At 69.5% G+C, this 55981-nt stretch carries 50 protein-coding genes; 23 read left to right on the top strand and 27 right to left on the bottom strand.

Annotated features, from left to right (window positions below; all coding sequences use genetic code 11):
- Positions 1 to 310: 310 nt before the first annotated feature.
- Positions 311 to 1072: a class I SAM-dependent methyltransferase gene (locus B073_RS0112060; protein ID WP_018538352.1), complete on the bottom strand. Its 762-nt coding sequence runs from the start codon at positions 1070 to 1072 to the stop codon at positions 311 to 313.
- Between the two features lie 508 nt (positions 1073 to 1580).
- Here B073_RS0112060 and B073_RS0112055 point away from each other — a divergent pair.
- Positions 1581 to 2252 (top strand): hypothetical protein, encoded by a 672-nt coding sequence (locus tag B073_RS0112055; protein WP_158690117.1) that lies wholly within the window; start codon positions 1581 to 1583, stop codon positions 2250 to 2252.
- A 2-nt stretch (positions 2253 to 2254) separates the two neighbouring features.
- Entirely contained in the window at positions 2255 to 3553 is a 1299-nt protein-coding gene (locus B073_RS0112050; RefSeq protein WP_018538350.1) for a sensor histidine kinase, read from the top strand.
- A 104-nt stretch (positions 3554 to 3657) separates the two neighbouring features.
- Here B073_RS0112050 and B073_RS0112045 read toward each other — a convergent pair whose 3' ends face one another.
- The gene (locus B073_RS0112045; RefSeq protein WP_018538349.1) at positions 3658 to 4065 is read right to left on the bottom strand and encodes a hypothetical protein; all 408 of its coding nucleotides are present in this window, start codon (positions 4063 to 4065) and stop codon (positions 3658 to 3660) included.
- Between the two features lie 374 nt (positions 4066 to 4439).
- On the opposite strand from B073_RS0112045, the gene B073_RS0112040 reads away from it, so the two are divergent.
- Complete coding sequence (locus B073_RS0112040; protein WP_026247294.1) at positions 4440 to 5180, top strand: AAA family ATPase; 741 nt, start codon at positions 4440 to 4442, stop codon at positions 5178 to 5180.
- Between the two features lie 89 nt (positions 5181 to 5269).
- Here the strand turns inward: B073_RS0112040 and B073_RS0112035 are convergent, their stop codons facing one another.
- The 3 genes from B073_RS0112035 to abc-f all read right to left on the bottom strand — a co-directional run bounded on the left by B073_RS0112035 (position 5270) and on the right by abc-f (position 9011).
- The gene (locus B073_RS0112035; protein ID WP_018538347.1) at positions 5270 to 6568 is read right to left on the bottom strand and encodes an erythromycin esterase family protein; all 1299 of its coding nucleotides are present in this window, start codon (positions 6566 to 6568) and stop codon (positions 5270 to 5272) included.
- Positions 6569 to 6639: 71 nt separating this feature from the next.
- Positions 6640 to 7254, bottom strand: coding sequence for a CatB-related O-acetyltransferase (locus B073_RS0112030; protein WP_051093994.1), 615 nt, complete (start codon positions 7252 to 7254; stop codon positions 6640 to 6642).
- 134 nt (positions 7255 to 7388) lie between these two features.
- On the bottom strand, positions 7389 to 9011 hold the full coding sequence (gene abc-f, locus B073_RS0112025; RefSeq protein WP_018538345.1) for a ribosomal protection-like ABC-F family protein: 1623 nt from the start codon (positions 9009 to 9011) through the stop codon (positions 7389 to 7391).
- Between the two features lie 156 nt (positions 9012 to 9167).
- Between abc-f and B073_RS39865 the strand changes: the two genes are divergently transcribed.
- The 3 genes from B073_RS39865 to B073_RS0112010 all read left to right on the top strand — a co-directional run bounded on the left by B073_RS39865 (position 9168) and on the right by B073_RS0112010 (position 10852).
- Positions 9168 to 9860, top strand: a complete 693-nt coding sequence (locus B073_RS39865) for a TetR/AcrR family transcriptional regulator (RefSeq protein WP_037811503.1) — start codon at positions 9168 to 9170, stop codon at positions 9858 to 9860.
- A gap of 97 nt (positions 9861 to 9957) precedes the next feature.
- Positions 9958 to 10389: a hypothetical protein gene (locus tag B073_RS47120; RefSeq protein WP_199788139.1), complete on the top strand. Its 432-nt coding sequence runs from the start codon at positions 9958 to 9960 to the stop codon at positions 10387 to 10389.
- A gap of 70 nt (positions 10390 to 10459) precedes the next feature.
- A complete protein-coding gene (locus B073_RS0112010; RefSeq protein WP_018538342.1) occupies positions 10460 to 10852 on the top strand; it encodes a hypothetical protein in 393 nt (130 codons plus the stop codon).
- A 162-nt stretch (positions 10853 to 11014) separates the two neighbouring features.
- Here B073_RS0112010 and B073_RS0112005 read toward each other — a convergent pair whose 3' ends face one another.
- On the bottom strand, positions 11015 to 11989 hold the full coding sequence (locus B073_RS0112005) for an amidohydrolase family protein (RefSeq protein WP_018538341.1): 975 nt from the start codon (positions 11987 to 11989) through the stop codon (positions 11015 to 11017).
- 129 nt (positions 11990 to 12118) lie between these two features.
- Positions 12119 to 12835 carry an SDR family NAD(P)-dependent oxidoreductase gene (locus B073_RS0112000; protein ID WP_018538340.1) on the bottom strand — a complete coding sequence of 239 codons (717 nt, stop codon included), beginning with the start codon at positions 12833 to 12835 and terminating at the stop codon, positions 12119 to 12121.
- Positions 12836 to 13010: 175 nt separating this feature from the next.
- Between B073_RS0112000 and B073_RS0111995 the strand changes: the two genes are divergently transcribed.
- Together B073_RS0111995 and B073_RS0111990 are read left to right on the top strand one after the other, a co-directional pair.
- Positions 13011 to 14054: an Lrp/AsnC family transcriptional regulator gene (locus tag B073_RS0111995; RefSeq protein WP_026247292.1), complete on the top strand. Its 1044-nt coding sequence runs from the start codon at positions 13011 to 13013 to the stop codon at positions 14052 to 14054.
- A 115-nt stretch (positions 14055 to 14169) separates the two neighbouring features.
- A complete protein-coding gene (locus B073_RS0111990; RefSeq protein WP_018538338.1) occupies positions 14170 to 14610 on the top strand; it encodes an archease in 441 nt (146 codons plus the stop codon).
- Positions 14611 to 14646: 36 nt separating this feature from the next.
- Here the strand turns inward: B073_RS0111990 and B073_RS0111985 are convergent, their stop codons facing one another.
- Positions 14647 to 16110, bottom strand: a complete 1464-nt coding sequence (locus B073_RS0111985) for an RtcB family protein (RefSeq protein WP_324608791.1) — start codon at positions 16108 to 16110, stop codon at positions 14647 to 14649.
- Between the two features lie 154 nt (positions 16111 to 16264).
- Positions 16265 to 16669, bottom strand: a complete 405-nt coding sequence (locus B073_RS39855) for an ArsR/SmtB family transcription factor (protein ID WP_018538336.1) — start codon at positions 16667 to 16669, stop codon at positions 16265 to 16267.
- A 124-nt stretch (positions 16670 to 16793) separates the two neighbouring features.
- Here B073_RS39855 and B073_RS0111975 point away from each other — a divergent pair, with 124 nt between their 5' ends.
- A complete protein-coding gene (locus tag B073_RS0111975; RefSeq protein WP_026247290.1) occupies positions 16794 to 18776 on the top strand; it encodes a heavy metal translocating P-type ATPase in 1983 nt (660 codons plus the stop codon).
- A 96-nt stretch (positions 18777 to 18872) separates the two neighbouring features.
- Here the strand turns inward: B073_RS0111975 and B073_RS0111970 are convergent, their stop codons facing one another.
- From B073_RS0111970 to B073_RS39850, 4 genes are all read right to left on the bottom strand, one after another.
- Entirely contained in the window at positions 18873 to 20441 is a 1569-nt protein-coding gene (locus tag B073_RS0111970) for an alpha/beta hydrolase (protein ID WP_078507989.1), read from the bottom strand.
- A 165-nt stretch (positions 20442 to 20606) separates the two neighbouring features.
- Complete coding sequence (locus tag B073_RS0111965) at positions 20607 to 21827, bottom strand: cytochrome P450 (protein ID WP_018538333.1); 1221 nt, start codon at positions 21825 to 21827, stop codon at positions 20607 to 20609.
- Between the two features lie 11 nt (positions 21828 to 21838).
- A complete protein-coding gene (locus B073_RS0111960; RefSeq protein WP_018538332.1) occupies positions 21839 to 23242 on the bottom strand; it encodes an NAD(P)/FAD-dependent oxidoreductase in 1404 nt (467 codons plus the stop codon).
- A complete protein-coding gene (locus B073_RS39850) occupies positions 23239 to 23547 on the bottom strand; it encodes a ferredoxin (protein ID WP_018538331.1) in 309 nt (102 codons plus the stop codon). The genes B073_RS0111960 and B073_RS39850 overlap by 4 nt, the downstream gene beginning before the upstream one ends.
- A gap of 177 nt (positions 23548 to 23724) precedes the next feature.
- Between B073_RS39850 and B073_RS0111950 the strand changes: the two genes are divergently transcribed.
- Together B073_RS0111950 and B073_RS0111945 are read left to right on the top strand one after the other, a co-directional pair.
- Positions 23725 to 24390, top strand: coding sequence for a TetR/AcrR family transcriptional regulator (locus B073_RS0111950; protein WP_018538330.1), 666 nt, complete (start codon positions 23725 to 23727; stop codon positions 24388 to 24390).
- Positions 24391 to 24485: 95 nt separating this feature from the next.
- On the top strand, positions 24486 to 25127 hold the full coding sequence (locus B073_RS0111945; RefSeq protein ID WP_018538329.1) for a hypothetical protein: 642 nt from the start codon (positions 24486 to 24488) through the stop codon (positions 25125 to 25127).
- A gap of 27 nt (positions 25128 to 25154) precedes the next feature.
- On the opposite strand, the gene B073_RS39845 is transcribed toward B073_RS0111945, so the two are convergent.
- The 5 genes from B073_RS39845 to B073_RS0111920 form a co-directional block, all read right to left on the bottom strand.
- Complete coding sequence (locus tag B073_RS39845) at positions 25155 to 25592, bottom strand: VOC family protein (RefSeq protein WP_018538328.1); 438 nt, start codon at positions 25590 to 25592, stop codon at positions 25155 to 25157.
- Between the two features lie 20 nt (positions 25593 to 25612).
- The gene (locus tag B073_RS42755; RefSeq protein WP_158690116.1) at positions 25613 to 27097 is read right to left on the bottom strand and encodes a caspase family protein; all 1485 of its coding nucleotides are present in this window, start codon (positions 27095 to 27097) and stop codon (positions 25613 to 25615) included.
- Entirely contained in the window at positions 27094 to 27444 is a 351-nt protein-coding gene (locus tag B073_RS39835; protein WP_018538327.1) for an effector-associated constant component EACC1, read from the bottom strand. Before B073_RS39835 ends, B073_RS42755 begins: the two co-directional genes overlap by 4 nt.
- Positions 27445 to 27664: 220 nt before the next feature.
- Positions 27665 to 28633, bottom strand: a complete 969-nt coding sequence (locus B073_RS0111925) for an alpha/beta fold hydrolase (protein ID WP_037811521.1) — start codon at positions 28631 to 28633, stop codon at positions 27665 to 27667.
- Between the two features lie 94 nt (positions 28634 to 28727).
- Positions 28728 to 29216 carry a MarR family winged helix-turn-helix transcriptional regulator gene (locus B073_RS0111920; RefSeq protein WP_026247289.1) on the bottom strand — a complete coding sequence of 163 codons (489 nt, stop codon included), beginning with the start codon at positions 29214 to 29216 and terminating at the stop codon, positions 28728 to 28730.
- Between the two features lie 122 nt (positions 29217 to 29338).
- Here B073_RS0111920 and lgt point away from each other — a divergent pair, with 122 nt between their 5' ends.
- Positions 29339 to 30295, top strand: coding sequence for a prolipoprotein diacylglyceryl transferase (gene lgt, locus B073_RS39830; protein ID WP_078507996.1), 957 nt, complete (start codon positions 29339 to 29341; stop codon positions 30293 to 30295).
- 28 nt (positions 30296 to 30323) lie between these two features.
- Here the strand turns inward: lgt and B073_RS39825 are convergent, their stop codons facing one another.
- A complete protein-coding gene (locus B073_RS39825) occupies positions 30324 to 31805 on the bottom strand; it encodes an MFS transporter (protein WP_051093989.1) in 1482 nt (493 codons plus the stop codon).
- A gap of 237 nt (positions 31806 to 32042) precedes the next feature.
- Here B073_RS39825 and B073_RS0111905 point away from each other — a divergent pair, with 237 nt between their 5' ends.
- From B073_RS0111905 to B073_RS47760, 3 genes are all read left to right on the top strand, one after another.
- A complete protein-coding gene (locus tag B073_RS0111905; protein ID WP_018538322.1) occupies positions 32043 to 32501 on the top strand; it encodes an NUDIX domain-containing protein in 459 nt (152 codons plus the stop codon).
- A 516-nt stretch (positions 32502 to 33017) separates the two neighbouring features.
- Positions 33018 to 33461, top strand: a complete 444-nt coding sequence (locus tag B073_RS0111900; RefSeq protein ID WP_018538321.1) for a cupin domain-containing protein — start codon at positions 33018 to 33020, stop codon at positions 33459 to 33461.
- A 275-nt stretch (positions 33462 to 33736) separates the two neighbouring features.
- Positions 33737 to 34798 (top strand): hypothetical protein, encoded by a 1062-nt coding sequence (locus tag B073_RS47760; protein WP_234025060.1) that lies wholly within the window; start codon positions 33737 to 33739, stop codon positions 34796 to 34798.
- A 78-nt stretch (positions 34799 to 34876) separates the two neighbouring features.
- On the opposite strand, the gene B073_RS0111890 is transcribed toward B073_RS47760, so the two are convergent.
- From B073_RS0111890 to B073_RS0111875, 4 genes are all read right to left on the bottom strand, one after another.
- Positions 34877 to 35755: a geranyl diphosphate 2-C-methyltransferase gene (locus tag B073_RS0111890; protein WP_018538319.1), complete on the bottom strand. Its 879-nt coding sequence runs from the start codon at positions 35753 to 35755 to the stop codon at positions 34877 to 34879.
- A 33-nt stretch (positions 35756 to 35788) separates the two neighbouring features.
- Positions 35789 to 36847 (bottom strand): family 2 encapsulin nanocompartment cargo protein terpene cyclase, encoded by a 1059-nt coding sequence (locus B073_RS0111885; protein ID WP_018538318.1) that lies wholly within the window; start codon positions 36845 to 36847, stop codon positions 35789 to 35791.
- A gap of 19 nt (positions 36848 to 36866) precedes the next feature.
- Positions 36867 to 38309: a family 2B encapsulin nanocompartment shell protein gene (locus B073_RS0111880; protein WP_018538317.1), complete on the bottom strand. Its 1443-nt coding sequence runs from the start codon at positions 38307 to 38309 to the stop codon at positions 36867 to 36869.
- A 654-nt stretch (positions 38310 to 38963) separates the two neighbouring features.
- The gene (locus B073_RS0111875; protein ID WP_018538316.1) at positions 38964 to 39956 is read right to left on the bottom strand and encodes an esterase/lipase family protein; all 993 of its coding nucleotides are present in this window, start codon (positions 39954 to 39956) and stop codon (positions 38964 to 38966) included.
- A gap of 675 nt (positions 39957 to 40631) precedes the next feature.
- Here B073_RS0111875 and B073_RS0111865 point away from each other — a divergent pair.
- Positions 40632 to 41156, top strand: a complete 525-nt coding sequence (locus B073_RS0111865; protein ID WP_018538314.1) for a MepB family protein — start codon at positions 40632 to 40634, stop codon at positions 41154 to 41156.
- Positions 41157 to 41341: 185 nt separating this feature from the next.
- On the opposite strand, the gene B073_RS0111855 is transcribed toward B073_RS0111865, so the two are convergent.
- The 3 genes from B073_RS0111855 to B073_RS0111845 form a co-directional block, all read right to left on the bottom strand.
- Positions 41342 to 42112 (bottom strand): class I SAM-dependent methyltransferase, encoded by a 771-nt coding sequence (locus tag B073_RS0111855; RefSeq protein WP_018538312.1) that lies wholly within the window; start codon positions 42110 to 42112, stop codon positions 41342 to 41344.
- A 115-nt stretch (positions 42113 to 42227) separates the two neighbouring features.
- Complete coding sequence (locus B073_RS0111850) at positions 42228 to 42593, bottom strand: hypothetical protein (protein ID WP_018538311.1); 366 nt, start codon at positions 42591 to 42593, stop codon at positions 42228 to 42230.
- 148 nt (positions 42594 to 42741) lie between these two features.
- Positions 42742 to 43086 (bottom strand): hypothetical protein, encoded by a 345-nt coding sequence (locus B073_RS0111845; RefSeq protein WP_018538310.1) that lies wholly within the window; start codon positions 43084 to 43086, stop codon positions 42742 to 42744.
- A 638-nt stretch (positions 43087 to 43724) separates the two neighbouring features.
- On the opposite strand from B073_RS0111845, the gene B073_RS0111840 reads away from it, so the two are divergent.
- The 5 genes from B073_RS0111840 to B073_RS0111820 all read left to right on the top strand — a co-directional run bounded on the left by B073_RS0111840 (position 43725) and on the right by B073_RS0111820 (position 52537).
- Positions 43725 to 44834, top strand: coding sequence for a hypothetical protein (locus B073_RS0111840; protein WP_018538309.1), 1110 nt, complete (start codon positions 43725 to 43727; stop codon positions 44832 to 44834).
- A 170-nt stretch (positions 44835 to 45004) separates the two neighbouring features.
- On the top strand, positions 45005 to 45793 hold the full coding sequence (locus B073_RS39820; protein ID WP_018538308.1) for a glycosyltransferase: 789 nt from the start codon (positions 45005 to 45007) through the stop codon (positions 45791 to 45793).
- The gene (locus B073_RS42750) at positions 45790 to 48936 is read left to right on the top strand and encodes a glycosyltransferase family 4 protein (RefSeq protein ID WP_051093988.1); all 3147 of its coding nucleotides are present in this window, start codon (positions 45790 to 45792) and stop codon (positions 48934 to 48936) included. Before B073_RS39820 ends, B073_RS42750 begins: the two co-directional genes overlap by 4 nt.
- A complete protein-coding gene (locus B073_RS42745) occupies positions 48933 to 51596 on the top strand; it encodes a glycosyltransferase (protein ID WP_324608790.1) in 2664 nt (887 codons plus the stop codon). Before B073_RS42750 ends, B073_RS42745 begins: the two co-directional genes overlap by 4 nt.
- A gap of 593 nt (positions 51597 to 52189) precedes the next feature.
- Positions 52190 to 52537 (top strand): hypothetical protein, encoded by a 348-nt coding sequence (locus tag B073_RS0111820; RefSeq protein WP_018538306.1) that lies wholly within the window; start codon positions 52190 to 52192, stop codon positions 52535 to 52537.
- A 182-nt stretch (positions 52538 to 52719) separates the two neighbouring features.
- On the opposite strand, the gene B073_RS0111815 is transcribed toward B073_RS0111820, so the two are convergent.
- Positions 52720 to 53403, bottom strand: coding sequence for a hypothetical protein (locus B073_RS0111815; protein ID WP_018538305.1), 684 nt, complete (start codon positions 53401 to 53403; stop codon positions 52720 to 52722).
- A 580-nt stretch (positions 53404 to 53983) separates the two neighbouring features.
- On the opposite strand from B073_RS0111815, the gene rodA reads away from it, so the two are divergent.
- On the top strand, positions 53984 to 55150 hold the full coding sequence (gene rodA / locus B073_RS0111810) for a rod shape-determining protein RodA (RefSeq protein ID WP_026247286.1): 1167 nt from the start codon (positions 53984 to 53986) through the stop codon (positions 55148 to 55150).
- A gap of 243 nt (positions 55151 to 55393) precedes the next feature.
- Positions 55394 to 55738: a hypothetical protein gene (locus tag B073_RS46335; RefSeq protein WP_158690115.1), complete on the top strand. Its 345-nt coding sequence runs from the start codon at positions 55394 to 55396 to the stop codon at positions 55736 to 55738.
- The last annotated feature ends 243 nt before the right edge of the window (positions 55739 to 55981 follow it).

Raw genomic sequence — 55981 nt, 5'->3', positions numbered from 1 at the left:
GAAGCCGCGAAGTCCCCAGGCCAACCAGGGACTTCGCGGCTTCTCCACACCTCCTCGGGGAGCCTGGCCAGGCACCCCGACCCCATACCGACGGCCTTCTGCCAGCGCACCGATCGAGCCCCGATCGCCGCTGGCCGAAGACCTACTGGTCCAATCTGGACGACCACGGCAGTGAGGAGACCGACAGCAGGGAGCGCCGACGCCTGCGCATCTCACTCGCCATGCAGCACGAACGGGAAGCCGAAGGGAAGTCCGGCCGCATGCGCCAGGCATTCCTCCGCTTCGAGAAGCGCCGGACACAGCCCCCGGGTCACGGCCGACCGGCCACCAGCAGATCAACGACATAGGTCTCCTCTACGGCCTCCTCGGGGAAGACCTCGCGCAGTCGCCGCCGCTCCTCGTCGAAAAAGGCACGGCTTGTGGCCTCGTCCAGGACGAGGAGCGCCGACCGGCTGCCGATGTTGGCGAGGTGGGTGTCGAGGGAGACCGTGCGCTGCCAGCGGATCTGCCGACGTTCGACCCGCAGGCCGGTCAGGCCGGCGAGCCGGACGGCTTCGCGATCGTCGGGACGCACCGAGGGATGTGGGGACACTCCGCAATGCCGCGCGATGCGCTCATGCTGGGCACGCGACCACGGCACGTCGAACGCCGTCGTGTTCCACCAGATCGCCAGCGCACCGCCGGGTCGCAGCACACGCAGCGCCTCCGGGACCGAACGACCGGTATCGGTCCACTGCCACGACTGCGCGTACGTGACCAGGTCATGAGACACATCGGCGAGAGGAAGGGCATTGCCGTCGCCCCGGACGATCGGCACGTCCGGCAGCACTCGACGAAACTCGACCGCCATCGCCTCGCCCGGCTCCACCGCGATCACGTCCGCGCCCCGCTCACACAGCAGCGCAGTCGCAATCCCCGTGCCCGCCCCCACATCGGCGACCCGGACACCCGTCAAAGCACGCCCCAGAAACTCCTCGACGACGTCGAAGAGCGCGGCCGGATAGGAAGGGCGGCTCGCCTCGTACTGGGCAGCCACCGAATTGAACGCATGAGCACGCGACTTGGCAACCATCTCCGCATCATGCCGCCCTGCCAGTACCACGACCAACCCCCAGTTCAGTGGAGGCGGCTACGCCACGGCCGCCTTCGCCATGGGCGCGCATGCCCGGGACTGGCTCCGTCCCGGCCCGGTCCGCATCAGCGGTGCGTTAGTGCCGCATTAGCCGATCGGCAGTGCCGGGAGCCAGGCTGGCGGGACTACGGAACGGATCGACGACGGAACAAGGAACGAGGTGGCCGGCGGGCGGGGGGTGCCCCAGTCGTCGCACTGTGCCACCCGGCAGGCGCAGAGAGTGGGGTGGACTGCTTCCCGTCCGAGCGGAAACCATCCTGTGACCTGGCCCACGACCTGTAGCCCGACCGATGGGTTACCGTTTCCGGACTTGTCGGATCGTCGCAGAGCCATGCGGAGAGAACGTTTGACTTCTCACGTCCCAGCCCCTGCGCCTTCCGGGCTTTCTGGGGGCAGCGCCATGCCCCACGACCCTGGCAGGCGCTCGCCTCACGCTGCCGTGCGGGCGGTGGCACTGGCGGCCGTGGCGGCGGGCACCGCGGCTCTGCTGGGCGGGTGCACGGAGGCCGATGCGCCGAAGAGCGCGGGGCATGCCGCCCCCGTCACCGGCCCGGTTACCCTGTGGCCCGGTAGCAAGCCCGCGCCGGCGACGCCACCGCAGACGGGTGGGGAGGAGAAGCCGCAGCCGCTGACCGCGTTGCCGAAGGTGCCGTCCGGGGACATCCGGAAGGTCTCGGTGGGCTCCGTCCTCCTGGCGCAGATGGACCTGGAGAAGCGCCACGACCAGGCGGTCTTCGAGAAGGACGAGGAGCGCAAGATCCGCTCCTGTGCCGACAAGCCGGGCTCGGCCTCCTGCCCGATACGGGCCCCCGAGTACCACGACCTGACCGGCGACGGCAAGGACGAGTTGATCATCGGCGTTCGGAGCGGAAGCAACCTCCTGATCATGTACGCCTACACGCTCAAGAACGGGGTGGTGACCTCGATCTTGGGTTCCACCAGTTCCCCGCAGCTGGTGGAGGTCGCCGACCACAAGCTGGTCATCCACGAACCAGGCGACGCGCCGGGCTACGAGAGCCGCACGGTCTATGTGTGGGATCCACGGCACCAGGTCATGACCATCCAGGATGTGGGTTACGGCCGACGTGCCCCGTCCGCTGCGCCCCCGTCGGGCAGGTGAGCGTGCACACTCTCCGGGCCCGTCCGCCGCGATGGCTGCATGCCTGGACGGCGACGCTCTACTGGAAGGCCGCCGTCTTCATCACCGTGATGTGCTGCCTGCTCGCCTCGGTGCTCGGCATCCTGGTGCACGTCCTGGTCGACCGGCAGACCCAGGACCGTGCGCGCCACACGGCACTGGCGGAACTGGACCGCAACAAGTCCGCGTACGTCGCCGGCACCCCCCTGGACCGCAACATCTCGGTCAACCCGACGGACCTTCCCGCTCCGCTCCGCGAGATGACCCTGCAACGACACGAGCGCGGGACCCAACTCGCCACCCACCAGGGCCGCCCCGTGATGTGGGCCGCCACCCCCGCCACCGGCGGAAAGGTGCTCGCGCTGCGGCTGGACTACAGCGAACAGGCAGCCTCCCTCCGCGGCCTGGACGCGGCCATCATCGGCTCCTCCGCCGCCGCGATCGCCCTCACCCTGGGGGCCGGACTGATCTCCGTCTCCCGCATCACCCGCAGACTGCACCACACCGCCCGTGTCGCCCGGCGCATCAGCACCGGCGATCTCGACGCCCGCGTCAACGACCCCCGCTCGCGCTGCCCCGACCGGGCCCAGGACGAGGCCGCCGCCGTGGCGACCGCGCTCGACGCGATGGCCGCCAGTCTCCAGAGCCGACTGCACAGCGAACAGCGATTCACCGCCGATGTCTCCCACGAGCTGCGCACCCCGCTCGCCGGTCTCCACTCGGCGGCCGAACTGCTGCCGCCCGGCCGTCCGACCGAGATGGTGCGCGACCGCGTCCAGGCACTACGCGCTCTGACCGAGGACCTGTTGGAGATCTCCCGGCTCGACGCCCAGGTCGAGAGCGCCGACCTCGACGTCCACCAACTGGGCCCGCTGGCCGAGCGCGCGGTACGGGCCACCGGCACCACGACCGAGGTCCGCGTCGTGGGGGACGACCAGGTCGAGACCGACCGGCGCAGGCTCGAACGCGTCCTCGGAAACCTCGTCGCCAACGCCCACAAGCACGGCTGCCCGCCTGTGGTGGTCACCGTCGACGCCCCGGTCATCACCGTGCGCGACCACGGCGACGGCTACCCCGCCTATCTCCTCGACCAGGGCCCTCAGCGCTTTCGGAGCCAGTCGGGCGGGTCCGACGCCGGCAAACGGACCGGCCACGGCCTGGGCCTGACCATCGCCACGGGCCAGGCCCAGGTCCTCGGCGCCACCCTCCGTTTCTCCAACGCCCCCGACGGCGGAGCGGTCGCCGAACTCCACCTCCGGCCCTCCCCGGAGCAGCCCCAGTAGCCAGTCTTCGGCCTCCGGCCGCCGCGGCGCGAGACCACAGACCACACACCAGCGGCCCCCGGCTCGAAGAATCGAGCCGGGGGCCGCCGCTACGCCGGAGACGGTCAGCCGAGGTCTGCCGGTGCCTTGGGGAAGGAGAGGGTCTTCACCGTTTTGCCGTCATGCTTGTAGATGACCTTGGCGGTGGCATCGGCCTGTGCGGCGGGCTTCGGCTCGGACAGCGTGAAGGTCCCGTGCGGATCCATCCGGCTCGGCACCGGGCCACGCTTGTCGTGGTTGAGCACCCGCGTGACACCGTGCTCGGGGTCCTTGACGGTGGCGGTACCGGTGTTGCCGTCCAGCGTGACGGTCTCCCCACTGTCGACCTTGACCTGCTTGACGTAGTCCGTCGGCATGGCGGATGCCGCCCCGACCGGCAGGGCGACGGCCGCGCCGGTCACCGCGACGGCAAGGGTGCTGCGGAGCGCTGTGCGCTTCCAACGTCGGACGGAAGGCTTGGCCTGCGTACGCATGATTGCTCCTCTACGGATGCGTGTGGTCTGGCGTCCGGGGCTGCCCGGACCTTGCCGGGCGTTGGAGAAACGCCCATGACCTGCAAGTTAGGTCGCCCTCATCTCGGCCGCCCCAAGGTTGTGTATCAGGCCGTGCTCGGTCGTCGATCGAGATCGTTGCATGGTTGTTCTGCGTCGGCCCGGACGGTGGGGGAGCGGCACCCAGAGCGCGTACGGACGAGACGAAGTACCGGACCAGCATGGCGAGTTGGGTGCATATCTGCTCGTACGGGGAACCGGGCTGCTGGTGCCGAGGGCGCGACACGGACGACGGGTTCCGTCATCGTCGCGTTGCTCAGGGCTGGGTTGTCAGTGGGCTGTGAGAGCTTGGGGACATGCTGATCGAGCGGGCTTATGTGGATCTTCCGGAAGGGGCGGGGGCGGCTGAGGAGAGCTGGCCTTGGACGGTGCCGTGTGTGCGCCAGCTGGTTGAGGAGGGGCTGGCGTTCCGGGCGCCGGTGACGTTTTTGGTGGGCGAGAACGGGTCGGGGAAGTCGACGCTGGCCGAGGCGCTGGCGGAGGGGTTCGGGCTCGATTCGTACGGTGGGTCGGCGGGCTACAAGTACGCCAGCTCGCGGGAGGTGTCCCCGTTGGGTGGCCGGATGCGGTTCGACCCGACGCGGGAGGGGCGGGCGATGGTGCGGGCGCCGCGGGTCCGCCGGCGGGGATTCTTCCTGCGGGCCGAGACGGCGCTGGAGGCGCTGAGCGGCGAGCGGGCCACGCAACGGATCTCCCGGCACCCGGACGAGATGAGCCATGGGGAGGGCTTCTTGTTGGCCTTCCGGGAGCGGTTCGCCCAGCGGGGCCTGTATGTGCTGGACGAGCCGGAGGCGGCGCTGTCGTTCTCCTCGTGCCTTGAACTGGTCGCGCTGATGGACGACTTGGGAAAGTCCGGCGCGCAGGTGGTCTGTGCCACGCACTCTCCGTTGCTGACCGCGTTGCCCGGTGCGGAGATCGTGGAGGTGGGTGAGCACGGGATGCGGTCGGTGGAGTGGGCGGAGCTGGGGCTGGTGGACCACTGGCGGCGGTATCTCAGCGACCCCCGGGCGTATCTGCGACACGTGCTGGCGCCGTGATGAGGGCAACCGGCCCGGGCTTGGCTCACACGCCTTCGCGCTCACATGCCATTGAGTTCACATGTCTGTGAGTTCATGCGTCCTTGCGCTCACAAGTCTTCGAGGTTGTCGGCCACCGTGGAGGTCGGGGTGTGGAGGATGGCGTCGAACGCCTCGAGGACGGGGCTGTTCATATAGGCGCTCTGGATGCGGATGCGGTCGGGGATCGGCGCAAGGCCGGCGTTGTCATGAGCCTCCGTGCGTGCCTGGTGGAGGTCGGCAATGCTGAGGCCGAGTTCGGCATCGGCGAAGGCGGCTTCGATGCTGCCCGGCTCGGACGGCTCCAGGGCGGTGGCGTCGACGGTGAAGCCGAAGCGTGCGTTCTCGTCGCGGGGCATGTCCGCGGTGTGTCCGGTGGTGCTCGTCAGGCCGAGCGCGAAGTAGTCGTCGCCGAGTGCGCGGTGCAGGTGTTGTCCCATCGGGAGGCCGGTGAGGTGGCCGTCGAAGGAGATCGGTGACTTCTGGATGTGGGCGTTGTGGGCGGCGAGCACGATGCGGGTTCCGGGTTCGAAGTGCGCCAGGTGCCACAGGACCGCCCCGGCCATGTAGACGTCCCGGGCCGAGGTGTCGGCGGCCAGCCCCTTTCCGGCGAAGAGGTCGGCCATGGCACGGAAGGTGTAGTCGGCGTGGCAGGCACCTTCGAGGCGTTGCAGGGCGATGTCGTAGCTGAGTTGGTCGCTGCGGGAGACGTACAGCGGTTCGACGGCGCGGAAGCGGATGAGCAAGCGCATCAGGGTTGCGCTGAGGGTGTCCTGTTCGGCGCTGGTCAGACGTGCCCACGCGGGCGCGGCGACGGCTCCGGAGCCACCGGCGAACGATGCGGCGATCTGCAGGGCGGTTTGGACCGCCGGCAGGAATTCCGGGTCGGTTCGGCGTAGGTAGTCGGCGACCGGGGACAGGGCGGGGAGCAGGGAGCCGCCTGCCGCGGGGATGTCGACGCCGGCGAAGCGGACGGGCTGCGCGGCGGTGCGGTTGTGCCGGCGCATCCAGCGCAGCGGTTCGTCCAGTCCCACGGGGATCGCTGCGGCGAGGTGTTCCGACAGTCCGTCGTCGGTCCCCTCGCCCTGGGCCCATGCGTCGAGGGGGAAGCCCTCGCTGAAGCCGTACTCGAAGGCCAGGACGGTGAAGCCGCAGCGTTCGACCAGGAACCGCAGAATGCGCTCGCGCATAGCGGCGAACTCGTCGATGAAGTGGGAACTTTCGCCGATCGCGACGACGCGGGCGTCGCCGATGAGTGAGCGCAGCGGCTCCAGGTCGTCGAGCGGTGCCTCACGATCGAGGTGGGTGAGGGGGACGGCGTGGGCGCGAAGCCAGTCGGCGAAGGGGTTGTGGCGAGAAGACGTAGGCATACTGATGACTCGATTCCCAAGCTATGGAACGCTGGAACTCTTCTGGGACTCTGACGTGCTGGAACGCGGGATCACCCGTGCGCGGGCGGGGGCACCGCCTGCTCCAGGTCGTCGATGCTGCCGGACATGATCGTGCGGATGTGTTCGGTGAGGTGCTCGAGCGGCCAGTCCCACCAGGCAAGGGTGAGAAGGCGGTTGATGTCGGCATCGCTGTAGCGGCGGCGGATGAGCCGGGCGGGGTTGCCGCCGACGATGCCGTAGTCCGGGACGTCGTCGACGACTACGGAGCCGGAGGCGATGACCGCTCCGTGGCCGATGCGGACGCCGGGCATCACCATGGACCGGTATCCGAACCAGACGTCATGGCCCACTACGGTGTCACCCCGCCCGGCCAGGCCGGTGATGAGGTCGAAGTGTTCGGACCAGGCACCGCCCATGATGGGGAACGGGAAGGTCGAGGGGCCGTCCATGCGATGGTTGGCGCCGTTCATGATGAACCGCACCCCCTCGCCCAGCGCGCAGAACTTCCCGATGACCAGCCGTTCCGGCCCGTAGTGGTACAGCACGTTGCGGGTTTCGAAGGCGGTCGGATCGTCCGGGTCGTCGTAGTAGGAGAAGTCTCCGACCTCGATCAGCGGTGAGGTGATCAGCGGCTTCAGCAGCACCACCCTCGGCTGCTCGGGCATCGGATGCAGCACGGTCGGGTCGGCGGGAACAGGCGGTGTCACGGACGGTTTCCTTCCTGGAGGGAGCAGGCGTGTCTGTGGGGGTAAGTGGGAGTACGAGGTACGAGGTGGGTGCGCCCGGGTCCGGACCTCGGTCAGGCACTGGTCATGGCAGGCGTCGGGGTCTCCCGCACGGGCAGGTGGGCGCCCCGCCAACGCCGTCGCAGCCGGCGATCGTGGCTGACGATGACGAGGGTGCCGTCGTAGCCGGCCAGAGCGGTTTCCAACTCCTCGACGAGGGCGGGCGACAGATGGTTGGTCGGTTCGTCGAGCAACAGGATGTCCGATGGCTCGCTGAGCAGCCGCGCCAGGGCCAGCCGCTGCAGCTGCCCGGTGGACAGTCTGCCGACCGGCTTCGTGAGCTGGTCGCGGTCGAACAGGCCCAGGGACAGCAGCCGTTCGGTGTGACTGGCGGCGTCTCCGGTCCGGCCGTGGGCGAAGGCGGCCAGTACGGTCTGGTCCGGGTCCCCGGGTTGCGGCTCCTGGGGGAGGTAGCCGATCCGGCCGCGGCAGGTGACGCTCCCGCTGTCGGGCGAGACCTCCCCGGCCAGGACGCGGAGCAGGGTGCTCTTGCCCGCTCCGTTCGGCCCCGTGATCAGCAGGTGCTCGCCTGCCTTGACGGTGAGGCTCGTACGGCCGAGTCGGTCCCCGACGGTGACGTCGGCGGCGTCGAGCACGACACCCTCCAGGTGGCGGGCCCGCAGTACGGGGGTGAAGCGCAGCGGCTCCGGCGGGGGAGCTACGGGGTCGGCAAGGAGGCGGCGCAGTCGCTCCTCGGCGTTGCGCACCCGGCTGGCCAGTGACTGCTGCACCCGGCCGCCGGCCCGGTCGTAGGCCATCTTGTTGCCGTCCTTCATCGGTCGGCCGGGGGCCACCTGGCGGGCGGTGGTTGCGGCGGTCGCGCGGAGTCGGTCGATGTCGGCCTGCCACTGGTCGTGTGCCTGGGCCCAGCGCTGCCGGGCGGCGGCCTTCTCGGCGAGGTAGCCGGCGTAGCCGTTGCCGTACCGGACGACGCGGCGCCGGTCGGCGTCCACCTCCAGCAGGCTGGTGGAAACCCGTTCCAGGAAGTCCCGGTCGTGGGAGACCGCAACCGTGGTGCCCCGGCGGGAACGCAGGTGTTCCTCCAACCACCTCAGGGCGGAGTCGTCGAGATGGTTGGTCGGTTCGTCCAGCAGCAACACCTCAGGCGCGGCGGCCAGCACGGCCGCCAGTCGCAACCTGACGCGTTCGCCGCCGGACAGGCTGCCCACGGTACGGTCACGGGCCACCAGTCCCAGGCCGAGACCGTGCAGCGCGCGCTCCACGCGGGCCTCGGCGTCGTAGCCGCCGCGCAGCTCGAAGACCGTCAACAGTTCGCCGTACTCGGCCATGACCGACTCGTCGCCGTCGGCCATCGCGGCCTCCAGACGGTGCATGCGCTGCTCGACGGCGCGGAGGTCGCTCAGGGCGCGGTCGACGATCTGCTGGACCGTCGCCTCCGGCTCCAACCGCTCGTCCTGGGCGAGATAGCCGACGCCGCCGGTGGCCTGGACGACGACCTCGCCCTGATCGGGCAGGTCACGCCCGGCGAACAGGCGCAGCAGGGTGGACTTGCCGGAACCGTTCTCACCGATGATCCCGGTGCGTTCGCCCGCGGTGAGCGAGCAGGTCACCGAGTCAAGGACGAGCCTGCCGTTGAAGGACTTGCTGACGGCGAGTGCAGTGATCTGTGTGGGCATGCGAGGTCTCCAAAGCATTCGAGAACGAGGCGGCCGTGAAGGACCGCGAGGCCGGGCGAACGCTTTGAATGAGCATTGATCACTCCACTAGTGCGACAACTGATGCTTTAAGATGTTGCCACAGCGAAGTCCCCCTGAGCAAACGGAATTTCCACCATGACTCCCACGGGATCAGCAGCAGCCCCGGAACCGGACGCAGCCCCGGACGCAGAAGGCACGCGGGCGACACCGACCCGACGCCGCCCCGGCGGCCGCACCGCGCGCATCCGCATGCAGGTACTCGATGCGGTCCGTGCGGAACTGGGTGAACACGGTTATGACGGGCTCTCCACGGACGCCGTCGCCGCCCGCGCCGGGGTGCACCGCACCACGGTGTACCGGCGTTGGGGGGACGTCGGCGGCCTGCTCGCCGACGTTTTCGACGCGGCGAGCGACGATGACTGGCAGCCACCGGACACCGGCTCCCTGGAAGGCGACCTGACGGCGATGAATCAGGAGATCCAGACAGCCCTGACCGGGGAGCCGCCGATCGTGACGGCCCTGATCGCCGCCTCGTTCCGCTCCGAGAAGGCGGCTCGAGCCCAAGAGCGGCTCTGGGAGGACCGGTACACCCGCTGCGAGGTCGTCGTCGACCGGGCGATCCGGCGCGGTGAACTCCCCTCGCACACCGCCGCCCGACCACTCCTCATCGCCGCCACCGCGCCGCTGTACCACCAGCTGCTGCTCCTCGGCACGCCCCCCGATCCGCGACTGCCCGGCAGCGCGGCCAGAACCGCCGCCCTGGCCGCAGCGGCCGGCGCTTTCGCCGAACCCGCATCAGAGGCCGATGCCCATCCTCAACGCCGTTGATACAGCGTCGGTTTGGCGAGATGACGGTGGGGGGCGCCTTGACGCCACCCAGGCACCGGCGTTGGAACTGGCTGACCTGAGCGTAGGCTCCCGAATCATGACTTCGACGGAGATCGCACGAGTCTGCATGGGTTACGCGCTCGTCCTGGTGTCGTTGTTCACCCTGATCGTCATTGGCTCGCTGCTGGTGGCGCGGGATGCCCTGCTCTCCGACTACCCGCCCGCGATCAGGGAGCGTTACGGGGAACAGACTGCTGGTCCTCGACTGGTTGCTGTTCTGTACCGTGCGGCCTCCCCCGGGTACGGGGCAGCAGTGGGAGGGCTTGGGGTCTGGCTGGCCGAATCGATGACCGTCAGAAGCGCCCTAGCGGCGTTCGGGGTGTCACGCGCCGGGAGCCGGCAAGGCGGCGGAGCTTCCTGTGTGATCCGCTCGGTGCGGTCGACGAGGCCGGTGAGGAGTTCTTGGCTGCCGGCAGCCGACTTCGGAATGAGCGTGCGGGAGTGGCTTGATCCGCTGAAGGCCCATTGACCGTGAATTGATCTCCGATAGGTTGGCGCGCGGCAGGTTTGCCCCTTCGTTTCCCATTCAAGGAGTTCTCGTGTCGTATGGCGCTATACGCCTCGGTCTGGCCGCCCTGACGGCCCTCGGCCTCTCCGTATGCGTTGCCCCCGCCGCCTCGGCCTCCAATGCGTCAAACGCCTGCCACAAGGGCGAGTTCTGCCTCTTCAGCGGGCCGCACCAGACCGGGCAAGTCCTCTACCGGCTCAATGTCAAGGTCACCAAAACCGGCTTCAGCTTTCCCGAGGTCGACTCGCTCGCCCCGGTGATCGAGCCGCTATCGGCGCGCAACCCGATTCCCGACAGCTTCGGCTGCATCGTGCGCCTCAACGACAAGGCGCACTTCGCCGGCTCCGAGCAGGAGATCGACGGCTTCGGCGACAAGGAACTGAGCGGCGCACCCGTCGGCTCGATGACGCCCGACTGCGGCTGATCTGATCTGACCCGTGCCGCCCAGCGGCCATTGAGGAGCATGCTGGCTGGTCGGCTCCGGACCGAAGCCGACCAGTCAGTCAGCCAGCCGGCCAAGATGCCCCCACAGCCTCGCCGTTCGACGGAGAGCTGTCGGCTCGCAGGATCAGTTGAAGGACAGCTTCTAGACGGAAATGCCGTACAAGGATGCCGCGTTGGCTGACGAGAACTGTTCGCGTTCCGCGTCCGACGAGAAGTGATTCAGGAAGGAATCGATTTCCTCTCTGGTTGGCCGCTGGAACGGGTAGTCGGTCGAGAAGATCAACCGGTCGACGGAAGTGACGGACAGGGCGTGCTGCAGGAGCGCCGGATTGAGCATGCCGGAGGTAGTGATGTAGAAATTCGACCGGACGTAGTCCGATATGGATCGCTCCAAACCAGCGATACGGGCAAGGCCGTCAGCTCGGTCGAGCCAGAAGAGCAGCATCTCCCCCCAGTGGCCGAGCACGACTTGAAGGTCGGGATGACGGTCGAACGTTCCTCGCAGCACCAGGCGGAGTGCCGCAGTTGCGGCGTCCAGGTGCCACCCCCACCCGAAAGTGGCGAGGGCGAGGTCCGTCATGGGGTCGAATCCTCGATATGAGGCGTCTCGGACTGCGGTCGAGGGCAGTTGTGGATGGATGAACACGGGCTGGCCGAGTTCTGATGCGGCGGAGAAGAAGTCGTCATAGGCGGGGTCGTCGAGGAACAGGTCGCCCGATCGGCCATAGACCATGGTGCCTATATGCCCCATGCCCGCCGCTCTTTCCAGCTCGCTCCCGACGTCCTTTGGTGACGACATGGGGAGAGTGGACAGCGATCGGAAACGGGTCGGGTGCCGGGCGACGGCCGCCGCAGCCATATCGTTCGCGGCGCGGCTCAGAGCCAGTGCCTCCCTGGACGGCAGCGGCTGGACTCCCGGCGGTGTCAGGGCGAGGACGGACACATCGATTCCCTGAGCGTCCATGGCCGCGATGCGGCCGGCCTCCAGATCCTCCAGACGTTCCTGGTGGTCGCCCATCTCGTTGAAGGCAAGGCTTTCGTCAGGCTGCGGCACAGCTCGGAGGCCGGACGCCACGTCCGGCATGATCCAGTGTTCTTCGATAGCGATGAGAGGCACAGTCGTCAATCCTTTGTGTTCTCCTGCGTGTTGGCCACGTCAGACGCGGGTGAGGGGCGTTGCGAGTGATGAGACCGCTTACGGTGCCTGCTGGCCGTCAGGCCATTCGCCATGGTCGCTCGGTGCGGCTTACCAGGGCACTGTCTGACCCGAGCGGTCCAGATACGCCAGCCCAGGCGTGCCCAGTTTGGACAGCAGGACGTCCACCAGCAGCGGGACGCTCTCTTCGACGGTGAACGGCGCGTCCGGCCCGCCGAGCGCGGTGCGGATCCAGCCCGGCGCGAGGAGGGCGAAGCCGCGCTGTGTCCCGGCCTGTCGGGCCGCGAAGCTGCGCATGAACATGTTCAAGGCCGCTTTGCTTCCCCGGTAGACCTCACGGCCTGCGGTCGTGTTGTTCGTGATGCTGCCTTGTCCGGACGACATCGCTCCGATGAGGCCGGTGTGGGAAACCAGGTCTTCGAGCGCCTCGATGACCCGCATGGGGCTGAGAGCGTTGGTGATCATCACCGCGACGAAATCGTCTGTCGCCACTTTGCCGATGGGTGTCTGCTCGCTCTTCGTGGTGCCGGCGTTGACGAAGAGCAGGTCGAGCCTGCGTTCCGCAAGACGCTCGTGCAGGGGCGCGAGGTGGTCGGGCTCGTTGATGTCGAGATGCTCGATGGTGATGCGGCCCTCGGCCCGGTCGGCGAGATCGTGCAGGGGCGTTTGCGCAGAGGTGTCGCGGACCGTGCCGATGACGTGCCAGCCTCGGCCGAGGAATTCAGCCGCCATCGCGTGGCCGAGGCCGCGCGAGGCCCCGACGATGAGGGCAGTTGGCGTGTGCTGCCCGGTGACAGTCGACGACATACAGCATCCTCTCCGTTCCGTTACGTCGCGAGCCCCTTCGTGCGTCCTCAACGAGACCGCCTCGGGGCGACACCGGAGTACGCACTGCTGTGGCTCTTCATCGGTGCGGAACAGAGTCTGCTTGCCGTGCTGCCGCAGGTGCGATCCAGGCAGCTCAATTTGTAGGATTCCCGCTATGACAGGTGCAGCTGCGTCTGAATCCCTCGCAATCCAGCCCGACGATGTGCGAATCATTCGTGCGCTGCAGGTCGCCCCGAGAGCCTCCTTCGCCTCGATAGCAGCCGCGCTCGAACTGACCGAAGGCACCATCAACCGCCGATATCGGCGCCTGCACGCCGACGGTGTCATCCGCGTCGTCGGCGTGGTCAACCCGGGAGCTTTGGGGCAAAGCAGATGGCTGGTACGACTACGCTGCCGGCCCGGCAGCGTCACGGCGATCGCGGGCGCACTCGCCAAGCGAGACGATGTCAATTGGGTAGCCCTTGGCGCAGCGGGCTCCGAAGTCACCTGCGCGACCCAGTCACGGGATCAGGCGCAGCGCGAAGAACTGCTCGGCCAACGGCTTCCGCGCACCGCGGCGGTGCTCGACATCAATGCCTTCGCCATGCTGCGCCAGTTCATGGGAGGCCGCGGTCACTACTGGGCCGCACTCCACGGCGTGCTGTCCCCGAAGCAGGAAGCCATGCTCGGGAGCGACGGCCCCCCGTTCACGGAGTCTCCGGTCGTCACTGACGAACCCGTACACCTCACCGACGAAGACGAGAAGATTCTTGACGCGCTCGCTGCAGACGGTCGGGCCAGTCTCGTCACACTCGCCGCAGCGGCGGACTCCACACCAGGCCGGGTATCCCGCCGCCTCCGCGTCCTGCTTCAGGAACGCGTCGTCCACATCGACGTCGAGATCGCCCCAGCAGCTTTGGGCTATCACGCGCGGGCCAATCTGTGGCTGCGCGTGCATCCGTCAGAGGTGAAGAATGTGGGGCGCACGCTGGCGCGAGAACCCGAGATCGCTTTTGCGGCGGCCATCTCCGGCCCCTACAACGTCCATGCCGTTGCCCACTGCCGAGACCTCGACGAACTCTTCGAGTTCACGTCGGATCGCATCGGGGCCCTGCCTGGTCTGCAGAGTATGGAAGTCTCACCTGTCCTACGGCACATCAAGCAAGCAGGCACGCTGCTGTCCGGCGATCGCCTCGCCGGGCCCACCGTTCGAGCGTGACGTGAGCAGGCCCGTGGCGTCGCGACGCGCTACGACAAGCTCGCTCGACCGCATCCTTGGAAGCGAGGGGACGAGTTCGTTCCCCGGTGGGAACCGCAGTACGAGGGAGGCGAGCATGGAGTGGTCGGAAGGCTCCCCGCTGCCCGGCGGGCACCGTAGTGTTCCGCACACCGCGGATCTGCGGGTCGAGGCGTGGGGGCCGACGCGTGAGGTGTGCCTGGCGCAGGCGGTGCGGGGGATGTGCGGATCCTTCCTGGACCTGGCCGGTGCGGTCGGCGTGGGTCGGAGGGAGGCCGTGCTGCGGGCGGATACGGACGAGGATCTGCTGGTGGCCTTGTTGGAAGAGGTCATCTACCGGATCGACACCCATGACGAAGTTCCGGTCGACCTGCAGCTCAGCGTCGTGCGCGGCGGCCTGCGGGCCCGGCTGTCCATGGCGGACTTGGGGGCGCTTCCGGTGGTGGGGGCCGCACCGAAAGCGGTCACCTTGCATGGCCTGACGTTCACTCGTGGGCAAGGCGGCGGCTGGCAGTGCTCGGTCACGCTCGATGTGTGACAGCCGTTCGGTGGGCCACCGGCCGTGGGGTGCGATTCATCCCTTGACGACGCCGAGAGGGATCAGCCGGGCGACGAGCCGGGCCAGCCCGGCGTTCACGGTGGCGGTGGCGACCGCGTCGACGTCCTTGTAGGCGGCGGGGGCCTCCTCCGCGAGGCCGCGCCAGGAGGAGGGGCGGACGGCGATGCCGCGGGTGGCGAGGTCGTCCCGCACCTGCTCACCGCGGACCTCGCGCAGCGCCCGATGGCGGCTCCACACCCGTCCCGCGCCATGGCAGGCGGACAGAAACGCGTCGTTGCCGGGCGTGCCGACCATGACGTACGAGGCGGTGCCCATCGTGCCGGGCACGAGGACGGGCTGGCCGGCCTCGACAAGGTCCTCCGGCAGATCGGGGTGGCCGGGCGGCAGGGCGAGGGTGGCGCCCTTGCGGTGGACGCACAGCGGACGCCGCACACCGTCCACCACATGGGTCTCGATCTTGGCCATGTTGTGGGACACGTCGTACACCAGGTCCACGCCCACGCCGACGGTGGTGGCGAACGCACGGCGGGCGGCCTCGGTGAGCAGCTGTCGGTTGGCGCGGCCGTAGTTCGCGGCGGCGGCCATCGCCCCGAGGTAGTCGCGGCCGGGCGGGGAGACGACGGGCGCGCAGGCGAGCTGCCGGTCCGGGAGCTCGATGCCGTAGGCGCGCAGTGAGTGGTCCATGACCCGGACGTGATCGGTGCACACCTGGTGGCCGAGGCCACGGGAGCCGCAGTGGATCATCACGCAGACCTGCCCCTCCCGCAGACCGAACGCGGACGCTGCGCTTTCGTCGTACACCCGGTCCACCGCCTGCACCTCCAGGAAGTGGTTGCCCGAGCCGAGGCTGCCCACCTGTTGCAGCCCACGTTCCACGGCGCGTTGTCCGACTTGCTCCGGGTCGGCGCCCGTCAGAGCCCCGCGGTCCTCGCAGCGCACCAGGTCCCGCGGCACGCCGTGGCCCCGTTCGACCGCGTACCGTGCGCCGCCGGTGAGCAGCTTCTCCATCTGTGCGCGTCCGGACAGCTTCCACAGTCCGCCGCGTCCCGCGCCGCGCGGGGTGGTGTCCCCGAGGACGTCCATCAGGCTCCTCAGGCGCGGGGCCAGCTCGGCCCGCTGGATGCCGGCGACCAGCAGCCGGACACCGCAGGAGATGTCGAAGCCGACGCCGCCCGGCGAGACGACACCGCCGCCGTCGACCTCCGTGGCGGCCACCCCGCCGATGGGAAAGCCGTAGCCCCAGTGCACGTCGGGCATGGCGAAGGAGGCACGGACGATGCCCGGCAGCGTCGCCACGTTCACCACCTGCTCCAGGGCCCGGTCGCCGGTCGCCTGGGGCAGGAGTGCACGGCTGGCGAAGACGACACCCGGGACACGCATGTCGCCCTGCCGGTCGATGCGGAACCGGAACGGGCTCTCCTCCGTGACCGTGACGTCCATGTCCGCGTCCACCGTTCCCGCTGAGGGCTGTGCTTCCACTCTGACTCCGTTCGGCACACGCCGCACGGGCGGGAACCCTCCGAGTCGGTGACACTTCTCCGGCCGGGCCGCGCGGTCGGGCACGTAGTGCTGCAGAGCGCGCGGTGGCCGCCGGTTTCCTTACACGTTCGGATTCCCTACGCGTTCACGGTGGTCAGGCCCGCCGGCCGGTCACTGCCTCGGGGGCTGGTTCGCTGGCGGGAGTGGCGGCGTCGCTCAGGCCGAGGCGGAGGTGTTCGACGTGGTAGAGGGCCTGGTCGAGGAGTTCGCAGACGTGGTCGTCGTAGAGCGAGTAGACCACCGAGCGGCCCTTGCGGGTGCCGACGACGAGGTCGAGGTTGCGCAGCAGGCGGAGTTGGTGCGAGCAGGCGGACTGCTCCATGCCGACCTCGGCGGCCAGCTCGGTCGCCGGCAGCGGCCCCTCGCGCAGGCGGTCGAGGATCAGCAGCCGCGACGGGGTGGCCAGCGCCTGCAGCGTGCTGGCGACTTTCGCCGCGTTGTCCGCCGTCAGGCGGGTGCGCGGGGCGCGGCTGGCAGGGGGTGCGGCTCCATGACCCATGCGGGCATCGTACGCGCGGCTGAATGTATGAATTATTGTTCATGCATTCCTGTATGGTGAGGGCGTTGGACGCTGTCCGCCCCGTCTGCGTAAGGACTTCGCTTCGATGCCTCCCACGCCTCTCATGCCTTCCACTCTCACGCGCTCGGATCCCACCGGCGGAGCCGCAGTGCGCGGCACGGTGGCGCCCAGGCGCCGTACGCGGATCTTCGCGCTGCCCGAGGCGCGCTGGGCCGCCGCGGCGTTGGGGCTCTTCCTGGTCGGCCTGCCGCTGTATCTGCTGGGGGCGCCGGCGTGGTCCTGGGGTGCGCTGTTCGCCCTGACCTACGCCACCGGCGGCTGGGAGCCGGGCTGGGCGGGACTGCAGGCGCTCAAGGACAAGACCTTGGACGTGGATCTGCTCATGGTCGTCGCGGCGCTGGGTGCGGCGGCGATCGGGCAGGTGCTGGACGGTGCGCTGCTGATCGTCATCTTCGCCACCAGCGGCGCCCTGGAGGCGATCGCCACCGCACGGACCGCGGACTCGGTCCGTGGCCTGCTCGACCTCGCCCCCACGACCGCGGCCCGCCTGGGCGACGACGGGACCGAGGCGACGGTCCCCACCGAGCAGTTGCGGGTGGGCGAGATCATCCTGGTCCGGCCCGGAGAACGGGTCGGCGCCGACGGCCAGGTGCTGGACGGCGCGAGCGAGGTGGATCAGGCCACCATCACCGGCGAACCGCTGCCGGTGGTCAAGGAGACCGGGGACGAGGTGTTCGCCGGCACCCTCAATGGCACGGGGGCGTTGCGGGTGAAGGTCGAGCGCGATCCGTCGGACTCGGTGCTCGCCCGGATCGTGGCCATGGTCGAGGAAGCGTCCGAGACCAAGGCGCCGACCCAGCTGTTCATCGAGAAGGTCGAACAGCGGTACTCGATCGGGATGGTCGCCGCGACGGTTGCTCTGTTCGTCCTGCCGCTGTTGTTCGGCGCCGCGCTGCAGCCCACCTTGCTGCGGGCCATGACCTTCATGATCGTGGCTTCCCCGTGCGCGGTGGTGCTGGCCACCATGCCGCCGCTGCTATCGGCCATCGCCAACGCCGGGCGCCATGGCGTGCTGGTCAAGTCCGCCGTCGTGATGGAACGGCTCGGCCAGATCGACGCGGTCGCGCTGGACAAGACAGGCACCCTGACCGAGGGCACCCCGCGCGTCATCGACATCCGGCCGCTGGCCGACTCCGGCATGACCGAGGAGCAGTTGCTGCGGCTGGCGGCGGCGGCCGAGCACCCCAGCGAACACCCGCTGGCCCGCGCCATCGTGGACGCCGCCCGCAGCCGGGGCCTGGACCTCCCCATGGCGTCGGACTTCACCTCCGCCCCAGGCACCGGCGTGACCGCCACCGTCGAGGGCAGGACGGTCACGGTCGGCAGCCCGGCGCGCCTGCGCGGCGACCGCACCGCCCACCCGGCCGCCGCGGTCGCCGCCCGACTGGAGGGCGAGGGCCGCACCGCGGTCCTGGTCGAGAGCGAACAGACCCCGGTCGGCGTCCTGGGCATCGCCGACCGCCTTCGCGAAGAGGCCGCCGCCACCGTCACCTCCCTGACCACCCTCACCGGCCGCACACCGGTGCTGCTCACCGGCGACAACCCGCGCGCCGCGGCCCGCCTGGCCGACGAGGTCGGCATCGGCGACGTCCGCGCGGGGCTTCTGCCGCAGGACAAGGTCGCGGCCGTCAAGGAGATGGCCCAGGCGGGGCGCAGGGTGCTGGTGGTCGGCGACGGCGTCAACGACGCCCCGGCCCTGGCCGCCGCGCACACCGGGATCGCCATGGGCCGCGCCGGCTCCGACCTCGCCCTGGAAACCGCCGACGCCGTGGTGGTCCGCGACGAGCTGGCCACCATCCCCAGCCTCGTCCAACTCTCCCGCCGCGCCCGCCACTTGGTGGTACAGAACCTGACCATCGCCGCGACCTTCATCACCGGCCTGGTACTCTGGGACCTCACCGGTACGCTCCCACTGCCCCTCGGCGTCGCCGGCCATGAAGGCTCCACCGTCATCGTCGGCCTCAACGGCCTGCGCCTCCTGGCGGAAGCCGCCTGGCGCCGCGCCCCGAACCGGAACGGCCGGTGAGCTGCCGCAGCCGGAGGGTCCCCCGCCGGGGCGGGCCGGCGTTGCCGTACGAGCCCCGGTCGGAGGAGTTCACGCAACCCGCGGAAGGCCGCCTCGTCACGCTCCGTCGGCCGGCTTGGGCGCCGGGAGCGGGTTGGCGGTGCAGGTGGTGTCGGTGCGCGGCAGGGTTCCGTCGAGGAGGTAGTCCTCGACCAGGTTGTCGACGCAGGCGTTGTGGTTCTGGAACTGTCCGTGGTCGCCGCCGCCGGCGACCGTCACCAGACGCGAGGTCGGCAGCGCCCGGTGGTCGCGCAGCGCGCCCTCGTAGTAAGTGGCGGGGTCGTGGGTGGAGTTCAGCATCAGGATGGGCGGCAGGTTCCGTCCGGTGATGTGGATGCGCGGTGCGGTGGAGCGCGGCCAGGCGGCGCAGATCGCGGTGTAGGTCAACGAGCGGGCGCCCACCAGCGGGTAGTCGCGTGTGACGCGGTCGCTCTGGGCGATCCAGTAGGCGGCGCTGCGGTTCCAGGGAGTGTCGTTGCAGGTGACGGAGAAGAAGTCCGCCACGAAGCCCGCGTCCATGGGGTGTGCCAGTGCCTTGGCGAGGGACTGCCTGGCCGCAGGCGGCGCGGTATCGGGGTGTTCCAGAACGGTCAGTGCGCCGGCGAGGTTCTCGAAGCCGGGGTCGGCCCGGTAGATGGCGCTGCTGGTGAGGGCGTCCAGGTGGTCGGGGGTGAGGGTGGTCCCGTCGAGGACGAGCGGGTGTGCGTGCAGCCTGGCGCGCAGGCTTTCGAAGGATGCCTTGGCCTGGGAGGGCGTGCGGCCTTGGTGGTAGACGCCGTCGTTCTTCGCCAGCCACGGGAGGAAGTCCTGGTCGAATCGGCGTTGGAAGCTGAGCGGTTGGGATTCCATGAACGACTGCCAGGTGCGGGTGAAGTCGATGTTGCTGTCGAGGACCATGCGGGTCACGCGACGGGGGAACTCGGTCGCGTAGGAGGCGCCGAGGACGGTGGCATAGGACGGGCCGTAGTAGGAGAGGGTGTCCGCTCCGAGGAGGGAGCGGTAGAGGTCCATGTCGTGGACGGCCTGCTCGGTGGTGAGGTAGGGCAGCAGGTCGCCGGAGCGGCGTCGGCAGTCGCGGACGAAGGCGCGTGCCTGGGCGAAGGTCTTGCGGATGGCGTCGGCGGAGCGGTCGCGTTTGTCGCCGGTGAAGGCGGCGTCGACGGTTGACTGGTCGGCGCAGCTGACCTTGGTGCTGTTGCCGACACCGCGCTGGTCGAAGCTGACGATGTCGTAGGCGGCGGCGAGGCCGGGAGCGTAGGCGGCCAGACCGGCGGGCCGCTGGAGACCGGAGGCACCGGGGCCACCGGCGGCCATCATCAGCACTCCGCGCCGCCCGGCGGGGGCGGTCGCCCGGTGCCGGGAGACCGCCACGGTCAGGCTGGGGCCGTGTGCCGGATGGTGCCAGTCCCGCGGCACGGACATGGCCGCGCACTCCAGCGCACCGGAGGCACAGGGCTGCCAGTCGAGATGCTGGTTCAGGTAGCGCGCTGGCGTGCGCACGGTGCCTGGCCGGGGCGCCGCTGCGGCCGTGGCGCTGCTCGCCCCGGCGAGGGGAAGGGCTCCTGACGTGAGGAGTACGGATGCGGCGACGGCCGCCCAGCGCACGGACTTCCCGGATATGGGCATCGGTTCCCCCTTGAGGAATAGCGGTGCCCTTGATACTGGCCGGCGCGCTGCCGGCGATCCATGAAGCCAACTGCCGAATCCGGGGTGGTATCAGTGCCACCCCCCTGCACTTCCCACCGCGGTACAGGGGGTGCCGCCGGCCTCTCTCACGTGCGCGGTGCGCCGTCACTGCTCCCGTGGATCCGGCAGCAGTCGTGCGAAGGCGACGGGGAGCCGTTCCGGGCCGCGCAGGATGGCGTTCTCCCGGTACGGCGGCGGGTCGGCGACCAGGCGGGGGGAGTCCAGGCGGCGGGCGAGCGCGGTCAGTGCGATCTGTGCCTCGGCGCGGGCGAGGGCGGCACCGATGCAGTAGTGGATGCCGCCGCCGAAGCCGAGGTGGGCGTTGTCGGCGCGGTCTGGCAGGAACCGGCCGGGGTCGGTGAAGCACCGCGGGTCGCGGTTGCCTGCGGCCAGCAGCAGGCGGATGCGCGCCCCCTTGGGGATGGTCGTGCCGGCGATGTCGATGTCTGCCAGGGTGCTGCGGCCGGACATCTGCACCGGCGGGTCGTGGCGCAACACCTCCTCCACCAGCGGTGTGACCAGATCGGGTTCGGCGCGCAGCCGGGCGAGGAGACCAGGGTTGCGCAGCAGGGCGAGGGTCCCGTTGGCGATGAGGTTGACGGTCGTCTCATGGCCCGCGATGAGCAGCAGCCCGAGCGTGACGCGGAGGTCGATGGCGTCCATGGGCCCGTCCGGGCGCTGGCCGTTCATCAGGCCGGCCAGCAGATCGCCCTCGCCGTCGGCGTCGTGCCGTGCGATCAATCCCTCCAGATACTCCGCCAACTCGACGCGCGTTTGCTGGAGTTCGCGGATCTCCTCCTCGGTCTGGGTCTCGACCGGGTCCAGGCCGCGGGTCAGGCGGCGGGCCAGTCCGCCGAACAGTCGCTCGTCCTCGCGCGGAACGCCGAGCAGTTCGCAGATGATGGTGACCGGCAAGGGGTAGGCGAGGTCGCCGAGCACGTCCAACTGCCCAGGTCCTGCGCTGGTGTGCGCGTCCAGCAGACCGGTGACGAGGGTGTCGATGTGGTCGCGCATGCCCATGATGCGGGGGACGAACTGCCGGGTCACCGCCTGGCGCAGCTGGTCGTGCCGGGGCGGGTCCGCTATCAGCAGGCTCTTGCGGATCGGCTGCTGTTGCGGATTGAGCCGGTCGGCGCTGATGCGGGGGTCGCGGAGCAGCAGACTGATCTCACGGTGTCCGGTCGCCAGCCAGGACCCGTCGGCGAGCCGTACGACCGGCTCCTGGAGCAGCTGCTCGTACAGGGGGTAGGGGTTGGCACGGTTCTCGTAGCGGAGGGCTTGGGCGAACAGCTCCGAGGCGGAGTGCTGTTGGACGGCCGAGGTCATGATGGGCTCCCTCACTCGTGTGCGGCCAGGGCGGACGGTGTGGACGGTGCGGGCGGTGTGACGGGGACCGGCGGGTCGGACGGAGCGGGCAGGCGTCCCGGTGCCGGCCAGGTGGGCCCGTCGGTCGTGATGAAGGCTGACCGGGGGAACGCGGCATCGAGGGGTTCGAGCCGGTCGGGTCCGTCGGTGGCGTTGAGCACGGGCGGGAAGGGCGCCCCGGCCTCGATCAGGGCCGCGTATCCGTCCAGGACGCGGGGCGAGTCCACCGCGACGACGGCGACCAGACGTCCGCGGTGCCCGTAGGCGGCGACGAACTGCCGCTGGTCGAGTGCGCCTTGGGTGACGACGACCTGGTCCGCGGGGGCGGGCAGTCCGATGCACTTGAGGTTCGTCCCGAACTGGTTGGACCAGAACGCCGGCAGTGGCCGGTGGCCTCGGTGGGCATGCGGTGGGTGGGTCATGTTGTGGGCGGCGGTACGCGCCTGGGCGACGGCGTTGTCCCAGTGGTCCAGGCGCAGCAGCCGCCCCGGGTAGAGCGGGTGCGGCCAGCGGGCGACGTCGCCGGCGACGAAGACGTCCGGCAGCGGCGCCCCGTCCTCGGCCAGGGCCCGGCAGGACGCGTCGCAGGCCACACCGCGATCGTCGGCGGCCAGTCCGGAGCCGGCCAGCCACTCGGTGTTCGCCAGGGCGCCGGCGGCGACGACGGCCACATCGGCGGTCACCGTCGTGCCGTCGGAGAGGACCGCACGCCGCAGCCGTCCGTCGGCGTCGCCCTCCAGGGCGCTGACGGTGGTGCCGAGCCGCAGGTCCACGCCCGCGTCGCGGTACCAGCGGGCCGCGGCACCGCCGATCACCCCGCCCAGTGCGCCCGCCAGCGGGGCGCCGCTGCGCTGGGTCACGGTCACGTCGAGGCCCAGGTCGCGGCAGACCGAGGCGACCTCGCCACCGGTGAAGCCGGCGCCGATGACCAGCACCCGGCCCGGCCCGGCGGCCAGCGCCGCACGCAGCCGGTCCGCGTCGTCACGGGAACGCAGCAGGTGCACGCCGCGCAGGGCACCGCCCCGCTCCTCGGGCCAGGGGCGGGACCGGGTGCCGGTGGCGATCAGCAGCCGGTCGTACGCCACCTGCCGTCCGTCGGCCAGCGTCACCCGGCGGGCCTGCGGGTCCAGGCCGGTCGCGCGGGTGCCGAGCAGCCATCGGGCGTCGATGTCGCGCACCCGGGGCAGCTCGATCCGGTCGGTGGACAGCCAGCCGGACAACACCGCCTTGGACAGCGGTGGACGGTCGTAGGGCGGGTACGGCTCCTCGCCGACGAGGGTGAGTTCGCCGGTGAAGCCCTCGTCCCGCAGTGCCTCGGCGGCACGCAGCCCGGCCAGGGACGCGCCGACCACGACGATGCGCTCGGGGGCGGTCACCGCACACCCTCCGGCGCCTGGGGAGCGGGTTCGGTGGCCCTGCCCAGGGTGATGGCCTGTACGGGGCAGGCCGCGGCGGCCCGCTCGACCTCCCGGCGGGCGCCGGGGGCGGGGGCGTAGTCGTACTCCAGGGCCTCCTCGCCGTGGAACCGGAAGACGGACGGCGCGGCGTAGACGCACTGCCCGTAGCTCTGGCAGCGGTTCAGGTCCACGACCAGCCGGAGCCCAGCCGGCGGGGAAGGGGTGGGATCGGTCGGGTCGGCGGCTGCGCCCGAGTCGGCGAAATCAGTGGATCCGGGGAGCATCTCTGCGCTCTCCTCCCAGGTCAGTGGGGTGTGGCGGCGCTTTCGGCGATCGACGGCGGACCTGGCACGGCCCCTCACTTCCGATCGCAAACACCATCCAGATAGCGATCACTATCCCGACTGTACACGCTATCCAGGCATTGACATAGTGACCACTATGCGAATAGCTTCTTCAATATGAGTGCCGAGCAGAACGAACCCGTACGCCAGCGCCTGACCCGCGCCGAGGCCAAGGCCCGCACCCGCCGGCTCCTGCTGGACGCGGCCGCCCGGGTCTTCGCCCGCAAGGGGTTCGCCGGCGCCTCGGTGGAGGAGATCGCCGAGTCCGCCGGCTTCTCCATCGGCGCCCTGTACTCCAACTTCGGCGGCAAGGAGGCACTCTTCCTGGAACTCATGGCGGAACGCGGACTGGGACGCGTCGCCGAAGCCGCCCAGACCCTCGACCGGCACGAGGCCGGCACCGGAGAGGCTGCCGCCGAACTGGGCCGCCTGCTGGTCCACGTCGCCGACAAGGACACCGACTTCGCCCCGCTCCAGGCCGAGTTCTGGCTCTACGCGGTACGCAATCCGCACGTCCTCGACACCATGGCGGCCGCGCTCCGCGAACCACGACAGGCACTGGAGGGCCTGATCGACACCTGGCTCACCGAGCAGGATGCCCCCGGCGACGTCCCCGCCGAATCCGTGGCCACGGTGGTGGCCGCACTGTTCCAGGGGCTGGTGCGCCTGCGGCGAGTCGATCCCGACAGCGTCCCCGAAGAGCTCTTCGGCCAGGCACTGGTCTGGCTGTTCGCCGGCATCCGCTCCGGCGCCACCCCGCCAGCCGGTACGGACCACAGCTGACAGGTCACCGGAGCGCCTCGCCCACCTCCGCCTCGGTCACCACGAGGGCCGGTCGCACCCGAGGGCCCTCCCCCCACCTGCCGGAAGCAGCCGTCATGACTCCGCACGTGCCGAAACGCAACCCCGCCGGAAACATCCGCAAGATCTACGCCGTGGCCGGCATCGTCCTCGCCCTGATGTGGCTGGGCGAGACCAACGAGCCCGCCTGGGCCCACGGGCTGCGCACCGTCGTCCTCCTGCTGATCCTCCCGCCGCTCCTGCTGCCGACCAACCGCCGCCTCACCGCCGCGTTCCACACCGCCAGGTACCCCGCCCGCGCGCTCACCCGACTGATCGCCGCGCGGATCCTGATCGTCACGGCGGCCCTGACCGTCAACGCACTCCTCGGGCACCTGCTGGACCCGCACTCCGACCACCACTTCCGCGCACTCGCGGTCCGCGTGATGTGCGTCCTGCTGACCATTCCCCTCCAGGTCCGCGCCGCCCACCGGGCACGGGGCCGGGGTGCCCCGCCGCCGTCCCACCCCACACTGTCCGCACCCCGCCTGATGTGCGCCAAACTGGCGCTGGTCGTCACCGCCCTGCTGGCCCAACTCCTTCTGGACCCCTACGTCGCCAACGCCCAGTTGATGATCGCCGCCGCGCTCGCCGTCACCGTCACCGCCTGGGGCCCGAAAATCCACACCCGGCTGCTCACCACGTCGGCCACCCCGATCCCCGCCCGTGCCATGACGTGAACGGCTCGGGCCGAACGCCGCAGCTGGTCAACGGCCCTCGTCATCATGCCCGTTGCGGGGAGTGGAAGACTTCCCTGAACGCCAAGTCCGCACCCGAGCCCGCACTCGGCGCGTGCTGATGCAGAAGGGATGTCCGGCCGGATCGGTGAGGACCCGCGTGCTGTCCCCATGGGGCTGGTGATCCGGCTTGCCCGCACCCAGCGTCAGCAGCCGGGCCTCGGCTTCGTCCAGGTCGTCCTCGACCTTGAAGCAGAGGTGAAGCTGCTGGGGAACGCCTGGGTCGGGCCGGCTCGGAGCCCGATGGTCGTCGACCCGTTGAAAACCGATGAACAGTCCGTACTCGCCGTTGAGGCCCGCGAAGTCGGCGTTCGACTCCGGGTGCGCCTCAAGGCCGGTGGCCTGCTGAGAGAACGCCGCCAAGGCCAGCGGATCAGGGCAATCGAGCGTTATCGCAACCAACTTCATCGCTCCAGGCTCCTACGGCTCTACGGCTCGTCCCACAATGTGGCGGTCAGTTCGAGGGCGGGGCCCGGTGAACCGGTCTCCCCGGCGCTGCCGCGGGGCGGGCTCACCTTGGTGAAGGTCACCTTCGCCACCCGGTTCTCGGTGGTGATCACACACCAGACAAGTCCCGGGGTGATCCTTCCGACCTCGATGGACTGGGGGAGGGGCGAGCGCCCGGCTGCGGCCCGACAGTCACCGGCCGTATGCGTGTCGGGTGAGGCCAGGCCGGCTTTCACCCGCGGGTTGTCGGTGTTGTACGCGAGCATCCCGTAACAGCCCGAGTAGGCGAGGTCGGCGTCCGCGGTGTAGGCCAGGGCATCGGCGGAGACGGTGGTGGTGGCGGGCTTGTCCAGGTCGAGCAGCTGGATGGAGTTCGACTTGCAACTCGGCTGCAGTGTAAGGGGTTTGTCGCGGTAGCCGCCCTTCTTCGTCGCCAAGGGATCGGGGCCCGGGCGCGGAGTGGGGGAGGCGGCGGACGCCGGCGGGGGAGTGCTGTGGGGAGTGGGTTGCGGGGTGGCGGAGTGGGGCGTGCCGCCGTTGCCGAGGGCGCTGTTTGCGGACTCGCCGCCGGCGTGCATCGCCCACACCACCAGGGTCGATAGCAGCGCCGTGACCAGCGCGCCGCCGGCCGCGGCCACCACCATGCGCCCTCGGCCACGGCTGCGCGCGGCCGGCGGCGGAGCGGGCGGCGCAGCGTTGGGGAACGGTGGCGGATGGAGAGGTGGTGGGCCGTACGTCCCGGCCGGCGTCCGCATCAGTACCAGCGACCCGGCCGCGCCCGCGGACCAGCGCTGCGGCGGGGGCAGCGCGCGGCCGGTCAGCTCACGGTGCACCGCGACGTAGACCTCGTCGAGGGTCAGGGGAGGCGCCGCGGCCAGTGCCTGGAGCAGTGCGCCGGTGAACGCCGTGTGCCTGGCCCCTTCGGGCGCGTGCGCCGGTTCGTTCCTCGTGGTGGAGGTGAGGGTGTAGGTGCCTGACCAGTCGAGTTGGCCCACGGCGAGGTTGGTCGGCTCGGCCATCGCGGAACCCGCCCGGCCCGAGAAACAACAGTCCACCAGCAGAACCCGCGATGTCGCCCGGGCCTTGCCCACGATCCCCTTGACCAGGTCGATGGGGACGGCGGTGAAACCGGCGTTCTCGGGATCGGTGTGGACGAGCGCCAGGTGCAACAGCCCGTTTCCGTCCAACACGCCGTGCCCGGCGTAGAACACCAGCAGCAGGTCTTCGGCCTCCCGGGCCGCCCAACTCAGCGCCGCCCCCACCGTCTTCTGGTCGGCGGGATCGGACACCAGCCGACAGTGCTCAGGGGCCAGCAGACCGTGCGTCGGATGCGTCAGCGCGGCCTGTAGCGAGCGGATGTTCGCCTCGACGGCGGGGATGTGGTGCAGGCCGTCGTCCGTGAACCTGCCCGTGCCGATCAGCACGGCCCGACTGGCCGGGCCGTGCGGAGACCATCGTTCGGTCATGTCTCGGGCCCGTCGGGCGGAGTGAGCAGACCGGCTATCTCGCGTATCACGGCACGCTCGTCGTGGGCCCGCTTGACGTCGACGCTGACCTTGCGGCCGTTCGGGAGTTCGACGGTCAGCGAAACGTCGGGACGGCGGCTGGTCAGCCAGGTGCACAGCGGGGTGATGAGCGCGGCGACACCGCCGGTACCGAGGACGACGGTGAGGGTGTCCAGTGCCGCGCCCATGTGACCCCGCTGCGGCGGCCTCCGCAGCCACTCCACCCGCCCGCGCAGTCGGTCGTCCGATGTCAGCCACTCCTGGAGTGACTGGAGCCGGGCCTCCGCCTCGACCCCTTCGGACGTCACCGACCACCTTTCACCACTCGAACCCGAACCGGCCATCAATTCCCTCCGCCTGAACAGAAGTTGAAGTTGAGGTCTGCCTCGGCCATCTTGACACGAGGGGCTGGACGGCGGGCCAGTTTCGCGGCGGCAGGGCCACGGTCGTTCCTGCGCTGGGAGCTGCTCGGGGCGCAGAAGGCCGCCGCCCCGGCCGCCACCCTGAGGGATTGACGGCCGATCGGCCTCAGCCTCGCAGTTCGGTCAGGAACTCGATCAGCGCGGCGTTGACTTCCTCAGGACGCTCCTGCTGGGTCCAGTGGCCGCAGCCCGGCAGCGCGATCGGATCACGGCGCAGGTTGGGCATCAACTCCGGGAGTTTCGCGATGAGTTCAGGCGTGCCCGGGAAGGCCGGGACCAGGTCACGGTCGCCGTACAGGTACAGCGCGGGCGTACGGACGACCGCGCCGTGCCAGGCGGCGGTCAGCTCCCAGTTGCGGTCGAGGTTGCGGTACCAGTTCAGGGCGCCGGTGAAGCCCTGGGCGTAGCTCTCGGTCAGCTCGTCCAGGTCCTTCTCGGTGAGCCAGTCCGGCAACACCTCGGGATCGGTCATCTCCGCCAGCCAGCCGCGCGCCGGGTCGGCCACCAGAGCCTGGTCGGGCCGGCCGGCGCCGGGGGCGTCACCGGACGCGGAGTAGAACAGCTTGCGCAGGGCGGTGCGGGTGTCCTCGGCGAACTCCGCGTCGGCGACCCCGGGCAGGTTGAAGTAGTTCCAGTAGAACCGCCCGCCGAACCGCTCCTGCATGGCCGCCAGTGGCGGCCGCTGCCCGCGGAACGGCGGCGGCACGCTCAGGCCCGCCACCCCGCGCACCACGTCCGGCCGCAGCAGCGCGGTGTGCCAGGCCACCGGTGCGCCCCAGTCGTGCCCGACGACGAACGCCTCCTGCTCGCCCAGCGCGTGGATCAGCCCGACGACGTCCCCGACGAGATGGAGCATGGTGTACGCGTCCACATTCTGCGGGTGCTCACTGCGGCCGTATCCACGCTGGTCGGGGGCGACCACCCGGAACCCGGCGGCGGCCAGCGGGCCGAACTGGTGACGCCAGGAGTGCCAGGACTCGGGGAAGCCGTGCAGCAGGACGACGAGCGGCCCCTCGCCTTCCTCCGCGATATGCAGCCGGATACCGTTCACGTCGATCATGCGATGCTCAACCATGGGGCCGAACATACTCCTGCGTACTCCTGAGCGATGCAGCCAAGGCAGCCGATGCAGGGAACCCCGGGCCGGCGCGCCATCCGCTGTCGCCCTGTCAGTCCTCGGCGTCCTCCAGGAAGTCCGCGACCCGGAAGAGGGCGGGCAGCGCGGCGCGGACGGCGGCCCGGTCGGCCTCGTCCAACGACCCCAGGGCGGCCTCCAGCCGGTTCTCATGGGCGCGGGTCCAGGCATCGAGCTGCTCGCGTCCTGCCTCGGTGAGGGTGACGACGGAGGCTCGGCGGTCCGCCGGGTCGACGGCGCGGGCGACCAGCCCGGCGTTGATCATCTGCCCGATGAGGCCGCTGACCGTGCTGGCGGCCAGTCGCTGCCGGGACGCCAGATCCCCGATCCGGGCGGGTGAGTGCTCGGCGAGGACCTGGAGCAGCTCGACCTGGGCCATAGGCAGCGTTTCCCATGGATAGTCGGTGCGGATCGAGGCACGCAGGGCCCGGCGCAGGCGTGTGACGGCCTCGGTGAGCCGACGGGAATCGGAGGATTCCCCCGGCTGGGAGGCCGGGAGGTGAGAACGGGACTGCGAGGGCATGAACGGCACTCTACCCACGCCGCTTCCGCGGGAGCTCGGGAGGAATTTCGGTGTCCGAGGTAATCTCGGGCCCGTACCTCCCGGCAGACGACCGGGCCCGTCGCGTGAGAACGGTCGACCGCATGAACCTGGCGTACCTGCCGAGCCCTTCGCAGGGGGTCTGGCACCTGGGCCCCGTGCCCATCCGTGCGTATGCGCTCTGCATCATCCTCGGCATATTCGCGGCGGTGTGGCTGTCACAACGCCGGTGGGCGGCGCGCGGCCGGGACCCGCAGGAGATCGCCGACATCGCGATGTGGGCGGTGCCGTTCGGTCTGCTGGGCGGCCGGCTCTATCACGTGATCACCGACCCCGAGCTGTACTTCGCACCGGGCAAGCACCCCATCGAGGCGCTGTACGTCTGGAACGGCGGGCTCGGCATCCCCGGCGCGGTCGCCCTCGGAGCGTTCGGTGCCTGGCTCGGCTGCCGTCGGCGCGGCATCAAACTGGCCGACTTCGCCGACGCGGTCGCCCCCGGCCTGGTACTCGCCCAGGGCATCGGCCGCTGGGGCAACTACTTCAACCAGGAGCTCTACGGCGGCCCCACCAACCTGCCGTGGAAGCTGCTGATCGACCCCGCCCACCGGCCCGCAGACACCCCTGGCATCGCCTTCTACCACCCCACGTTCCTGTACGAATCCCTGTGGGACATCGGCGTCATGGCCCTGCTGCTCTGGCTCGACCGGCGCTACCGCCTTGGCCGTGGCCGCTTGTTCGCCTGCTACGTCCTGGCCTACGCAACGGGCCGGGGCTGGATCGAAGCCCTCCGCATCGACCACGCCAACCACTTCCTGGGGATCCGGCTCAACGACTGGGTCTCGATGGCCCTGATCCTCGCCGCGTTGATCTACCTCTTCGTCGCCAGGAGCGGGCACTCGTCCCACGGCGGCGGAGGAGAAGGCGATGGGGCGGTGGCTGCTGACGGGGGAGTCCCGGACCCCGAAGACGGTGGAGCTCCGGACGGCGGGGACGGCGAGAAGGGTGAGGACGGTGAAGCCCGCGGAGTCGCGGGACGCGAACAGGGCGCGCGGCGACGGTAGTTGCCAGGGGTGCGGCCGGCTCCGTCCTTCACACCCGACGCGGTGACTGGCCCCGGCGCCGTGCCGCTGCCCCAGGCGCCAGCGGCTTCCGCGGGCCCAGCCAGGCCGCTGCCACGGTGATCACCGCGGCGGCCAGCAGAATCAGCACGGCCCAGCGCGCACCGTGCAGGCCCGGACCGCCCGGCGGAGCGAGGTGCAGGGCGAGGGTGACCAGGGCGACCCCCAGCGCGGTGCCCAGGCCCCGCGCCATGTTCACCAGACCGCCGCCGGTGCCCGAGGAGCCGGCCGGAATCGACCCCATGATCAGGGCGTTGTTGGCCGGTGTGAAGGTGCCCAGGCCCAGTCCCAGCAAGGCAAGGACCAGAGGCAGGCTCCGGTCCGTCATCGGGAGCACGGCCATGGCGGCCAGCGCGCCCACACACACCAGCGCGCCGACCAGACAACGCGCCCGTTCGGACATGCTCCTCGGCAGCAGACGATCGGCGCCGGTCGCACCAAGGGCGAAACCGCCGGGCAAGGCCGTCAGCACCAGGCCGGCAACCAGCTCCGAGGTGCCCCCCGCCGTCAGCGCGATCGGCACCAGCACCAGCGGGCCGAACAGCACCAGATAGCCGCACAGCGCACCGACCAGCCCCGTCGACACGGCCCGTCCGCGCAGCAGCGCCAGATCCAGCAGCGGGGCCGCGGCCCGCTGCTGCCGGGCGACGAACGCCCACCCCGCGGCACCGGCCACGGCGAACAGCACGGCGATGCCCCACCCGGGCACCGGGAGTCCGGAAGCGGCCGAGACCCCCAGCAACGCGGTCGTCGTCGCCAGGGCCAACCAGCCCAGCCCGGCCCAGTCGAAGCCCGAGGAGGGATGGTGGGCACGTGTGCGGGGCAGCAGGTACTGCCCGGCGACCAGGGCCAGCAGCCCGATGGGCACGTTGACGCCGAAGACCCAGCGCCAGCCCCATGTCGCGACCAGCGCGCCGCCCACCGTCGGTCCCAGCGCCAGGCCGAGTGCCTGGGCCGCCGCCTGCACGCCCAGTGCCGTCCGCATCCGGTCCGGCGGTGCGCTGGTGGTCACCAGGGCCACACTGTTGGCCTGCATCAACGCCGCCCCCACCGCCTGCAGGATGCGGAAGCCCACCAGCGCGCCCAGTGCGGGTGCCAGGCCGCAGGCCGCCGACGCCACAGTGAAGACCACGAACCCGTAGAGGTACATCAGCTTGCGCCCGTGTGCGTCGGACAGTCGGCCCATGGGCACCAGCAGGGCGACCAGCGTCAGCAGATACGCCAGCGACACCCACTCCACCGCTGCCAGCGAGGTGCCGAACTCGCTCCGCAGGCTGCCGTAGGTCAGCGTCACGATGCTGGCGTCGAGCTGCCCCATGAACGCACCGAAGCAGACCGTCGCCACCGCCAACCACCAGGCGAGCGGATGCGTACGTATGCGATCCGGTCGAGGCCGCTCGCGCGTCAGGACCCTCAGCGCCGAGCGGGGCCGAAGCGTCGTCCGTCCCCTCACGCTTCCCCCTGCTCGCTCCCTGGCTCGAGGCTGTTCCACACGGCAATTGTATCGGTGTCCGAAATATTTTGTTACCGATGCACTGACCGCGCCGGTACGGTCTACGCACGGTGAGCGGCGGCCTTTCTTCCACCGTGGAGCAGATTTGGGGCGCACGCATCGCCCGAGCCGCGACCTGCCGGGAGCGGCGTCCTTCCGCAACGGTCGTGAACGGCGCCGATGACGGAAAATGCCGGTATGCCCCGACCCAGAATCCGTATCGCCGCCTACGTGATCCGGCATCGTGCCGTCCCCGAGCTGCTGGTGTTCGACCACGTCGGCCTGCCGGAGGCCGGTACCCAGATCCCGGCCGGGGGAGTGGAACCAGGCGAAGCGCTGGAAGAAGCGGTTCTTCGAGAGGTCGCCGAGGAGACCGGTCTGCGGACCGCCACCGTGGTCCGGCAGATCGCTGTGGAGGACAAGCCTCACCCCGACACAGGCCGACAGCGACGGACCAGCTTCTTCCATCTCCAGGCACCCGCAGACACCCCCGACGCGTGGCACCACCATGTCCACGGCAACGGAGACGACGCCGGCCTCACCTTCGGCTGCAGGTTCCTGCCACTCCCCCTGAAACAACCACTGGCCGACGCCCAAGACACCTGGCTGGGCCGCATCGACCCGCACTTCACCACCGCTACCGGCGGCAGCCGGTAATCAGCGGCCGGCGGCCGCCGGCCGGTCGCCTGGCGGGGCCAGGGTCATCCGTCGCCGTGCGACCACCCCTCCAACGGGAACAGGATCGGGCGCAACAGATGGCGGCGGCGTCCCGGCGCGGGCTCGGGGTGCCTCTTGGGCCTGATGGCGGCGAGGAACTCGTCGACGAGTTCGGCGAGTTCGTTTCGGTCGAGCCAGAGCGGGACACTCCAACCCCCGTGCCGCTGTCAGCGACACCAGGTCGCGTGCGGGGTCCACCCACAGCAGGTGATTGCCCCCGTGAGAAGCCGCAAAGCGTCTCGCCTCACAGCGAGGACGAACCCAAGCACCCTACCGTCGTGGGGAGTTGAACTCAGTGATGCCTGGCGCATACTCCGGTGACGCGCCGATGCCCATCTCATCACCGATACCGCACCTCGTCGTTGCCGTTTCAGCAACAACAATTGCTGATACGGCCTAGTGGCCGCAGCCTGGTGTTCGACCGAAGGCCGTCGACAACAGCCAGGAGGCCACACGATGACCACCCGCGAAGGCGTCGGGTCCGCAACGAGCCCGGACGACATGGCACCGCCGAACAACCGCGTCCACCACGTGCGAGCCGACGAGTTGGACGGTTACACCGCGCTCAGCGGTGGCACCGTCGGCTCGAAGAAGCTGTGGATGGGGCGGGTCGAAAACCCGCCGTTGAGCGCAACGGACAACCATCACCACGGCGATTCCGAGGCGGGGATCTACGTGGTCAGCGGGCACCCCGTGTTCGTCTACCACGACGGCACGCAGGAGGTGCGGATCTCCGCCGGGCCGGGCGACTTCCTGCTCGTTCCTCCGTTCGTTCCGCATCGCGAGGAGAATCCGGACCCGGATGAGCCCGTGGTCGTCGTGATCGCGCGGACCACACAGGAGCCGATCAAGGTGTCGCTGCCCGAGTTGTACCAGCTCCAGGGAGCGGTCGCCCGGTAGGGCCATAGATATACCAGGGTTGCTGCTGACCGGTTGAGGAATTCGTTGCCTGTCGCATGCCAGGCCCACTCGTGGACATTCGTGGCTACCCCCGGTTGGCCGCAGAGTGGGCCTGCCGCCAACTCCGACGAACTCATCATCATCAGCGGTCCACTCCACCGAACTCCCTTATCAGTATTTGCACTTGCCCGGTTGGCTTCGGCGTTGTCGGTGTGCTTCGCTACGGTGCGCAACACGCCGCCGTAGCCGAGGCGCGGTCCAATCCGGGGAGCAGCATGCTGAGCGAGCACGACGTAGTGGAGGCGGTCCGGCAACACATCGTCGAGCGCGGTGATCCACCGCCGATGGATCTGCCGGCGACCGCGCGGATCACCTGGCACTCCCTGCTTGAGGGAAAGGTCGTGCGCTGCATAGAAGACCGCACGGAACACGAGCGGTTCCACGCCGGCCACATCGACCTCTCCGGCCGAACGCAGTACGACAGTCTGGGGCAACACCCGCACGACGCGACGGCCAGTCTCACCGACGCGAAAACGGTGAAGCTCGTACGGCGCGGGTCGGTGAAAGAGCAGGCGTGTGCCTGTGGCAGCGGGAAGGTCCAGTGTCCGCGCTGCATGGGCGATGGCAAGGTGTCGTGCGCTCCGTCGACGACATGCGCTGACTGCCCGGACGCCGAACCCTGCCTCCTGTGCCACGGCACCGGCAATCGAACCCGCGAGCCCTCCCGCGACCAAGAACAGGCACGGACCGGTCGCACCACCTGCAAACTGTGCGGCGGGTTGGAGACTGCCTGTCCTGCCTGCCGAGGCCACGGGAAGACCACCTGTCCCACATGCCAAGGGAAGGGCTCACGCCCCTGCCCTGACTGTGACCGCGCGGGAACCCTGCCGCACAAGCGATGCGCAGGCACCGGTCATACGGTCACGTGGACCGAGGGCATCATCGACCGCCAGCCGCAGACCGAGGACATCCGGTGGCCCGACGCAGGGGTGTCGTTCGTGGCCCGTCAACAGGCCCGCGAAAAGGGCAGGTGGAGCAAGGTGACGCTGGTCGACAGGGAGGCCGTGCCGGACGGTCTGGAGACCGAGTTCAAGAAGCTTCTGCTCCCTCACCTCAAGCCGAGCGACGGGGAAATCGCTCGCAAGGCCACCGTCCGGTACCTTCCCCTGGCCCGGGTCGCGGTCTCCCATCACTCACACCGTGTCTATTACGTCTTCCCCGGCCACACGGCCCTCGAAGTACTCCCGCTGCCCTCACCACGGCGAACCTGGCAGATCGCCGGAGTCGTCCTGGCGGCTCTGGCAGCGCTCTACCTCCTTGTCCACCTCATCTCGTAAGGCCGGTCACGCCTTCTCCGGCCTTCAGGGGCCGCGTCCGTCCTGTGCCGGGCGCGGCCCCTGGACCTCACATGGCGCTCACACTCGGTCGGCGACGATCAGCAGGTACTGGAAGCTCCCGTTGCGGTAGGCGTTGAGGAACGTGTCCTCGATGCCGGTGACCAGGTGGTCGGCCTGCCGGCGCAGTTCCCAGTACGGAAGCGCGGCCTCGGTCAGATCCTCGACGTGCACCGGGACGAGCCGGTTGCGGGCCATGGCGCTGAAGTACGCCGACCGGGGATGGATGTCGCAGATGTAGTGGGCGTTGATCAGCGACACCTCGCGGGAGGCGCGCCCGTAGGCGTCGTTGTAGCAGCCGGTGATCGTCACATAGCGGCCGCCGCGCCGCAGCAGTCGGGCGTGCTCCGCGAACAGCAGGTCCAGTTCGACGTACATCGTCGACTCGTTGTTCCAGGACGCCGCGTACGCGCCGGTGGTGAAGCCGGTGTCGAGCATGTTGCAGTGGTGGTAGCGGACCTTGTCGTCGATTCCGCGGTTGCGGGCCTGCTCGTTGGCGAAGTCGGCCTGCTTGGCGGAGATGGTGACCCCGTCGGCGTGGCAGCCGTAGCGCAGATGCGCGACCACGCTGCCGCCACCGCGTCCGCACCCGGCGTCGAAGACGCGGTCGGTGGGGGTGAGGTCACCGAGGTGGGACGCGAGGAGTTCGGCCTGGGTGTGCTCCAACCGGTGCAGTTCGCCGGTGACGAGCTCGCGACGGCGGTCGGCGTCCGGCTCGTCCAGCACCGAGCAGTCGGCCTCCCCGATGCCGTAGTGGTGGTGGTACAGGTCGTCGATCTTGCCGAGTTCCAGATTGACCGGGTTCTCCTCGGCGTTCCAGTAGTCCGCGACCCGGGACTGGTACGTGGACTGGGTCGGCACCGGCGTGCGGGTGGCGGTGTCGGCGTGGGTGATCGTCAACGGTGACTCCTTGTGACGGTACGTGGTGGTGCTCTACCAGTAGTTGGGCAGCTGGTAGCGGTCGGTGTTGGTGGCGTGCCACTCGTGGTTGCCGGAGACCCAGTCGGCCAGTCCCCGGACGTATTTCTCGAGGAGCGGGGAGAGGGCGGCCAGCGGGGCCGATTCGGCCTCGAACGCCTCGTAGACCTCGTTGTGGATCTCGACGCTCTTCAGGTACGCGGCCTTCAGCCCCTGTTGGTCGTTGGCGGCCACGACTTGCGGCAGGTTGAGATGGGTCGGGTCGCTGGCCAGTTCCTTGGTGAAGGAATACAGGTCGTTGACGATGGTCGTGGCGTTGCACGCCAGGGCGGTGACCCGCTGGACCTCGGGACGGGCGTAGAGCGCCTCGGGCAGTTCGTAGCCGTCCACCGCGTCCACGATCGACAGGCAGGGGCGGAAGTTGTTGAACTGCCGCATGACCAGGTACTCCCAGACACGCGGTTTGTGGCGCGTCCCGGCCCAGGACGCCTCGGCGAGATAGCCGAGGTGCAGCCGGGCCATGTCGTGCACGAACCGGTCCACCTGGCTGGACGTCGCGACGGCCGCGTAGTCCTTGATCGCCCAGTAGTACGAGCGCAGCGGCCCGTCGGCCTGCATGCCCTCGTGCCACTCCGCCTCCAGCGCGGGGGTGCCGTGGAACGGGTCGAGGGCGGACTGGGCCAGGATCAGACGACCGCCCAGTTCGCTGCGTGAAGCGCCCCGGCCCTCGTCCTCCTCGCAGTAGCAACTGTCGACGACGTTCTCGGCGAGCAGGAACTTGCCGGCGGCGGTGAGGCGTTCGAGATCGGCTGCGCCGGGGTGTTGCAGGGCGACGGCCCGGCCGCATTGGAACTGTGCGAAGTCCCCCGTCCACTGCGGGGGGAAGAGGTCCAGGTCACGGGCCCAGGCTTCCAGCCTGCGGTCGATCTCCTCGGCCTTTTCCGGGTCGGCGGGGACGGCCGGTCGGTGCTTCAGGCCGGGGACGACTCCGACGCGGCGGGCTCGCAGGTCCCGGACGAGGTTCGGCGGTCCCGGCATCGAGAATCCGGAGTCGGTCTTGGGGGGCGTGCTCATGGTTGGTACTCCACCGGGGTCAGTCGGCGCTCCGGCCGAGCTGGACGTTCTCCAGGATTCCGACGGCGTCGGGCACGAGGATGGCCTGCGAGTAGTAGGCGGTGACGAGGTACTTGATGACGGCGGCCTGGTCGATGCCCATGAAGCGGACGTTCAGCCCCGGTTGGAACTCTTCGGGGATGCCCGTCTGGTACAGGCCGACGACGCCCTGGTCGGCCTCTCCGGTACGCAGCGCGATGATGCTGCTGGTGTGCTTGTCGCCGATCGGGATCTTGCCGCAGGGGAAGATCGGGACGCCGCGCCAGGCAGGGACCTCGTGCCCGTCGACGTCGGCCGTGCCCGGCACCAGACCGCGCTTGTTGCACTGCCGGAAGAAGGCGGCGATTGCCTTGGGATGGGCCAGGAACAGCCGTGTCTTGCGGCGCATGGACAGCAGCTCGTCCATGTCGTCGGGGGTCGGCGGGCCGGTGTAGGTGCTGATGCGCTGGCCGTAGTCGGTGTTGTGCAGCAACCCGAACTCGCGGTTGTTGACCAGCTCCCACTCCTGGCGCTCGCGGATCTCCTCGACGGTGAGCCGGAGTTGCTGCTGGGTCTGGTCCATGGGTTCGTTGAAGAGGTCGGCGACCCGGCTGTGGACCCGGAGCACGGTCTGGGTCAGCGAGAGCTCGTACTCGCGCGGGGCGAGGTCGTAGTCGACGAAGCCGCCGGAGAGCGTCGGCTCGCCGACGTGCCCTGCCTGTACCGGCACATCGGCCTCACCCTTGCGGTTCATGGGGCGCTGCTGCTGCTCCGCGTACGCCGACAGGTGTGCGGCCAGGCTCGGCGCGCGGCCGGTGAACTCCTGGAGCACGTCCCAGGGCAGGACCATCAACACGGCCGCGGTTTCGGCCCGGACCGAACTCAACCAGCGCGGGTCGGTCTGGCCGATCGCCTCGTCCCCGATCTGGTCGCCGTCCGTGACGACGCCGATGACCTCCTCGTCGCCGTACTTGCCCGGCTTGTAGCGGGCGAACCGGCCGTGGACTACGAGGAACGCCTCGGTGACGGGCTGCCCCGCTTCGAAGAGTACCTGGCCGGCCCGGACCTCCCGGACACGGAAACGGCCGGCGATCTCCTTGAGGACCTCGATGTCGTCGTAGCCGCGCAGAACGGGGAGTTCGGTGAGGGTCTGCGGGATCACCCTGATGTCGTCCGCGCCGTTCTGCTCGAACTGGACACGTCCCCGGCCGACTCGGAGCTGCAGCCGCCGGTTGACCCGGTAGGTGCCACCTTTGACGTCCACCCACGGCAGCATCTTCAGCAGCCACCGCGACGTGATGGCCTGCATCTGGGGCACGGTCTTGGTGGTGGTGGCGAGTTGGCGTGCGGCCTGTGTGCTGAGGCTGGTGCCCGCGCCGTCCGCGGGCGCTGGGGGTGCGGGCTCTTCGGCGACGGAACCGGTGACGCTGTCCGGTGTGGACACATTCCCTCCCGGGACGTGAACAGAGGTGGGCAGTACGGCGATTGGGCGCAGGAGGCCGTCCGCAAGACAAGCGAAACAGGCTGGAGATCATTCCGGGTACAGCGTGAAGGGGGGCGCTTTCGCGCTGAGGGGGCGCAAACATCGAATCGATGCAGATGAATCTCTAGCGCGGATTACGCGCGCCCCCAGCTACCACGTTTCCTGGGCATACATGCCTCGTGACCTGGGCCAATCGCGTCCCTCGTTGGTGATCGGATCGCACAATCATCCGAGAGATGAGTGGCTGAGGGTTGGCCCGTCGATGCCGTCGACATCGTCGAAGCCGAGGCCGGATTATCGACGTGTCCCATGCCCCGCTCGTTCTCTGTGGCTCATGACGCGACGCGGCATCAACTCCGCACTTTCATAGGCCGATTGCGTGTCCGCGTACCAGGGGCAGGAAGACCTCGTCCACGCGATCCGGAGCGCGACTTCGACGCCGCCGGCTTCGGTGTGGTCAGGGTCCTGTCGCCCGGCCCGGCCGAAAGTCCGTATGCGGGGCTGGGGTGGGAGCCCAAGGCCGCCTTCCGGGCCTGGCCGAGTTCGGCCAGGCCCGGAAGGAGAGGGCGACGGCCGAGGGCTGATGCTCCGGTGAACGTGACTGGATGAGCTTCCCTACTTGACGATGGAGGTGCAGGTGGTGGGGGTGGCGTGGGCCGGGTCGAGTGCGTTGGCCGTCTCGTGGAAGGCGATCCGGTCGAGCAGGCCGAGGCTCGCATGCATGGAGATGTCGAGGGGGCACAGGTCCTGGATCAGGATGTTGTGGACGCCGGGGCCGTGCAGGAACTCCGAGCCGAGAGGCGTGACGACCTCGTCGTACTTGGTGGCGATGACGGTGTAGTGGACACCGGGGAGGGTCTCGCGCCCGGCATTGAGACGGCGCAGCAGCGGGGAGCCGGCCTTCTGCTGGATCAGTCCCGGCGTGAGCGTGTGGAGGGTCTGCTTGATCGGGGCGATGTCCACGAGCTCGGACAGGCCGTGCAGGTCGGTGCCGTGGTTGTCGGGGGCCAGCCCGACCAGCGTATGGACCTTGTGGCGGCCGCCGTGGAACTTCATGTACACCCGCGGCATCATGCCGCCCTGCGAGTGGCCGACGATATCGACCTTCTGCGCGCCCGTCGCGGCGAGCACCCGGTTCACGTAGGCGGCGAGCTGCCTGGCAGAGTCGTCGATCGGACCGAGCCCTCCGACGAGGGGGAGGATGGGCAACTGCCCGTAGGTCAGGGAGAAGACGCAGTAGCCGCGGGCCACCAAGTAGGGTGCGAGGCCCAGCCAGTTGTCGACGCCGTTGCCGAAAGTGCCGTGGGTCAGGACGACCGGGCGAGGATGGCGGCGGGAGGGCTTGCAGGAGAAATTGTTCCAGCCGCTGCTGACGGGGCCCGCCCAGGGGGCATGACGGGCGATGACTGCGGCCGAGGGCCGGAGCAGCGGCAGTCCCAGGGGGCCTCGTAGGGGGGCGATGGCCGGTGACTCGACGGGTACGACGAGCGGTTTGCCGGTGGGTGCGGTGGCCGAGGGGCGGGCGACAGCCGAGGGCGAAGCGGTGAGGCTGATGGCCAGAGTGGCTGCCGGGACGGCGGTGAGCAGGCTCGACCAACGCAGCTTCATACGGTGCTCCTTGCGGGGAAGAAGGCTCCGAAGTATTCGTGAGCCATTCGTCAGAGATCCGGATCGCAAGGGCCAACGTGGGACCGACGGGCAAGTTACGGCCGGTAATCATTCTGTCGCAGCGGATTCACGGGGGTGGACGCTGCGGACGGCCGCTCCAGATGGGGGGCATGCAGACGTCACCTTGCCCGACGGCGACGACGCGGGACTGGTTCACCACACTCCGGGGATCAGCCTGGGCATCCGGGCTGCGTACGACGGGTACTCCTCGCCCAGGGCGTCGAGCAGCATGCGTTCCTCGACGTGTATCCGATAGCCCACCGCATGAGCCACTCGGTCCGTTCGGTCCGCTCGCTACGGATGCGCTGGCGTATCTGGAGAAGGACCTCCGCCGCGAGCCAGACCCAGAGTGTGACGATGAGCGCGGTGTTCACAGCGTGGTGCAGCACGCCATCTCCCGGCTGTTCCCGGACCCCGTACCCCGACACGGGGTCGTACGACGTCAGCTTCGCACCGGGCGCGGGTGGAGTGGATCCACTCTGGGGTGGAGCCCGGGTGGATACCCGACCATGGCCTCCATGGGTTGCTTGACCTTGCCGGCCTCGTCTGACCTTGCTCGCGGAGCCGGCAGTGGCCGGGCCAGGGCAGCGACGGGCGCCATGGCAGGATGGGGGCGTGGTGACGAATCAGCCGTGGGCGGGGCTTCACGGGGACCTGCTGGTGGCGAAGGCTTCGGTGTACGCCCCGGGGGGTTTTGCCTGCTCACTGCCGGTGCCCGAACCGGAGAGCGCCGAGTACGCGGCTTGCGGGTTCACCCTTGACGGCCGCTCGGTCCGCTTCCGCGTGGCCAAGACCACCCCGACGAAGGTGGGCCAGTTCGTCACCGTGTGGCAGCGGTCCGACGAGGGGCCGATCCGGCCCTTCGACGCCGACGACGGGGTGGACCTGTTCATCATCAGCAGCCGCGATGACGACGGCTTTGGACAGTTCGTGTTCCCGCGCGAGGTGCTGTGCGAGCGCGACATCGTCTCCCGCAACGGTTCCGGTGGGAAGCGCGGATTCCGCGTCTACCCGCCCTGGGTGACCACGACCAACAGGCAGGCCCGCAGCACCCAGGCATGGCAGGTGAAGTACTTCTTCGACCTCGGTCACGACGGGCCCGCCGACCTGACGCGCGCCCACGCGCTCTATCACCCGTAGGTGCCGGCTCTACCTCTGTGCCCCTGTGCCTGTCGTGCCCGCTGTGCTACGCACGGTGCGCCTGCGCATCGTCCAGGCGCAGCGGGGACAGCGCGGTGTCGAACTCGGGCGGCCGGCTGAACGCTGAGCGCTCCGCCTCGGCCGCCACCTCGGGATCGCAGTGCTCCCTGCGAAGCAGCTGCCGCTCAGGACAGCCGTCGCAGGATGAGGAGGAGGTTCCAGGTGGCGAACTCGCGTATGCCTGGGAGGCGGGGGATGGCTTCGGTGAGGAACGGCGCGTAGCGGGATCGGGCCGTCAGCACGGTGACGTCGTCACGGCCGCGTACATGCTTCATGGTTGGGCCGATGTGGACGGCGAAGAGGTTCCTGCCGAGGGTGTGCTTGGCCGGATGGCCGGTGCGCTTCAGATAGCGCCGGCGGGCGCGATCGGCGCCGAAGTAGTGCCAGGGCGCTGTCTCATGACCGCCCCAGGGTGAGAGCCAGTTGGTGAAGGCGCAGTAGATCAGCCCGCCGGGCCGGGTGACGCGGACCATTTCGTCGAGGAAGGTCCGTGGCTCTGCCACATGCTCCAGGACGTTGGAGGAGAAGCAGATGTCGGCCGCGCCGTCGGTGAAGGGAAGGTGGCAGCCGTCGGCCATCACCGCGTTGTGGGGAGCCCGTCCCTGGGCGGTCAGTTCGCGCAGATCGGGCTCGACGAGGCAGGCTCGCGCGCCTCGGAGGCGGAACTCCTCTGTGAAGTACCCACTGCCACCACCGATGTCGATCACGAGGGCGTCGTCGAGGGAGATGTGGCGTTCGATCTGGTCGGCGGAGTCCCGGGCGAGCAGGCGGTAGCAGCTCTCCGGGTCGGTCCGCTCGTTCCGGAAGGAGTGGAAGAGGGCCAGCGAGCGTCGCAGGGACGGGTCGCGCGGGGCTCGGTGGGGCGTCGAGCCTTTGAAGGTGGGGGGTGAACTCACCGTGGGGAAGCCCCCTTTGGGGAAGACGGGACGAGGTGTCCGAGCGCCCGCCTCACTGCGTCGTCGGCAATGGGGCGGACGTTCGGCCATGACTACTGCTGGGCTGCCGGCAGGTTCACCGGTGGCCGTCCTCCAGCTCGGCGATGACCAGCACCTCGACCCAGCCGCGGTACGCGAAGCTCGCGTTGTGCCGCGCGTCCACGCGGGGGCTCAGCTGGGCACGTACCGTGATTTCGGCATCGTGCTGGTACGCGTTCGGGTCGATCGACAAAATGATGTCCTCAAGTCCGATCTCGAAGTCCTCGGACCTGCCGTTCTGGGTGACTTCCAGGTGGAACGACCTCAGCGCGACGTCGACGATGGGACGGTTCCTGTCGTTCAACCGGATCTTGCCCGGGAAATCAACCCCGGCCGCGGATACTGCGGACTGGTCGAGACCAGTAGGCGCGATGGTGATTTTCTGCGGCAGAAAGGCGAGCATGTGGAACTCCCTCCAGGGGAAGTCGGTGCCGGCGGTTCGTACCGGCACGACAGGTCGGTTTGTTTGAGCGGAGAGGGCGCGAGCGCTGTAGCCGCACCGCGCTACTGCGGCGGGCGGCAGCGCCTGTGCATTACCGGGGTTTACCGGATCAGCGGTGGCCGTCTTCCAGCTCGGCGATGACCAGAGCGGTCACCGTGCCGGTGAAGAGCCAGTCCCGATTCGGAGACGCCGGCCGCAGGTTCAGCCTCGCCGCGACTGTGCCGTTCCGGCTGCCGCCCGATGTCACCTCCACCTCAAGCTCTTCACGCCCGATGACGGATTCCTTCGGGTTCTTGTACTCGAGCGCGAACGCACTCATTGCCGCGTTGATGACCGGCACGCCGTCGTCGTCCCGACGGATCTTTCCCGGGATGGTGAAGTTTCCGGTCCCCAGCATCCCGTCCACGCAGTTACCGTTTACGTCGATCGTGACACGTTCGAAAAAGAGTGCCATGGCTTCGTTCTCCTGTTCGGATTGATGCCGTTAGTGACCTGTGACGTGTCGAGGTCGCTCGCGAGATGGCCTCGGACGGGCCTGCCGCCAGGGAAGGCCGTCGGTCTTCAGTTCGGCGCGCCGGTGGTGACATCGAGGAGCCGCTGGAAGGCGCCGGCGCGATGGAGACGGGGATAACGACCTCCGCTCTCGCGGACCGCGAACGCTGCGGTGGCACCCCCGCCTTGGGTCGGACCAGTTTCAGGTGCGGATTTGCGAGCGAGCAAGAACCCGCCGAAGGGAAATCCGTGTGTGTTGGCCGAATTTCCATGTCCGGGGCGCCGGGCGAACCGTTTTATCGCGCTTCTCCCATGGAAGTGCGGGTGGCCCGAGATGGCTTGTTTTTGTTTTCTGGGGCGATCGTGGGATTCGAGCCGTACTGCCGGACCAAATATCCCCTGGTCGGGGCGCATTGACAACTCGTCGGCAAGGGGAGTATCGCGCGTTCGATGCCCAGTTGGCCGGGGCAGGGAAGTGCCGTCGGGAGGCTGGCCTGATGTGGGCGAACGCGTATGAAGCGTAAACCTTTTTCGGGTCAGGGGATTTGACCTCGGGTAGCGTCCCTGGCATCCCAGCCGGACATGCGAGAGGGGACAGTTATGGGCTTCATCATTGCCCAGGGATTGCCGCTGCCGGTGAATCTGCAGCAGGGCGAGTACGGGTTCTTCCCGATCGATCTGCTGCTGACGCCGCACAGTGAGCCCATCAAGGGCGAGAAGCTTGTGCTCGCCGTCACGCTGCCACAGGGGGTCACCTTCCCCGATGACGGCAAGGTCTTCTACAACGCCCCGGGCGTGGTCCGCCGCGAGCTGCACGTCCTGGACTACGACAGGGCAAACCACCTCCTGCGGTTCGAGAACACCGTTCACCTCGACGACGGTTCGCCGGAGGCGGGCGGGTTCTACTCGGTCGGTGTCAGGGTGCTCGACGACGCACGGCCCGGACTGGTCTGGGGCCAGGTGGAGATCGGCACGAGCAAGGCTCCGTTGCGCATCCAGATCACCGTCCCGCAGCCGACCGAAAACCTCATCGTCAACGGTGGGTTCGTCCACTACGAGTTCACGTCGGGGGACGGGTGGTACGACAACAAAGGCACCGAGTACGCCAAGGACCTCCGGCAGATCGGCTCCTGGAAGGTGGGCCAGTACGAGGGCAAGGGTGCCTGGCACACCTCGGAAACCGGTGAGCCCGGCACGTTCATCGATCTGCTCAAGGGCGACACGATCGGGAACTTCCCGCAGGACACGGAGTATCCCTTCGTCCCGCACGAGAACATCGTCGACATCGACGGGGCCAAGTCCTGCGGGTTCATCAAGCAGACCGTCACGGTGAGCCCCGGCTCGTGGTATGAGCTGTCGTTCTACACCGGCTACCACTTCCTGAGGACGCCGGTCTCCGCCCCCACCTACCTGCGGGCCGAGGTCCTCGCCGGCGACCCCGCTGCCGAGGGCGCCGCCCTGGCCTGGGACGACTACGTCCAGTACTACACCGGGCAACAAGTGACCCCGGCCAAGGCGAAGCTCAACGACCCGGCCTGGCGCAAGCGCCGGCTCCGCTTCCGCACGCCGGCCGGCGTCGACCAGGTGACGGTGCGGTTCGCCAACCCCGGACGCGCCGGCTTCGACCATGAGCTCAGTGCCGATCCGGACGGCGACACCGGGATGCTCCTCGCGCACATCCGCCTCAGCCCCGCGCCGCCCGCCCCGTAAACGTGGGCACCAGGAGCCGGTGGTCTCTCCCGTCACGTCGACCCGTGGACGGCGGGGACTACCGGCTCCGACGCGATCCGCTCAAGTCCGTCTGCGTACGCAGTACCGCAAGAGCCCCCAGGCATGGCAAGAAGGAGACCTCTGTAGTGCAAGCGCCCCAGGTAGCAGGCATGGACGCCCCTGTCCCGATACCGGCAACCGCTTCCGATCCGGCCGTTGGCTTCTGCGACCTCGAACTCCTCATCCCCGCCTACAACGAGGAAAACCGCCTGGCCCCCACCGTGCAGGCCCTCTCCGAACATCTGCGCGGCCTGCCGCTGACCGCCGCGCTGCGCGTCATCGACAACGGCAGCAGCGACCGCACCGCCGAGTGCGTGGACCGCCTCTCCGCCGCCGGCATCCCCGTCACGGTCACCGGCTGTTCCCGGCGCGGCAAGGGAGCAGCCGTCTCCCGAGGCATGATCACGACCCGCGCGACCCGATGGGTCGGCTTCTGCGACGCCGACCTGGCCACGCCCGCCACCGCCCTCGACGACGCGCTCGAACTCCTGCGGGACGGCTGGCACGTCGTGCTCGGCTCGCGCCGCTGCCACGGAGCACGCATACCGGTGCCGCAGCCCGCTCTGCGACGGCTCGGCGGCGCCGGCTTCCGGCTGCTGACCCGCCGGCTCTGCGGGCCCGTCGCAGACACCCAGTGCGGATTCAAGTTCTTCCAGGCACAGGCCGCGCGCCGACTCTTCGCCGAGGTCACCGCCACCGGCTTCGCCTTCGACCTCGAAGTGATCGCACGCGCCAGAGCCCTCCAGCTCAGCCTGACCGAGTTCCCCGTCATGTGGAACGACCAACAGGGTTCCACCTTCCGCCCGTTCGCCGACGGCCTACGGGTGGCCGCAGAACTGTGGCGACTGCACCGCACCCTGCCCCGCATCCACTCCCGCCTGTCCGAGGGAGCCGGATGAGCCAGGACGACGCCTGGGCCGAGGTCGGTGACTGGCGAGGCCGTCATGTGGTCGTGTGCAACTGGCGGGACGGCCGCCACCCCCAGGCGGGTGGCGCCGAACTGTACTGCGAGGAGACCGCCAGGGAGCTGCGTACGGCCGGTGCACAGGTCACCTTCCTGACCGCCCGCCCCCGCGGCACGGCCCGCCGTGAGCGCACCGACTACGGCACCGTGGTACGCGGCGGCAGCCGGTTCACCGTCTACCTCTTCGTGCTCCTGTGGCTGCTGCGGCACCGCCGCTCGGTGGACGGCGTGATCGACTCCCAGAACGGCATCCCCTTCTTCACCCCACTGGTCCTCCCGCGCCGCACGCCCGTGGTGCTCCTCATCCACCACGTTCACCAGGGCCAGTTCGCCCTGTGGTTCCCCCCGCCCCTGGCAGCCCTCGGACGCTGGCTGGAGAACCGGGGCAGCGCTCTGGTGTACGGCCGTCGGGCCATCTGCGCGGTCTCGCCCTCCACCCGTACCGAGATCCGCGGGCGTCTTGCACTACGCGGACCGGTGCACTTCGCACCGGCGGGCCTGGCCCCAACACCTGGTTCCCCCGGGACGGTTTCGGCCGGCGCACCGTCGCCGCCTCGGCAGCGCGCCGCCGCACCACGCATCGTGTGCGTCGGCCGACTCGTCCGGCAGAAGTGCGTCGACCGCCTGGTCCGGGCCATGTTCGCGCTGCGCCGCGACGTACCGGACACCGAACTGCACATCGTCGGCGACGGCGACGCATACGACGGGCTGCGCGCCCTCGTCGACGAACTCGGCCTCGACAAGACGGTCGTCCTGCACGGCCGGGTGCCGACGGAGGATCGGGACGCGCTGGTCGAGTCCGCATGGATCACCGCCTCCGCCTCATGCGCCGAGGGATGGGGCCTGTCCGTGATGGAGGCCGCGGCGACCGGCATACCCGCCGTGGCCTTCGACGTTCCGGGACTGCGCGACACGATCCGGCACGGCGTCACCGGCTGGCTCCTCGAACCCGAAGCGGACCTCGCGGCCGGTCTCGCCAAGGCACTGCAGGCCGTCGAATCCCCGTCCGAGGCCGCTCGTTGGGATGCGGACTGCCGAGCCTGGGCGGCCCGATTCACCTGGACCGCCACCGTCGGCCACCTCCTCGCCGCGCTGACCGCCGAGGAACACCGGCTGCGCCGCGGCCCCCGAACCGACCGCCGCACCGTCACCGACACCTGCACACTGGTCAGCGCACCCGCCGCACTGCTCCGGCGCGCGGAACTCGGTGCGCTGCGCACCACCGACCTGGTGGACACCACCAGCCCCGACCCCGGCCTGCTCCTGCTCGGTGCGGACGAGCGGGACGCCGAACGCATCCTGCGGCGCATCGGACTGGATCCGCACGACCCTCGCATCTCGATACGCCTCGCCAGGCACGGCGACATCCTCGGATGGCCCGCCCACCCGCCGCCCCACCGGCCACAACCTCAGCACCCCCGAGCCACGGATCAGCCCCCCGCGCGGACGGCTCCTCGAACCGCCCCTGCCTGGCCTCCTTTCTCTCTCTTCGCCCCCTTCACCCTCTGTGCCCTCTTCGTCCTCGCGCTGGCACTGCGGCTGACCTTCATCCAGCGTTCCTACGACGTCTTCGTCGACGAGGTCTACTACACCGTCATCAGCCACAACCTCGCCGACGGCCACGGCCCGACATTCGACGGGAAGTTCTTCGCCCTGCACCCACCCGCCGTCTTCGCGTTGCTGGCAGCCGTCATGCGGATCACCGGACTGGGCTCCGCCGACCTGCTGCACCTGGTACTCCAGCTCCGATCGGTGCTCGCGATCGTCGGATCGCTGGCCGTGGTCGCGGTGACCATGCTGCTGCGCCGCGCCGTCCGGTGGCCGATCGCACTGGCCGCCGGACTGTTCCTGGCGCTGGACCCGTTCCTCAACCGCTTCGACAGCCGGGTGCTCCTGGAGGCGCCGGCCGTCGCCGCCGCCGCGCTCGGCTGGCTGGCCCTCGCCCGCAGACCGGCCACCTTCCGGGGCCGTATCGCCACCGGCGCGGTCGCAGGGCTGCTGTTCGCAACCGCAGTCACCTCCAAAGAGCCCTACGCCCTGGAGACATTCGTACCCGTGACGGTGCTGGTGTGGATCGGACACCGTTCGGCCCGGAGCATGCGACTGACCGCGGCCGTCGTCACCCTCGCCGGCTACGCCGTCTACCTCGTCTCGACAGTGGCCGTCGGGGCCTGGCCCGCATGGTGGGCACAGAAGACCGACGGCATCGCCCGCGCCCTCGGCCTCAAACAGATCAGCGGCTTCAACAGCAACGACGGCTCGGTGAGCTTCACCGCACGGCTCATCGCCCAACTCGGCCAGTTCGCCGTCCCCTACACGCTGATCGCCCTCGGGACGGCAGCCACCGCATGGCTGCTGTGGCTGAGGCTCCGGCGGCCCCTGCGCCTCGCCGGCCCGCCAGGACGGACACCGCTGCTCGCCTGGGCCGTATGCACCCTGCTGCATCTGGCGTACGCCATAGCCGTCGGCACCCTGGAAGAGCAGATGTTCTACCCGCTGGTCGTCACCAGCACCGCCACGCTCGCCCTCGCCGCCGACCTCGCCCGCCCCAGGCGTCCCTTCGCTTCCCGACTGTCCCCTCGCCGCCGACGCAGCACGCCTGCCAGGGCCCTCACCGCGCTCGCCGCCGTCGCGCTCACCGTCGACGCCCTCGTCTGGGTACGCGTCCACACCAGACACGACGACGCCTTTCGACGCACCTTGGCCTGGGTCCGTACGCACCTTCCGCGCGACAGCGTCCTCGCGGCACAGGAGGAGACCGCCGATTTCCTGTTGCCAGGCACCCGCCTGGACGCCTGGCAGACACCTGCTGACCTGGTACGCGTACACGCCGACTACGTTGTGCTCTCCACCGAATTACAGACCCAGGGATACGGGCGGCTGGGACGACGGTTGGCCGGCCAGTTGGAGCGGCACGCCCGGCTCCTCCACCGCGAACCGGGGCGGACGGCCGGCGAGTTGCGCGTTTACGACGTAGGCCGACTGGTCGCCGAGGCCAGACGCGGGAGCGGGACCGGACGTGGGGGCGGGCCTGGACTCGACCATGGGAACGGGACCGGGACGGGGGCCGAACGGTGACCGTACCTCCCTCCCGCCTGTCGCCCGCGCCTCCTGCCCCGGGACCGACCCCCGCGGCTTCGCCACCCCCGCCTGGCGGCACCGCGGTCCGCGGTGCCGCCCTGCTCACCCTCTCCGCCGTGCTGGTGGGGGTGAGTAACTACGGCCTCTCGCTCTTCCTCGTCCGCCTCCTGCCCCCAGCCGAGTTCACGGTCTACTCCTCGGTCTCCTCGGTCCTGCTCAGCGTCGGGACGCTCGCCGGCGCCACCGTGCCCTGGGTACTCGCCCGCGAGGTGGCGACCACCGCGCCAGGCAGCGCACGGCGTCGGCTGGCGCTGCGCTCCTGCCTGTGGCTGGCGCTCGGACTGTCCCTGCTGTGCGCCGCTGGGGCCTGCGGTGCGGTCGCCTCCTACGCCGGCCTGGGGCCGCTGGCCGGCCTCACGGCGGCATGTGTGACGGTGTGGCTCAACTCAGTCGGCGCCGGACACCTCCAAGGAAGCCGCCGCTTCGTCGGGCTCGCCCTGCTGCGCGTGGCCGAAATGGCCGTTCGGATCGCTGCGACCCTCGCCGGGGTGCTCGCCGGCTGGGGCAGCGCCGGCGCCGTCGGCGCGTTCGCCGTCGGCGCGGCAGCCACCTCGGCCGCCGGGCTCACCGTCGTAGCGAGGCAGGAAAGGGCGGGACGGCGACGGGACACCCGGCGGTGCGGAACCCGGTCGACCTACGACGACGGTCTGTGGCGCCGCGCGCTGGCCATCGGCGGCATCCAGGTCCTGGCCTGTCTCCTCTTCACCCTCGATGTGGTGGTCGCCGCGGCGGTGCGGGGCGGCTCCGCCGAACTGGCGCCCTACCAGGCCCTGCTCGTCCTCGCCCGGGTACCGCTCTTCCTCTCCACCGCCCTCGCCACGGTCGTCTTTCCCCGCCTGGCCGCAACCGAGGTACGCGCCAAGTCCCGCCACAGCGGTACGGGCTTCCGGGACACCGTCCGGCTGCACTGGATCGGCGGAGTCGCAGTAACCGCAACCGTTGCCACCTGCCCCGGACCAGTGCTCGCCCTCGTCCTGCCCCAGCACTACGCCTCCTCGGCCGCGCTGCTGCCGCCGCTCGCCCTCGCCGGATTCGCCAGTGCCACCACGGTGCTGATGACCACCGTCTTCCAGGCATGGGGCCCGGCGCGTACCGTCACCAGCACGCTGGCCGTCGCCGGGCTGACCGGCGGCGTCCTCTACGCCGCCCTTGCCGCCAACCTCCAGGCATTGGCCTGGGCTTCGGCAGGCATCACCGGCGCCGTCGCGGTCATCACCACCACGCTCGCACGCCGCCGGATCCTCGGGCTGGGCCCACTCGCCGGGGCTCTCGCCCCACTCACCGCGGGCGCCGCCGTCACCACCGTGTTGCTGGCGCTCCGCCCGCACCCCGCACTGTGGACCGCAGCCGCACTGGCCACCGTGAGCGGCGCCGCATACGCCGTTCGGCCGCGCCGGCGTCGCCCGGGCCCCTACCGCGTACTCCACCTGGGCTTCGAGGACCCCCAGCAGCCAGGCGCCGGCGGCGGCGCACTGCGCACACACGAGGTCAACCGGCGACTGGCGGCGCGCGGGATCGAGATCACCGTCATCTGCGCACCCTGGCCAGACTGCTCCGCAACGGTGCGCGACGGAGTCCGCTATCTGCCCGTGCCCACCCGCCTCGGCCCGCTCGTCCACCGCCGTTTCGTGCCCCAACTCGCCTACTACGCAACGGTCGTCACGACACTGGGCCGCCTGACCCGCCGATACGATCCGGACCTCGTCGTAGAGGAGTTCGGCGTCCCGTTCTCGTCGGTCTGCATCCCGTACCTCACCCGCCGACCAGTCGTCGGCGTGGTGCAGGCGCTGGCCGCGGAGGCCAAGGCCCGCGAGTACGGACTGCCCTTCGACACCGTCGAACGGCTCGGTATCGCCTCGCACAGCTCGCTCATCGCGGTCAGCGACAGCCTGGGCGCGGAACTGCGCCACCGCAACACCACCGCGACCGTCACGGTCATCCCCAACGGCCTCGATCCGGCAGCCTTCACCCGCCGCACCGTTCCGCGCGGCGACCACCTGCTCTTCCTCGGCCGACTGGAGATGGCTTCGAAGGGTTTGGATCTCCTGTTGCACGCCTACGCCAAGGCCGCCCCCGCCGTCGCGGGCGACCTCTACATCGCCGGCGACGGCCCGCACGCCCACCGTGCCCGCACCCTCGCCGACGAACTGGGCATAGCGGCCCGCGTCCACTGGCTCGGCCGGATCAACGGCACGGACCGTTTCGACCTCATCGCCTCCGCCCGCCTGCTCTGCATGCCCAGCCGCTACGAAACCTTCGGCATGGTTGCCGCCGAATCCCTGGCGACCGGCACACCGGTGCTCGCCTTCGACATCCCTCACCTGCGCGACCTGGTCACCGACGACGTCGGCGTCCGCGTCCCACCCGCCGACGTCGACGCCTACGCAACCGCCCTGACCGCCCTGGCGAACGACCCGACCCGCTGCGCCTCCCTGGGCGCCAACGGGCCCTACCACGTACGCCACTTGGACTGGGACAAGGCCGCCACCGCCCAACTCAAGACATACCAGACAGCCTCTGCGCCGCCTGACACCATGCCCGACGAAGAAACCCCACCGAGGCGAGGACCTGCCCCTGACACCGAACGCCTTACATGAGCCTTGCGCCCCGTCGCACACAAGCAGGACGGACGGTAAGAAGGCGCGACAGGTTGATGATCCGAGTCCCATCGAGACGCTTGAGCAGCACCAGGACGGGACCGGGTCCCGTCTCGACGATCCCAGCGTCCGCATCGTGCTACTCGCTCACAACAGCCGACCACATTCAGAAGGCCCCGGCCGAGTACGACGGAGTCCTCGCGCTCCACCCCTTGGGCGCTTATCACGCCGCTTTTGAACAGTACTCGTCCTTATGCCGTTTGGGACGAGTCCGAGGCGGTAATACGCCCGGTTGTCCCTTCAAGGGCCTCTCTCAGAGGCACGGCGGCAGCACACGTCAGCCGTCATGAGGATGCCATATGAGGAGAACACTCTTGGCGGACAGCAATCTGTTGAGCTGATCCATTTACTGCGGCCGGTACTTTGAAGCCGCCGAGAGTGCGAGTTATCCGATAAGCGAGGCACATTCAGGTCGCGGCAGTCGTGAAAACCAGCGTGTCACTGAGGAGTTACGACATCTTCCGCATTAGTTTTCGTAGCCGTACGAAGTCGATCAACTTCTGATCGCTTCCGTCCGATCTACCGGAGATGAAATGCGCAAGCTTCGTAAGGCCGCCGTTGTGATCGCCGTACTGGGCAGCGTTGGCCTCCTCGGCACCGGCACCGGCACCGCAAGCGCCTATGGCGGGAACCAGGGCGGGACGAACTCCTTCTCCAGTGAGAAGGAGGACGGCGGAAAGGGAGGCGGGAAGGAAGGACTCTTCAACGTCTCCCAGGGCACCCAGTGCCGGTCGCACGACCTGAACATCGACATCCTCGGAGCGGTCGGCGCCCTCGACGGTGCGCTGGGTAACGCTCTCAACGGCGAGGGCTCCTCGGGTGCGCAGCAGACCAAGCTGGGCTCCAGCATGGGCTGCAACAACGGCGCCTTCGAGAAGTAACAGCCAACGGACAGCCACAGCCCCGGTGCCCAAGCCGCTGCCTTGGGCACCGGGGCTCGCGCTGTCGACGTTCGCTGCCGTATCAAAGCAAGTCGCGCTTTCGGGCCCGCAGTTGGCCGGCGCTCCGAAGTCGGCCGGCGGCACCGTGCACCGTGGTGAGGTCGCCCGTCGGCTGGCGACTGCTACGTGGAGGGCCGGCCCGGCAACTCCAGCACGTCCATCAGGTGGCGTTGGGTATGGGCGTATGCCGCCTGGGCGTTGAGTGTTCCTACATCCACGTTCAGAACGTGCCACGGGGTCTGCGCGAGGAGGCGACGGGTCAGGGCGGCTTCGAAGCGGAGATGAGCGGCCGCCGACGAGAGGTCGTGAACGGCCCGAGTGCCCGGAGAGCCGGCAAGTTTCCGCACGTACCAGTCTTCCCAGGCATCGCCTTCTCGCTCGATGGCGCGTCGCAGCGCTGTCTCCGGATCGTCGTGGACATACACCACGGTGACGTGGGCCGGCTCCACGGCCCGGGACAGCTCTTTCATCACGTGCACGAGAGTGCCCTCGTCGTGCCCCCAGGCCACGAGGGACGGAATGAAGGGCAGAAGGGCATCCGTCACCAGGTAGTCCGTGCCCGCCGCGAGCGACTCCGCGACGTAGGTGCGAGTGCACTCAACTAAGGTCGCAGGCCGGACAGTGGCAGCCCCACCGGCGAATTCTTCAGCCACGGGCCCGAAGGCCGACCGGGTGAGAATGTCGGCCTCCTCGAAGTGGTCGACCGATGCGCCGAGGCCGGCAAGCCACTCGGCCACCGCACGGCACAGGGTGGACTTTCCGACCCCTGGGCTACTACCGATCACGGAGATGAGATGCGTAGTCATGGCGGCAGTCTCGCACCCGTGCGCAGTCCTTCACGGCCCGCCGCCGGCCGCGCCCTGGGGGCTTGGTGTCCGTGGGTGGCCACCGGTCGAAACAACTCGACGACGCTCCACATCCCTTGGGAAAGGGGCCAGCGCTTGACACAATTTTGACTGTCGCGTCCGGGTCGGTGGTCTCCGTCTCTAGGGCTTCACCGTAGGAAAAGGCGGCCATTAGGGGTTTTTGGGGCCGAGTTGGGCGGGTGTTGACCGAGTCGTGCGCCGGATGTACTTCGCCCGGGTAACACTGTCATAGTTCAATGATTGCGCAACTGGCGGATGGTAGCGTCCCGCCCAGTCCGGATCCCCGGCTAGCCGCGCAGAGCGCGGACAAAGTGACCGCGAGTGGGATACCTGGGAGGGAAATCGTGCGAGAACGTCTCGCGCTGGTTGTGGCTTCGGGTGGTGGGAACGCCGGGCGGGTTGCCGTCCGGACGCCTGCCGGGGCGGTATCTGTATCAGGTCCTCTCCCGAGGCGTGGTGCTCGTGTCTCCTTGCCTTGGCCAGGTGGGCGGCCGTGAAGGTCAGGAGCGAGTCCCTAGGGATGTGGCGGGTCCGGCCGACGGGATGGCGGGCCCTTGTAGCGCCTGGTTCGATGCTGCGGCGGTTGGACTGGCCGCTGCTGGGTGCCGCGCTGGCGCTGTCCGCGCTCGGCGCGGTGCTGGTGTACTCCGCCACGCGCGGGCGTACGCAGCTGACGGGCGGTGACCAGTACTCCTTCCTGGTCCAACATGTCGTCAACACCGTCATCGGCATCGCTCTGGCGACGGGCACGGTGTGGATCGGCTCGCGCCGACTGCGGGACCTGGTGCCCGTGCTCTATGGCATCACCCTTGTGTTGGTGCTTCTCGTGCTGACCCCGGCCGGCGCCACGATCAACGGGTCGCGGCGCTGGATCATCATCGGCGGGATGTCGATCCAGCCCGCGGAGTTCGTCAAGGTCACCATCGTGCTGGCGATGGCCGTACTGCTGGCCACCAAGGTGGACGTCGGCGACCGCCAGCGCCCCGACCACCGCAGCGTCCTGCAGTCGCTGGCGGTGGCGGGTGTGCCTGCGGCACTCGTGCTGCTCACCCCGGATCTCGGGCAGTTCATGGGTATCGGTGTGATCGTGCTCGGGGTGCTGCTCGTGTCGGGCGCGTCCCGACGCTGGATCGCGGGGCTCCTCGCCGTCGGCGTGATCGGTGCGGTGGCGGTGTGGCAGCTGCACCTGCTGGACCAGTACCAGGTCAACCGCTTCGCCGCGTTCGCCGATCCCGCCCTGGACCCGTCCGGGGTCGGCTACAACACCAGTCAGGCCCGTATCGCGATCGGATCGGGAGGACTGCTGGGGCAGGGGCTGTTCCACGGGGCGCAGACCAGCGGACAGTTCGTGCCCGAGCAGCAGACGGACTTCGTCTTCAGCGTCGCGGGGGAGGAGCTGGGCTTTGTGGGTGCCGGGGCGCTGATCGCCCTTCTCGGGATCGTCTTGTGGCGAGCGCTGCGCATTGCGCGAGAGTGCCCGGATCTGTACGGGACGGTGGTCTCGACGGGGATCGTTGCCTGGTTGGCGTTCCAGGCGTTCGAGAACATCGGCATGAATCTCGGCATCATGCCGGTCACCGGCCTGCCGCTGCCCTTCGTCAGTTACGGCGGCTCCTCCATGTTCGCCGGCTGGATTGCGATCGGCATTCTGCAATCCATTCGTCTCCAGCGTCCCATTGCCGCTTGAGGGGGATGAGCGGGATGACGGGGATGAGGGATGAGGGATGCCGGAGCGCTGTCGTCAGCGGTGAAGTCCCCGAAGGTGACGGTGACGGCGGAGGCGCCTTGGAATGCATGCGCCGATCTCTCGGAGTCGATTCTCTGAAAGCTCCTGGCATTCGCGAAGACCGACTTCCTGCACCTCTGTGACCTGGGGGCGGGCTCCTCGTTGTACACCGGCGGGCGCCTTAGAGGGGAAGGGGAGTTCGGTATGGCCTGGATCTGCCCACTGTGCAGCAGTCCCAATGCTGTCCCGTATTGCGTGACCCCACCGGGTGGTCTTCATGCGCTGCCGTGCATGGAGTGTCAGCGGAGTGTTGCCGTCGCGCATGCCCCGCTCGCCGAGGTGGTGGGTTCCGCGCCGTGCGGCACTGACGGCTGCGCCGGTGCGGTGGTCGACCTGTTCCGGTACGGCGCACAGGCGCAGCTCGTCGGCGTGGTCGAGGGGCGCTGCTCGGTGTGCGGCCTGCGGAAGCTGCGCGAGGTGACACGGGCCGCGACGAAGGGCATTCGTCGCACCTCGGTACCCGATCCGAGGACGCGCCTGCCGTCGTGAATGAGCGTGAATGACCGCGATCCGAGGAGGTAACGATGACTCCCGTATGCCCCACCTGTGAGCAGCCGATGCAGCTCAACCAGCCATCGGGGAACGTGCCTGCCGGTGTCTGGTGGCTCTGCTGCGGCAATGTCATCAGGCGGTCCGAGGGCGAGTACGAGATGCCGGCGGATCATCCACTCCGTCTCATGGGGATTGTGCGATGACTTGCCGGCGGCACGGCGGCACGGCGGCACGGCGGCA

The sequence above is a fragment of the Streptomyces sp. MspMP-M5 genome (assembly GCF_000373585.1).
In the GTDB taxonomy this organism is placed as follows: domain Bacteria; phylum Actinomycetota; class Actinomycetes; order Streptomycetales; family Streptomycetaceae; genus Streptomyces.
This window is presented reverse-complemented; position numbering and strand designations above follow the sequence as displayed.

Excerpts from the sequence above, each read along its gene's own strand:
- B073_RS0112060 (WP_018538352.1), bottom strand. The coding sequence starts at position 1,072 with ATGGTTGCCAAGTCGCGTGCTCATGCGTTCAATTCGGTGGCTGCCCAG.
- B073_RS0112045 (WP_018538349.1), bottom strand. The coding sequence starts at position 4,065 with ATGCGTACGCAGGCCAAGCCTTCCGTCCGACGTTGGAAGCGCACAGCG.
- B073_RS0112040 (WP_026247294.1), top strand. The coding sequence starts at position 4,440 with ATGCTGATCGAGCGGGCTTATGTGGATCTTCCGGAAGGGGCGGGGGCG.
- B073_RS0112035 (WP_018538347.1), bottom strand. The coding sequence starts at position 6,568 with ATGCCTACGTCTTCTCGCCACAACCCCTTCGCCGACTGGCTTCGCGCC.
- B073_RS0112030 (WP_051093994.1), bottom strand. The coding sequence starts at position 7,254 with ATGCCCGAGCAGCCGAGGGTGGTGCTGCTGAAGCCGCTGATCACCTCA.
- abc-f (WP_018538345.1), bottom strand. The coding sequence starts at position 9,011 with ATGCCCACACAGATCACTGCACTCGCCGTCAGCAAGTCCTTCAACGGC.
- B073_RS39865 (WP_037811503.1), top strand. The coding sequence starts at position 9,168 with ATGACTCCCACGGGATCAGCAGCAGCCCCGGAACCGGACGCAGCCCCG.
- B073_RS47120 (WP_199788139.1), top strand. The coding sequence starts at position 9,958 with ATGACTTCGACGGAGATCGCACGAGTCTGCATGGGTTACGCGCTCGTC.
- B073_RS0112000 (WP_018538340.1), bottom strand. The coding sequence starts at position 12,835 with ATGTCGTCGACTGTCACCGGGCAGCACACGCCAACTGCCCTCATCGTC.
- B073_RS0111995 (WP_026247292.1), top strand. The coding sequence starts at position 13,011 with ATGACAGGTGCAGCTGCGTCTGAATCCCTCGCAATCCAGCCCGACGAT.
- B073_RS0111990 (WP_018538338.1), top strand. The coding sequence starts at position 14,170 with ATGGAGTGGTCGGAAGGCTCCCCGCTGCCCGGCGGGCACCGTAGTGTT.
- B073_RS39855 (WP_018538336.1), bottom strand. The coding sequence starts at position 16,669 with ATGGGTCATGGAGCCGCACCCCCTGCCAGCCGCGCCCCGCGCACCCGC.
- B073_RS0111975 (WP_026247290.1), top strand. The coding sequence starts at position 16,794 with ATGCCTTCCACTCTCACGCGCTCGGATCCCACCGGCGGAGCCGCAGTG.
- B073_RS0111970 (WP_078507989.1), bottom strand. The coding sequence starts at position 20,441 with ATGCCCATATCCGGGAAGTCCGTGCGCTGGGCGGCCGTCGCCGCATCC.
- B073_RS0111965 (WP_018538333.1), bottom strand. The coding sequence starts at position 21,827 with ATGACCTCGGCCGTCCAACAGCACTCCGCCTCGGAGCTGTTCGCCCAA.
- B073_RS39850 (WP_018538331.1), bottom strand. The coding sequence starts at position 23,547 with ATGCTCCCCGGATCCACTGATTTCGCCGACTCGGGCGCAGCCGCCGAC.
- B073_RS0111950 (WP_018538330.1), top strand. The coding sequence starts at position 23,725 with ATGAGTGCCGAGCAGAACGAACCCGTACGCCAGCGCCTGACCCGCGCC.
- B073_RS0111945 (WP_018538329.1), top strand. The coding sequence starts at position 24,486 with ATGACTCCGCACGTGCCGAAACGCAACCCCGCCGGAAACATCCGCAAG.
- B073_RS39845 (WP_018538328.1), bottom strand. The coding sequence starts at position 25,592 with ATGAAGTTGGTTGCGATAACGCTCGATTGCCCTGATCCGCTGGCCTTG.
- B073_RS42755 (WP_158690116.1), bottom strand. The coding sequence starts at position 27,097 with ATGACCGAACGATGGTCTCCGCACGGCCCGGCCAGTCGGGCCGTGCTG.
- B073_RS0111925 (WP_037811521.1), bottom strand. The coding sequence starts at position 28,633 with ATGGTTGAGCATCGCATGATCGACGTGAACGGTATCCGGCTGCATATC.
- B073_RS0111920 (WP_026247289.1), bottom strand. The coding sequence starts at position 29,216 with ATGCCCTCGCAGTCCCGTTCTCACCTCCCGGCCTCCCAGCCGGGGGAA.
- lgt (WP_078507996.1), top strand. The coding sequence starts at position 29,339 with ATGAACCTGGCGTACCTGCCGAGCCCTTCGCAGGGGGTCTGGCACCTG.
- B073_RS0111905 (WP_018538322.1), top strand. The coding sequence starts at position 32,043 with ATGCCCCGACCCAGAATCCGTATCGCCGCCTACGTGATCCGGCATCGT.
- B073_RS0111900 (WP_018538321.1), top strand. The coding sequence starts at position 33,018 with ATGACCACCCGCGAAGGCGTCGGGTCCGCAACGAGCCCGGACGACATG.
- B073_RS47760 (WP_234025060.1), top strand. The coding sequence starts at position 33,737 with ATGCTGAGCGAGCACGACGTAGTGGAGGCGGTCCGGCAACACATCGTC.
- B073_RS0111885 (WP_018538318.1), bottom strand. The coding sequence starts at position 36,847 with ATGAGCACGCCCCCCAAGACCGACTCCGGATTCTCGATGCCGGGACCG.
- B073_RS0111875 (WP_018538316.1), bottom strand. The coding sequence starts at position 39,956 with ATGAAGCTGCGTTGGTCGAGCCTGCTCACCGCCGTCCCGGCAGCCACT.
- B073_RS0111850 (WP_018538311.1), bottom strand. The coding sequence starts at position 42,593 with ATGCTCGCCTTTCTGCCGCAGAAAATCACCATCGCGCCTACTGGTCTC.
- B073_RS0111845 (WP_018538310.1), bottom strand. The coding sequence starts at position 43,086 with ATGGCACTCTTTTTCGAACGTGTCACGATCGACGTAAACGGTAACTGC.
- B073_RS0111840 (WP_018538309.1), top strand. The coding sequence starts at position 43,725 with ATGGGCTTCATCATTGCCCAGGGATTGCCGCTGCCGGTGAATCTGCAG.
- B073_RS39820 (WP_018538308.1), top strand. The coding sequence starts at position 45,005 with ATGGACGCCCCTGTCCCGATACCGGCAACCGCTTCCGATCCGGCCGTT.
- B073_RS42750 (WP_051093988.1), top strand. The coding sequence starts at position 45,790 with ATGAGCCAGGACGACGCCTGGGCCGAGGTCGGTGACTGGCGAGGCCGT.
- B073_RS0111820 (WP_018538306.1), top strand. The coding sequence starts at position 52,190 with ATGCGCAAGCTTCGTAAGGCCGCCGTTGTGATCGCCGTACTGGGCAGC.
- B073_RS0111815 (WP_018538305.1), bottom strand. The coding sequence starts at position 53,403 with ATGACTACGCATCTCATCTCCGTGATCGGTAGTAGCCCAGGGGTCGGA.
- rodA (WP_026247286.1), top strand. The coding sequence starts at position 53,984 with ATGTGGCGGGTCCGGCCGACGGGATGGCGGGCCCTTGTAGCGCCTGGT.
- B073_RS46335 (WP_158690115.1), top strand. The coding sequence starts at position 55,394 with ATGGCCTGGATCTGCCCACTGTGCAGCAGTCCCAATGCTGTCCCGTAT.